At 67.8% G+C, this 51,642-nt stretch carries 40 protein-coding genes and 1 tRNA gene; 16 read left to right on the forward strand and 25 right to left on the reverse strand.

The genetic code is table 11. The annotated features are described in order from the left end of the window. Positions 1-186 precede the first annotated feature (186 nt). Positions 187-1,431 (forward strand): nitrate/nitrite transporter, encoded by a 1,245-nt coding sequence (locus DJ74_RS05330; RefSeq protein ID WP_241881496.1) that lies wholly within the window; start codon positions 187-189, stop codon positions 1,429-1,431. Positions 1,432-1,846: 415 nt separating this feature from the next. Here the strand turns inward: DJ74_RS05330 and DJ74_RS05335 are convergent. Next, positions 1,847-1,919 (reverse strand) — tRNA-Arg (locus tag DJ74_RS05335). A gap of 53 nt (positions 1,920-1,972) precedes the next feature. Next, the gene (locus tag DJ74_RS05340) at positions 1,973-2,254 is read right to left on the reverse strand and encodes a twin-arginine translocase TatA/TatE family subunit (RefSeq protein WP_094526592.1); all 282 of its coding nucleotides are present in this window, start codon (positions 2,252-2,254) and stop codon (positions 1,973-1,975) included. A 160-nt stretch (positions 2,255-2,414) separates the two neighbouring features. Here DJ74_RS05340 and DJ74_RS05345 point away from each other — a divergent pair, with 160 nt between their 5' ends. Beyond that, positions 2,415-2,882, forward strand: a complete 468-nt coding sequence (locus DJ74_RS05345) for a redoxin domain-containing protein (RefSeq protein WP_094526593.1) — start codon at positions 2,415-2,417, stop codon at positions 2,880-2,882. 6 nt (positions 2,883-2,888) lie between these two features. Here DJ74_RS05345 and DJ74_RS05350 read toward each other — a convergent pair whose 3' ends face one another. The 5 genes from DJ74_RS05350 to DJ74_RS05370 all read right to left on the reverse strand — a co-directional run bounded on the left by DJ74_RS05350 (position 2,889) and on the right by DJ74_RS05370 (position 13,703). Continuing rightward, positions 2,889-4,967 (reverse strand): AMP-binding protein, encoded by a 2,079-nt coding sequence (locus DJ74_RS05350; protein ID WP_094526615.1) that lies wholly within the window; start codon positions 4,965-4,967, stop codon positions 2,889-2,891. A gap of 256 nt (positions 4,968-5,223) precedes the next feature. Beyond that, positions 5,224-7,740 carry a DNA gyrase subunit A gene (gyrA, locus tag DJ74_RS05355; protein ID WP_094524534.1) on the reverse strand — a complete coding sequence of 839 codons (2,517 nt, stop codon included), beginning with the start codon at positions 7,738-7,740 and terminating at the stop codon, positions 5,224-5,226. Then, on the reverse strand, positions 7,737-10,976 hold the full coding sequence (gyrB, locus tag DJ74_RS05360) for a DNA topoisomerase (ATP-hydrolyzing) subunit B (RefSeq protein WP_094526594.1): 3,240 nt from the start codon (positions 10,974-10,976) through the stop codon (positions 7,737-7,739). Before gyrB ends, gyrA begins: the two co-directional genes overlap by 4 nt. A 198-nt stretch (positions 10,977-11,174) precedes the next feature. Next, entirely contained in the window at positions 11,175-12,500 is a 1,326-nt protein-coding gene (locus DJ74_RS05365; protein ID WP_094526595.1) for an RNA-guided endonuclease TnpB family protein, read from the reverse strand. A 252-nt stretch (positions 12,501-12,752) separates the two neighbouring features. After that, a complete protein-coding gene (locus DJ74_RS05370; RefSeq protein ID WP_094526596.1) occupies positions 12,753-13,703 on the reverse strand; it encodes a hypothetical protein in 951 nt (316 codons plus the stop codon). Positions 13,704-13,856: 153 nt separating this feature from the next. Here DJ74_RS05370 and DJ74_RS05375 point away from each other — a divergent pair, with 153 nt between their 5' ends. Then, positions 13,857-15,068, forward strand: coding sequence for an iron-containing alcohol dehydrogenase family protein (locus DJ74_RS05375; RefSeq protein WP_094526597.1), 1,212 nt, complete (start codon positions 13,857-13,859; stop codon positions 15,066-15,068). 66 nt (positions 15,069-15,134) lie between these two features. Here DJ74_RS05375 and DJ74_RS05380 read toward each other — a convergent pair whose 3' ends face one another. Next, positions 15,135-16,376, reverse strand: a complete 1,242-nt coding sequence (locus tag DJ74_RS05380) for a carboxypeptidase-like regulatory domain-containing protein (protein WP_094526598.1) — start codon at positions 16,374-16,376, stop codon at positions 15,135-15,137. A 216-nt stretch (positions 16,377-16,592) separates the two neighbouring features. Here DJ74_RS05380 and ileS point away from each other — a divergent pair, with 216 nt between their 5' ends. The 3 genes from ileS to DJ74_RS05395 all read left to right on the forward strand — a co-directional run bounded on the left by ileS (position 16,593) and on the right by DJ74_RS05395 (position 20,905). Further along, on the forward strand, positions 16,593-19,742 hold the full coding sequence (gene ileS, locus DJ74_RS05385) for an isoleucine--tRNA ligase (protein ID WP_094526599.1): 3,150 nt from the start codon (positions 16,593-16,595) through the stop codon (positions 19,740-19,742). A gap of 144 nt (positions 19,743-19,886) precedes the next feature. Continuing rightward, positions 19,887-20,357: a GNAT family N-acetyltransferase gene (locus tag DJ74_RS05390; RefSeq protein ID WP_094524541.1), complete on the forward strand. Its 471-nt coding sequence runs from the start codon at positions 19,887-19,889 to the stop codon at positions 20,355-20,357. 53 nt (positions 20,358-20,410) lie between these two features. Then, positions 20,411-20,905, forward strand: coding sequence for a hypothetical protein (locus DJ74_RS05395; protein ID WP_094526600.1), 495 nt, complete (start codon positions 20,411-20,413; stop codon positions 20,903-20,905). 38 nt (positions 20,906-20,943) lie between these two features. Here DJ74_RS05395 and lrpA1 read toward each other — a convergent pair whose 3' ends face one another. From lrpA1 to DJ74_RS05410, 3 genes are all read right to left on the reverse strand, one after another. Then, on the reverse strand, positions 20,944-21,372 hold the full coding sequence (lrpA1, locus tag DJ74_RS05400; RefSeq protein ID WP_094524543.1) for an HTH-type transcriptional regulator LrpA1: 429 nt from the start codon (positions 21,370-21,372) through the stop codon (positions 20,944-20,946). A gap of 107 nt (positions 21,373-21,479) precedes the next feature. Next, complete coding sequence (locus DJ74_RS05405) at positions 21,480-22,418, reverse strand: thiamine pyrophosphate-dependent enzyme (RefSeq protein ID WP_094526601.1); 939 nt, start codon at positions 22,416-22,418, stop codon at positions 21,480-21,482. Positions 22,419-22,421: 3 nt separating this feature from the next. After that, positions 22,422-24,317 carry a 2-oxoacid:acceptor oxidoreductase subunit alpha gene (locus DJ74_RS05410; protein WP_094526602.1) on the reverse strand — a complete coding sequence of 632 codons (1,896 nt, stop codon included), beginning with the start codon at positions 24,315-24,317 and terminating at the stop codon, positions 22,422-22,424. A 172-nt stretch (positions 24,318-24,489) separates the two neighbouring features. On the opposite strand from DJ74_RS05410, the gene dph5 reads away from it, so the two are divergent. Together dph5 and DJ74_RS05420 are read left to right on the forward strand one after the other, a co-directional pair. Beyond that, positions 24,490-25,287: a diphthine synthase gene (dph5, locus tag DJ74_RS05415; RefSeq protein WP_094526603.1), complete on the forward strand. Its 798-nt coding sequence runs from the start codon at positions 24,490-24,492 to the stop codon at positions 25,285-25,287. Between the two features lie 60 nt (positions 25,288-25,347). Continuing rightward, positions 25,348-25,731, forward strand: a complete 384-nt coding sequence (locus tag DJ74_RS05420) for a CBS domain-containing protein (RefSeq protein WP_094526604.1) — start codon at positions 25,348-25,350, stop codon at positions 25,729-25,731. An 81-nt stretch (positions 25,732-25,812) separates the two neighbouring features. Here the strand turns inward: DJ74_RS05420 and DJ74_RS05425 are convergent, their stop codons facing one another. Then, positions 25,813-26,040, reverse strand: coding sequence for a hypothetical protein (locus tag DJ74_RS05425; RefSeq protein ID WP_094524548.1), 228 nt, complete (start codon positions 26,038-26,040; stop codon positions 25,813-25,815). Next, complete coding sequence (locus DJ74_RS05430) at positions 26,030-26,287, reverse strand: hypothetical protein (protein WP_094524549.1); 258 nt, start codon at positions 26,285-26,287, stop codon at positions 26,030-26,032. Before DJ74_RS05430 ends, DJ74_RS05425 begins: the two co-directional genes overlap by 11 nt. 149 nt (positions 26,288-26,436) lie before the next feature. Between DJ74_RS05430 and DJ74_RS05435 the strand changes: the two genes are divergently transcribed. Then, a complete protein-coding gene (locus DJ74_RS05435) occupies positions 26,437-26,811 on the forward strand; it encodes a CBS domain-containing protein (protein ID WP_094524550.1) in 375 nt (124 codons plus the stop codon). Between the two features lie 34 nt (positions 26,812-26,845). Here DJ74_RS05435 and DJ74_RS05440 read toward each other — a convergent pair whose 3' ends face one another. The 9 genes from DJ74_RS05440 to DJ74_RS05480 form a co-directional block, all read right to left on the reverse strand. Then, positions 26,846-28,093, reverse strand: coding sequence for an MgtC/SapB family protein (locus DJ74_RS05440; protein WP_094526605.1), 1,248 nt, complete (start codon positions 28,091-28,093; stop codon positions 26,846-26,848). 118 nt (positions 28,094-28,211) lie between these two features. Continuing rightward, positions 28,212-29,174, reverse strand: a complete 963-nt coding sequence (gene artA / locus DJ74_RS05445) for an archaeosortase A (protein WP_094526606.1) — start codon at positions 29,172-29,174, stop codon at positions 28,212-28,214. Positions 29,175-29,310: 136 nt separating this feature from the next. Continuing rightward, a complete protein-coding gene (locus tag DJ74_RS05450) occupies positions 29,311-29,763 on the reverse strand; it encodes a transcription elongation factor Spt5 (RefSeq protein ID WP_094524553.1) in 453 nt (150 codons plus the stop codon). Further along, a complete protein-coding gene (locus tag DJ74_RS05455; RefSeq protein WP_092566712.1) occupies positions 29,763-29,939 on the reverse strand; it encodes a protein translocase SEC61 complex subunit gamma in 177 nt (58 codons plus the stop codon). The genes DJ74_RS05450 and DJ74_RS05455 overlap by 1 nt, the downstream gene beginning before the upstream one ends. Before the next feature lie 112 nt (positions 29,940-30,051). After that, positions 30,052-31,206: a cell division protein FtsZ gene (gene ftsZ / locus DJ74_RS05460; protein ID WP_094524554.1), complete on the reverse strand. Its 1,155-nt coding sequence runs from the start codon at positions 31,204-31,206 to the stop codon at positions 30,052-30,054. A gap of 101 nt (positions 31,207-31,307) precedes the next feature. Further along, positions 31,308-32,876 (reverse strand): D-aminoacyl-tRNA deacylase, encoded by a 1,569-nt coding sequence (locus DJ74_RS05465; RefSeq protein WP_094526607.1) that lies wholly within the window; start codon positions 32,874-32,876, stop codon positions 31,308-31,310. Positions 32,877-33,034: 158 nt separating this feature from the next. Then, positions 33,035-33,985: a calcium/sodium antiporter gene (locus DJ74_RS05470; RefSeq protein ID WP_094524556.1), complete on the reverse strand. Its 951-nt coding sequence runs from the start codon at positions 33,983-33,985 to the stop codon at positions 33,035-33,037. Positions 33,986-34,064: 79 nt separating this feature from the next. Continuing rightward, positions 34,065-34,259: a hypothetical protein gene (locus DJ74_RS05475; protein WP_094524557.1), complete on the reverse strand. Its 195-nt coding sequence runs from the start codon at positions 34,257-34,259 to the stop codon at positions 34,065-34,067. Positions 34,260-34,392: 133 nt separating this feature from the next. Next, positions 34,393-35,310, reverse strand: a complete 918-nt coding sequence (locus tag DJ74_RS05480) for a PhzF family phenazine biosynthesis protein (RefSeq protein ID WP_094526608.1) — start codon at positions 35,308-35,310, stop codon at positions 34,393-34,395. A gap of 89 nt (positions 35,311-35,399) precedes the next feature. On the opposite strand from DJ74_RS05480, the gene DJ74_RS05485 reads away from it, so the two are divergent. Together DJ74_RS05485 and DJ74_RS05490 are read left to right on the forward strand one after the other, a co-directional pair. Next, positions 35,400-36,746 (forward strand): alkaline phosphatase family protein, encoded by a 1,347-nt coding sequence (locus DJ74_RS05485; protein ID WP_094524559.1) that lies wholly within the window; start codon positions 35,400-35,402, stop codon positions 36,744-36,746. 1 nt (position 36,747) lies between these two features. Beyond that, positions 36,748-37,323, forward strand: coding sequence for a hypothetical protein (locus DJ74_RS05490; protein WP_094526609.1), 576 nt, complete (start codon positions 36,748-36,750; stop codon positions 37,321-37,323). 79 nt (positions 37,324-37,402) lie between these two features. Here DJ74_RS05490 and DJ74_RS05495 read toward each other — a convergent pair whose 3' ends face one another. Beyond that, positions 37,403-37,909, reverse strand: a complete 507-nt coding sequence (locus tag DJ74_RS05495; RefSeq protein WP_094524561.1) for a peroxiredoxin — start codon at positions 37,907-37,909, stop codon at positions 37,403-37,405. A gap of 201 nt (positions 37,910-38,110) precedes the next feature. Beyond that, complete coding sequence (locus DJ74_RS05500; RefSeq protein WP_094526616.1) at positions 38,111-38,851, reverse strand: hypothetical protein; 741 nt, start codon at positions 38,849-38,851, stop codon at positions 38,111-38,113. A 198-nt stretch (positions 38,852-39,049) separates the two neighbouring features. Between DJ74_RS05500 and DJ74_RS05505 the strand changes: the two genes are divergently transcribed. The 4 genes from DJ74_RS05505 to gltB all read left to right on the forward strand — a co-directional run bounded on the left by DJ74_RS05505 (position 39,050) and on the right by gltB (position 47,995). Continuing rightward, positions 39,050-39,718, forward strand: a complete 669-nt coding sequence (locus DJ74_RS05505; RefSeq protein WP_094526610.1) for a DUF6517 family protein — start codon at positions 39,050-39,052, stop codon at positions 39,716-39,718. Positions 39,719-41,456: 1,738 nt separating this feature from the next. Further along, positions 41,457-42,815 (forward strand): PGF-CTERM sorting domain-containing protein, encoded by a 1,359-nt coding sequence (locus tag DJ74_RS05510; protein ID WP_254922143.1) that lies wholly within the window; start codon positions 41,457-41,459, stop codon positions 42,813-42,815. Positions 42,816-42,876: 61 nt separating this feature from the next. Further along, a complete protein-coding gene (locus DJ74_RS19070) occupies positions 42,877-43,044 on the forward strand; it encodes an HEWD family protein (RefSeq protein ID WP_170938259.1) in 168 nt (55 codons plus the stop codon). Positions 43,045-43,330: 286 nt separating this feature from the next. Further along, entirely contained in the window at positions 43,331-47,995 is a 4,665-nt protein-coding gene (gltB, locus tag DJ74_RS05515; RefSeq protein ID WP_094526611.1) for a glutamate synthase large subunit, read from the forward strand. Positions 47,996-48,046: 51 nt separating this feature from the next. Here the strand turns inward: gltB and DJ74_RS05520 are convergent, their stop codons facing one another. Then, positions 48,047-50,125, reverse strand: coding sequence for an ABC transporter ATP-binding protein (locus tag DJ74_RS05520; protein ID WP_094526612.1), 2,079 nt, complete (start codon positions 50,123-50,125; stop codon positions 48,047-48,049). A 168-nt stretch (positions 50,126-50,293) separates the two neighbouring features. On the opposite strand from DJ74_RS05520, the gene DJ74_RS05525 reads away from it, so the two are divergent. Beyond that, positions 50,294-51,451 (forward strand): HAMP domain-containing sensor histidine kinase, encoded by a 1,158-nt coding sequence (locus tag DJ74_RS05525; RefSeq protein ID WP_094526613.1) that lies wholly within the window; start codon positions 50,294-50,296, stop codon positions 51,449-51,451. Positions 51,452-51,642 lie beyond the last annotated feature (191 nt).

Below are 51,642 nucleotides of genomic sequence, written 5' to 3' on the forward strand. Positions count from 1 at the left end.
TCTCCTCGAATCTCTATAACCGGTAGTGTCGAAGCGGTCGGTCTCCCCGGCCGATCCGGCGTCTGCGGGATACGACGCGAACGGTCTGCGCCGCAAACGGACACCGGCGGCTCAGCGACACCACCGCTCGACGCCTTGTATCACCACCAATAGGATTATTTCCAAACACTGTCAATCGGGACCGTCTTGCATACCAAGCTGACCGGAGGCGGTGACCTCGTCGGAGACTCGGCGTGGCGGGTCGTAACTATCGCGGCCGCGTGGTTGCTGCTCCTGTTCGTCGGTGCGTACCTGATCACCCCGGCCAGTATCCTCACGCTGATGATGACCGATCTCGATATCACCGAGACCACGGCCGCCGCACTCGTCTCGATGCCACAGGTGGCCGCGACGGTGATCGGTATTCCCGTTGGGATCTATCTCGATCGCGTCGAGACCCGTGCGGTTATCCCCGCGGCGGCGGCCGTCCTCCTCGTCGGCAGCGTCGGCGACTGGTTCGCCGCGAGCGAGGGGACCGTCTCGCTGCTGATCGCGTCGCGACTGTTCGCAGGCGTCGGAATGTTCGTTCTCTGGGTCGTCAGTATCAACGTCGGGTCGAGGACGTTCCCACCCGACAGGCGGGCGACGGCGACGTCGGTGATCATCTCGGGATATCCCGCCGGGTACGCGCTCGGACAACTCGGTGCGCCGCGCCTCGCCGAGGTCGTCGCCTGGCCGGGGGTGTTCCCCGTCTTCGGCGGCGCGGTCTTCGCGATGTCGCTCGCGCTCTCCGTCGCGGTCGGGCGGGTCGGCGGGTTCCGGGCGGCCACGGCCCCGGACCCGATAACACTGGTCGGCTTCAAGCGGGTGCTGAGAAACCGGAACGTGTGGATGATCGTCGCCGTCACGGGCCTCGGCTACTCGCTGTATATGGTGTTTAACTCGTGGATGCCGACGTACATCACCCGTCAGTTCGGTGTGTCGCTGGCGGAGAGCGGCGCGTTCGTCGCGCTGTTTCCCGCGGTCGGGATCCTCGCTCGGCCGACGGGCGGATGGCTGTCGGACACGGTGTTCGCCCGGCGACGGCGGCCCGTCTTCGCCGCCTCGTTCGTCGGCGCCACCGTGCTCTCGGTCCTCATGTACTACAGCACGACTATCGCGGTACTCGTCGCGACGCTCGTCCTCGCAGGGGTGTTCCTCCAACTGCAGATCGGGCTCATGTACCAGTCAATTCAGGAGTTCGTTGCCCCGAGCGCCGCCGGAACGGCCGTTTCGATCGCGAGCGTGGCCGGGTGGGCGGCGTCGTTCGTCGCGCCCGTCGTGGCCGGCAAACTGATCGCCACCGCGGGCACCGACGCCGTCCTGTTCGCGCTCGCGGTCGGCCTCGGCGTGACGGGAGCGCTCACCGTCTGGCGGATGGCCGAGTCCGGCACCGCCGCGACGCCGGTCTGATTACGTCCTTCGCGTTCGGCAGTCGATTTTGATCGGTTCCGAATCGGTCAGAACAGGGACCGCGAGATACGACGCGCGGAGACGAATCGTTCGATAGAATCCGCCTCCGCACCCGAAATCAGGGGGTTAACAAATGCGGACGATGCGTTTTGATCGGCGAAACGGCCCGATAATCGCCACATTGCGCCGGTGTGGGTGGAGCGGTATAGAGTGCTATCGAGTAGAATGTGGTGCGTTTCTCGTGGAGATCGAGGTCCGTCTTTCCGGCGTGCTTCGCCGCGACGTTGGCGGACGGGATCATGTGTACTCAGACACGGTCAAGCGAAGCGAAGGAACGGGCGCGACGGGATCCTCGCGAGCGAAACGAAGTGAGCGAGCGAGGGTCAGCCGTGCCCGTATCGGACGCAGTGAGATACGGGCACGGCGGGATTCGAACCCGCGATCGAGAGGTTAGGAACCTCTCGCCCTGTCCGCTAGGCCACGCGCCCAACGCGGCGGAGAAAACGTCGCAGCGGGGATCGGTCGGCGTCGCCGAGCAGGTCTACGCGCTCGTCTCTTTCTCGGTTTCGAGGTCCTCGAGGTCCTCGTCCTCGTCGACCGTCGAGTCCGCGCTAACGGTCGACTCCTCGTCGTCTCCCTGCATCTGTTTCAGTTCGTCCTCGACCTCCTCGCGTCCCTTCTTGAACTCGCCCATCGCTTGGCCGGTCGACCGAGCGAGCTTCGGAATCTTGTTCGCCCCGAACAGAAGGACCAGCACGAGCAGGATGATGAGGAGCTCCGGGCCCGCCGGGATGCCGCCGATCAGTGGAGTCGGAATTGCCATCTCTGTCCCGGAGTAACCCTCTTGCGACTATAGTCTTTTTGCCTCGGTGAGCCGACGCCGAGTCGTCGTTAGGCGGGCAACGCGTCCATAATCCCGCCTTCGCGGGAAGTCGGTCGACGAACGCCGAAACCGTGATACCCGCGCGGCGCAACCGGGAGGTATGACGACAGTCGGCGACGACGCCCCCGACTTCACCGCCCCGCTCGTTGACGGCGACATCGAATCGTTCCGGCTTGGCGACCGCCTCGGCGACGAGCCCGTGGTGCTCGCCTTCTTCCCGGCCGCCTTCTCGAACACCTGCACCGACGAGATGGAAGCGCTCCGGGACGGCTTCGACCGCGACGACTGCACCCTGCTCGGCGTGAGCACCGACCTCCCGCACGCGCTCGCGGCCTATCGGACGCAGTACGACCTCCCGTTCGCGCTCGTGGGCGACCCCGACCACCGCGCGATCGAGGCGTACGACGTGGTCGAGTCGTTCGACCGCTACGGCGTCGACGCGGTCGCGCAGCGGGCCGTCTTCGTGATCGACGGCGACGGCGTCGTGACCTACCGCTGGCTCGCGGAGCACGCGGGACAGGAGCCGGACTACGACGCGCTCGACGAGGCGGTCGCCGAGGCGGCGTAGGTCACCTCAGACCGCGTCGCGGAGGTCCGCCAGCGCCTCCGGGTTCTCCATCGAGGAGAGGTCGCCGGGGTCCTCGTCGTTATAAACCGACTCGATCGCGCGCCGGATGATCTTCCCGGACTGCGTCTTCGGGAAGGCGTCGACGAAGAGCAGTTCGCGCGGCCGGAACGGTTTCCCGTGTTCCTCGCCGACCAGCTCGCGAAGCTCCTCGCGGAGCCCGTCGCCCGGTTCGACGTCGGGTTCGAGGACGACGTAGGCGACCACCGCGGTGCCGGTCGTATCGTCCGGGACGCCCACCGCGGCCGCTTGATTGACGGCGTCGTGGTCGATGAGCACGCCCTCGATCTCGGCCGGGCCGACCTTCCGCCCGGCGACGTTCAGGGCGTCGTCGGCGCGGCCGTGGAGGAACCAGAACCCGTCGTCGTCCTTCTGCGCGAAGTCGCCGTGGTCCCAGAGGTCGTCCCACGTCGACCAGTACTCGTTCAGGTAGCGCTCGTCGCCGGACCACAGCGACTTCGTCATCGACGGGCAGGAGTCGCGGGCGACGAGGTAGCCGCGCTCCCCCTCGTCCCGGACCGACTCGCCGGTCTCGTCGACGATGTCGATGTCCATCCCGAGCCCCGGTCCCCCGAGCGTGCAGGGCTTCAGCGGCTGGTTCGGCATCGGCATCAGGAAGCAGCCGCAGATCTCGGTGCCGCCGGAGATGTTGATTATCGGGCAGTCGCCGCCGCCGACCGCGTCGTAGAACCACCGCCACGACTCCGGGTCCCACGGCTCGCCGGTGGAGCCTAAGATTCGGAGCGATGAGAGGTCGTGGCCCTCGACCCACTCGTCCCCGTGCTTGCGGAGCGCGCGGATCGCGGTCGGCGAGATGCCGAACTGCGTGATCGAGTGCCGGTCGATCAGCTCCCAGAAGCGGTCCGGCTCGGGATGGTCGGGCGCGCCCTCGTACATCACCACGGTCCCGCCGAACGCGTGGTTCCCGATCAGCGTCCACGGCCCCATCATCCAGCCGATGTCGGAGACCCAGAAGAACCGGTCCGCCGGCTTCTGGTCGAAGCCGAAGTGGATCTCCTTGGCGCACTGGGTGAGGACGCCCGCGTGGGTGTGAACGATCCCCTTCGGCTCGCCCGTCGTCCCCGAGGAGTACAGCAGCATGGACTCCTGGTCGCTCGGGAGCCGCTTCGTCTCGTAGTCGGTCGATCGCGACGCGACCGCCTCCCCCCAGGTGACGTCGCGGTCGGCGTCCCACGGGACCGGCTCGACGCCACCGCCGTCGCCCCCCGCCGACTCGGCCGCCGGCGTCGCGCCCAATCGGTCGTACACCACGGTGTGTTCGACGTGGCCCGCGTCCGCGATCGCCTCGTCGGCGGTCCCCTTCAGCCGGACCTCGCTCCCGCGGCGGTAGAAGCCGTCGCCGGTGAACAGGACCGACGGCTCCGCGTCGGCGATCCGGGTCGCCGTCGCCTCGGTCCCGAACCCGGAGAAGATCGGCACCGCGATCGCGCCGACTTTCAGGCAGCCGTAGAGGATCGAGACGACCTCGGGCACCATCGGCATGTACAGGGCCACGGTGTCCCCGGTCTCGACGCCGACCGACTCCAGGTAGTTGGCGACGCGGTCGGTCTGGCGGGCCAGCTCGTGGAAGGTGACCTCCCGGACGTCGCCGGGCTCGCCCTCCCAGATCAGCGCGACCCGGTTCCGGTTCGGCGAGTCGACCGCGGCGTGTCTGTCGACGACGTTGTGCGCGACGTTGATCTCGCCGCCGGGGTACCAGTCGGTGAACTGGGGGCCGTCGCTGTCGTCACCGGACTGCGTCCGGTTGCCCGCGGAGCTCCGCTCCGCGCTGTCACGAACCGCGTCGTACTCCGTGTAGAAGTCGATGTCGAGGTAGTCGACGACCTCGTCCCAGAACCAGTCGACGCCGGACGCCGGTTCGCCCGGGAGCTCCGAGGTGGTGCGTTCGATGAGCGCCTCGTAGTCGTCGATGTCGTACTCGCGCATGAACGCGGCGACGTTCGTCGACTCCGCGAACGCCTCGCTCGGCTCGTGCACGACCTCGTCTATCCCCTCGTACTCGTCCATCTCGTCCGGCCGTTTTCGCGGTAACGGTAAGTAATTTTCCTGAAATTCGCGCCACCGCGGTTCCACGCACTCGCCCGCGACCGCCGCCGTGGTCGCTGTCGCGGTCGTCGCCGCGAGGAGTTCGCGTCGGCGCATGAGAACGCGATCGGCGCCGCGAGAGTTGAACCCCGGACACGCGAGCGTCGGGAGGCCCTGCGGGCTCTGACAGAGGGAGAAGCGGTCGACCCCGGTCGACGCGGCCGGGAAGATCGGGGACCTACTCGGTCTCGACCGGGACGTCGGCGACGGGATCGGCCTCGTCCGCGGCGGCCTCCGCGTCGGCGTACACCGACTTGGGAACGATGTCCACGGAGGCGACCTCGTCGTCCGGGTCCAGGTTCATCACGATAACGCCCTTCGTGTTTCGGCTCACGGTGGATATCTCCTCGACGCGGGTCCGCATGATCTGGCCGTCGCCGCTCATCGCGACCAGGTGGTCGCCGTAGGTGACCGCCTCGATGGCGACGACCTCGCCGTTGCGGTCGCCGGTCTTGATGTCGATCAGCCCCTTCCCGTTGCGGGACTGGAGGCGGTACTCGTCGAGGTCGGAGCGCTTCCCGTAGCCGTTCTCCGTGACGGTGAGCACCCAGTTATGGTACGCGTCGTCGATGGCGGCCACGCCGGCGACCGCGTCGCCCTCGCGGAGGTCGATCCCGATCACGCCGCGGGCGGTCCGGCCCATCGCCCGGGCCTCCGACTCGTCGAAGCGGATCGCCATCCCGTTCCGGCTCCCGATGACGATGTCCGTGTCGCCGTCGGTCACCTCGACGTCGACGAGCTCGTCGCCGTCCTCCAGCCGGATCGCGCGGATCCCCGTCGACCTGATGTTCCCGAACTCGTCGACGGCGGTCCGCTTGATGTACCCGTCGCGGGTGACCATCGTGAGGAACTCGTCGTCGTCGAGGTCGTCGGTGTTCACCACCGCCTCGATCTCCTCGCCGCCGTCGAGGTCGAGGAGGTTGACCGCGGACTTCCCCCGGGCGGTCCGGGACATCTCCGGGATTTCGTACGTCTTCAGCTCGTAGATCTGTCCGCGGTTGGTGAAGACGAGCAGGTAGTCGTGGGAGTTCGCGGCGAACACGGAGGAGACCCTGTCGCCCTCCTTCAGGCCGGTGCCGATGATCCCCTTACCCCCGCGGTTCTGCGCCCGGAAGGTGTCGAGCGACATGCGCTTGATGTAGTCGTCCTCGCTCATCACGACGACGCACTCCTCCTCCGGAATGAGGTCCTCGTGGGTGACGTCGCCGACGTCCTCGATGAAGCTCGTGCGGCGCTCGTCGCCGTACTCCGCCTTCATGTCGTTCAGCTCGTCGACGATCACGGCGTCGAGCTCGTCGGGGTCGGCGAGGATCGTCTCCAGCCGCTCGATGCGGGCGGTGACGTCCTCGTACTCCGACTCGATCTCCTGCGTCTCCATCGAGGTGAGCGAGCCGAGCTGCATGCGGACGATGTGCGCCGCCTGGGCTTCGCTGAACTCGTACTCCGCCTCCAGCGCGGCCTTCGCGGCGTCGCGGTCGTCGGAGTTCTGGATCGTCTCGACCACGTCGTCGACCTGTTCGAGCGCCTTCAGTCGGCCTTCGAGGATGTGCGCGCGGTCCTCTCGCTCCGCGAGCTCGTGCTCTGAGCGGCGGCGCACCACCTCGCGGCGGTGCTCGACGTAGTGTTCGAGCGTCTCCTTCAGGTCCAGCACCTGCGGCGAGCCGTCGACCAGCGCGAGGTTGATGACGCCGAAGGTGCGTTCGAGGTGGCTCTCTAACAGCTGGTTCTTGACGACCTCCGCCATCGCGTCGCGCTTGAGCTCGACGACGATGCGCATCCCGTCGCGGTCGGACTCGTCGCGGAGGTCGCGGATCCCCTCGATCGCGCCCTCGTTGACGTCCTCGGCGATGCGCTCGACGAGCCGGGACTTGTTCTGCTGGAATGGGAGCTCCGAGATGACGATCCGGCCCTCCTCCTCCATGACCTCGAACTCGGCGCGGACGCGAACGCGACCGCGACCCGTCTTGTACGCCTTATGAACCGCGTTCCGCCCGACGATGTTCGCGCCGGTCGGGAAGTCCGGTCCCTTGACGTGTTCCATCAGGTCCTCGACGGCCGACTCCGGGTTCTCGATCAGTTCGACCGTCGCGTCGACGACCTCGCCGAGGTTGTGCGGCGGGATGTTCGTCGACATCCCCACCGCGATCCCCGAGGAGCCGTTGACGAGGAGGTGCGGCACCGCCGACGGCAGCACCTCCGGCTCTTCGAGCCGGTCGTCGTAGTTGGCGGTGAAGTCGACCGTGTCGCGCTCGATGTCGGCCAGCAGCTCCTCGGCGATGGGGGCCATCCGGGCCTCCGTGTACCGCATCGCCGCCGGCGGGTCGCCGTCGACGGAGCCGAAGTTCCCCTGCCCGTCGACGAGGGGGTACCGCATCGAGAAGTCCTGGGCCATCCGCGCGAGCGTGTCGTAGATGGCGCTGTCGCCGTGCGGGTGGTAGTCACCCATCGTCTCGCCGACGATGGAGGAGGACTTCCGGTGCGAGGAGTTGCTCGTGACGCCCGCCTCGTGCATCGCGAAGAGGATGCGCCGGTGGACGGGTTTGAGCCCGTCGCGGACGTCGGGGAGCGCGCGGCCGGCGATGACCGACATCGCGTAGTCGATGTACGACTGCTCCATCTCGTCCTCGATGCGGGCGTTCGTCACCTGTGCGGCGCGGACGTCGTCGGGGTTCGCGTCGGGTACGTCGGAGCTCATATGTCCACCCACTCGGCCTCTGTCGCGTGTTCCTTGATGAACTGCTTCCGCGGCTCGACCGCGTCGCCCATCAGCACGTTGAACATGCGGTCCGCCGCGGCCGCGTCGTCGATGTTGATCTGTTTGAGGATGCGATTTTCCGGGTCCATCGTCGTGTCCCACAGCTGGTCGGGGTTCATCTCGCCGAGGCCCTTGAACCGCTGGACCTGATCCGGGTCGCCGTCGCACTTCTCCTCGACGATCCGGTCGCGCTCCGCCTCCGTCATCGCGTCGTACGTCTCGCCGCGGTAGCGGACGCGGTAGAGGGGCGGCTGGGCGGCGTACACGTAGCCCGCCTCCAGCAGGGGCTTCATGTGGCGGTAGAGGAGCGTAAGGAGCAGGGTCCGGATGTGTGCGCCGTCGACGTCGGCGTCAGTCATCAGGATGATCTTGTTGTACCGCGCGTCCTCGATGTCGAACTCCTCGCCGATCCCCGCGCCGATCGCGGTGATCAGCGCGCGGATCTCGTCGTTCTCAAGGATGCGGTCGAGCCGGTGTTTCTCGACGTTGAGGATCTTCCCCTTGAGCGGGAGGATCGCCTGGTTCTCGCGGTTCCGGCCCTGTTTGGCGCTATTATGAACAAAGACCCCAGATTCGAGAGCAAAGTTGTGGGTACCGGGGACTTCGAGATCGTACACGTCTTCGGTCTCTTCGAGCGGTTCCACAGACGCAACCGAGTGGTTGTGTGTCTGTACGGCCTCGATCAACGCGGTTTCATCCTCGAAGAACTTCTCTATCGTCGTCGATTTCGTGAGGGTGTTCGGTCCTCCCTCTACCTGCCTACGTTCGTCGTAGTTCTCTAGGTCGCCCTCGTCTTCGAGAACCGTTTTCATGAACGGGATCGTGTGCTCGAAGTACGTCTGGTTGTACGCCTCCATGCGCTGTTCTCTGAACTCTTCGTCCCACTGTTCCTCCGTCTTCTTGCTCCGCCAGTCGCGTAGCTCCTCGTCATCCCACTGTTCGTTCGCGTCTTTTCGACGCGTTTCCACTGCCTCCGGGTTATTTTCATAATACTCTTCGACTCGCTCGGACTGTTCTTCTCGGTGAGATTCGTCTGCCCAGTACTGCCGAGCCTCCTCGGTGAGACGCTCACGAACCCGCTCCCTGTACTCGGGATGCGTCTCGTAGTACTCCCGCCACGCGTCCCGCATTTTCTCACGGTACTCTTCGTCTTCCCACTGCTTTTTCGCCTGCTCCCGGAGGACCTCTACTGTCCCCTCTCGCTGCATGCGATCGCTCATCTTCTCACGGAACTCCTCGGTCCGTTTGAGCTCCCGAAGTTTCTCGAACACCTCTTCCGTGTGCAGCGTTCGTTCCGCGTGTTCGCGGTGTAACTGCATGTGCTCGTCTTCCGGGAGCCGCTCGATGTTGTCCGGGCGGTTGTTTCGTTTGTCGAAGTCGACGTGGTGTTTGTGTTCTCCGTCAGCTTCGGCGTACCGACCGCGTTCCAGATTGTACCGATCTGCGAGGAGATGGGTGAATTCCCAGAAATCCCGCATTATCGGCTGTTTCACCATCTCGTAGCCGTCAATCGTGATATTCTCCTCGTCGGTATCCGATGTCTTTCGGTACAACGGCATAAGCGACTGTCCGTCTTCGAGATGCTGAGCCTCACGGTAGCTCCCATCTCTGAGCATGAACTGGTGGTCAGGCGTACACCGTATCGTCTCGCCGTTATCAAGGGTGACTCGAACGAGATTTGCGTCTCGTTTCGTAACCCGAGGATTCGTCACTTGCTGGATCTCTATCTTACCGTCAGGTCCAACCGTGTAACAGTAGTGCGTCTCCCCGTCTTCGTGTTCATCGACCAGCGTCTCGAATGTGATCGACCGACCGGATGCGAGTGCGACTTCCGTGTCACCGGTAAAGCAGCCGCCCGCGGAGTCGCCCTCGACCACGAACAGCTCGGCCTCGGTGGGGTCGCGGGTCTGGCAGTCGGCGAGCTTCCCGGGCAGCGCGGTCGACTCCAGCGCCGACTTCCGGCGGGTGAGCTCCTCGGCCTTCTTCGCCGCCTTGCGCGCCCGCGCGGCCTCCGCGGCCTTGTGGACGACCTTCCGGGCGGTGTCGGGGTTCTCCTCGAAGAACGTGCCGAGCTTCTCGTGGGTCGCGGACTCGACGATGCCGCGGACCTCGCTGTTGCCGAGCTTCGTCTTCGTCTGCCCCTCGAACTGCGGGTCGGGGTGTTTCACGGAGATGACCGCGGTGAGCCCCTCGCGGACGTCCTCGCCCTTGAGGTTCGCGTCGAGGTCGTTGACGAGCCCGTGCTCGTTGGCGTAGTCGTTGACGGTCCGGGTGAGGGCCGTCTTGAACCCGGTGAGGTGGGTGCCCCCCTCGCGGGTGTTGATGTTGTTCGCGAACGCGTGGACGGAACCCTGCAGCTCCTCGGTCGCCTGCATCGCGACCTCGACGTGGATGTCCTGGTCCTCGTCCGCGAAGTAGATAACCTCGTCGTGGATCGGCGTCCGCGCCTCGTTGAGGTAGCCGACGAACTCGCGGATGCCGCCGTCGTAGAGGAACGTCTGCTCGTCGCCCGCGTCGGCGGCGTCGCCGTCCGCGTCGCGCTCGTCCGCGAGCGTGATGGCGACGCCGGAGTTGAGGAACGCCAGCTCGCGCAGGCGGCTGGCGAGCGTCGAGAACTCGAAGTCGCCCGTCTCGAAGATGTCGCCGTCGGGCCAGAAGCGGATGTACGTCCCCGTGTCCTCGCCCTCGTCCATGTCGCGGACGCGCTCGAACGCGCCCTCGACGGGCTCGCCGCGGGCGAACTCGTGGCGGTAGACGCCGCCGTCGCGTTTTACCTCGACTTCCAGCCGCTCCGAGAGGGCGTTGACGACGCTGACGCCGACCCCGTGGAGGCCGCCGGAGACCTGGTAGGACTTGGAGTCGAACTTCCCGCCGGCGTGGAGGACGGTCATGATCACTTCGAGCGCCGGCCGGTCGTACTTCTCGTGGGTGTCGACGGGGATGCCCCGCCCGTCGTCGCTGACGCTGACGGAGCCGTCCCCGTGGATCGTGACGGTGATCTCGTCGCAGTAGCCCGCGAGGGCCTCGTCGATAGAGTTGTCGACGACCTCGTAGACGAGATGGTGCAATCCTCGACCGTCCGTGGATCCGATATACATCGCCGGACGTTTACGGACGGCCTGGAGGCCTTCGAGGACCTGTATCTGGCCGGCTCCGTATTCACTCTGCTCTGACATAGAACTTGCCTGATTTAGTCAGTGCCGGCTTATAAACCCGGCGCACGCGCACGCGGGCGTGCGGAGGCGACGGGCGCGGACGAGAGTCAAGGCGGTCCGGTGCGTGCGCACGGGTCACTCCGCCCCGCCAGCCCCGCCGGGACGCGTTTGACTTCCTCCCCGCCCTGAAGGGCGAGGATTCCTCCGGTGGGATGTTGGCTATGCCGTACCCACGGAGGCAACGTTCCCGTTGCCGGTACTCTGGTTTGTGCGCTCCTCGTTGGGACTTTCCCTCTCGGGAGAGTGTGGTGTCTCTGACCAGTTGTGGTCGTCCCACTTGAGGCGCACGGGCCGAGCCATCGACCCAACTTCGAGTTCGCAAGCCTGCTGTTCGAGGAATGTCCGGGACGCACACAGATCGGCGTGTGCTTCGTGGCCGCACGGACATCGGAACACGTCGCCGTCGCGATCGGTACCCTCTTGTTCGCCACACACCGGGCACGTTCGGGTTGTATTGGCTTCTGACTGCACCTCAATACTGATGCCGTATTCCTCGGCTGTGTACGATAAGCGATCGATGAACGCCCGAAAGGCCCAGAACTGGTGAGTCTTTGCGTTCACTTCAGCACACCAGTGCGCCGAGAGAACATCCGTGAGGTCGCCGACGTACACTGTCTTGACACCGTCGGCGTAGAGCTGTTCCATCAGGTCCCGGGCTAGTGCCTCCTGTGCGTGGTCGCGCCGCCGTGTCCGTTTCTGATACAGCTGCCGAATTCGGTTGCTACTGTATCGCCCCTCACGGAGCTTCGACTGTAATCGGGCAATTTCGTCGGTCGTCTCGCGGAAGCGATCAAACAGGTCGCGGCCCTCGTAGAGGTACTGCTGGCCGGTCGTCGTTGTACAGGCGATGAGATTGTTTGCGCCCACGTCCAGTGCGGCTTCTTCCGAAGCCAGTGGTGAATCCTGTTGTGAATCAGGTACGGTAACAGGCTGAAAAGCCCTGAACGTGTCGTCTATCTCGTCGTACTGTATCTCCAAACGACCTTGTTCGCCGTCCCACTTCGGGTCGCCAGCGACTTCAAGACGGAGGCGACCAGTGTGGTCGTATTCGTCCTTCAGAGCGGACCCGACTGGGATCTCGATTCGTGACCGATCGCCGGTTTCCAGTGTATACAAGTCGTTCCGGATGAACGTGCGTAGTTCTCGTCCATCATCTTCGTTGCCCCAGTATCCGGGGGGCGAGGGACGTTCATCACGGTCGCCGTTGTGCCAGTCGTCTAGGGCGGCAAAAAACGAGTTCCACGCAGACTTGTTTTTCCGGATCACTTGCTGTGCGGTTCCAGAGCCGGTCACATCGACATACTGCTTGCGGTAGTCAGCAGTGTCCCACACTGATTCGCCGTCGAAGAATTGCTGGCGACGCTCGTAATTGAGCTCGTTCCACAGGCTCGCAGAGGCGTCCAACAGATCCAACAGTAGCCGCTCGTCGTCGTCGGAGAGCGGGCGTACCGCGAACGTGTTGGTTCGCCTCACGACAACAGACATTTGTAGTCCTACGTCTATATGTCTTTTGGACACAAACAATGCGACCGAATATCAACATTTCACACACCCTGAACGGCCGCGTGAAAGACTACGCTGAAGATCAAGACGTGAGTCTTGAAGAAGCCTACCGAGAAATTATCGAAGCAGGATTGGAAGCGGTGGAACATCCAGACGCATCGTAGCACGTCGGTTGTGGCATTGTGCTGTCGCTTGGACCCCGCCCTGAAGGGCGAGGCTTCCGCTTGCTATCCGTCAGCGCTCGTCGAGGAACGCGCTCGCGCGCTCGACGACGGACGCGCGGAACCGGGCGACGTCGACTCCGGCCGGACCGCTCTCGCCGTCCCCGAACCGGAGGGGCGTCTCCCGGGCGACCGCCTCGACGGTCAGGTCCGCGAGCCGGTCGACCGTCGCCGGCTCTCCGCGCCGTTCGAGGGCCGCGACGACCCGGTCGAACCGCTCCCGTCCGGCGTGGACCGCGGCGAGTTCGTCGGGGTCGGGAGGGTCCGTGGCCCGGTCGCCTCTCGCGCGGCCGTCTCCCGCGCCGTCGCCGCCGTCGCTCGGCCCCCTCGAGATCTTCACGCGTCCGCCGCGCTTGTTCCGGACGACGACGCCGGCCGCCGGGCCGTCGCGCCACGCCGACGCCGGGACCGCGTATCCCTCGGGGTCGAAGTCGCGCGCGTTCACCTCGCGCGCCACCGCGTTTACCGGGGCGAGCCCGACCCCCTCGAAGATCGCCGCGGCGGCGTCCGGCGGCCGGAACGCCCCGTCCTCCTGACTCTCTCCGTTCCCCTCGCGCTCTCTGTCACCCCCACTCTCTCCGTTCCCCTCGCGCTCTCCGTCCGCGCCCGTCCACACGTCGGTGCCGAGGAACGGCGGGATCCGGTCCCAGTCGTAGTCGGTCCCGCAGCGGTGGGTGGCGACCCCGAAGAACGTCACGCCGGCGGGGTCGGCGACGGCCCGCCGGAGCGCCTCGCGGTCGAACCGATCGCGGGCGTGCCGGACCGCGGGTCGGACCGCGGGCGGGACCGCGTCGAGGTCGTCGTACACCGCCTCCGGACCGCCGAACCGGAGGAGTCCGGACTCGTCCATGCGGAACCGGAGCCCCGTTCCGTCGATCAGTTCGAGGAGCCAGAGGTGGCCCTCGAGGAGGCCGTCGGGCGGGTCCGCGTCGTCGAGGTCCGGGAGCGGTGGGAACCGGCGCATGGTGTGTCGGTCGGGCGACCGGCCTGAGACTCCGACCCGCAGCGGGTTGGCTCTTTGGGAGACCGCGAGGGGCGCCGTCGGTCCGTCGCCGACCCCGCCGGCGCGTCGCCCGGGCCCACAGCTACAAGCGGCCGCCTGCCGTACCGACTCGCGATGCTACCGATCGCGGACTCCTTCGAGCACGACTACCGCGGCTGTGAGATCCTGTACGGACGCGGCCGCGCGAGCGAGCTGAGCGCGGTCCTCGCCGACCGGGGGCTCGGGGACGCGCTCGTCGTCTGCGGCGCCAACGTCGGCGCCAACGACGACCTGATGGACCGGATCCGCGGGGGGCTCGACGACCGACTCGCCGGCGTCTTCGACGGGACGACCCCCGACAAGCGCGTCGAGACGGCGTACGACCTCCTCGACAAGCGGGCCGAGGTGGGCGCGGATACCCTCGTCGCGGTCGGCGGCGGCAGCAGCCTCGATATCGCCCGGCAGGCGGCGCTACTCGACGTCGACGACCGCGACCTCGCCGAGCTCCGCGACGACGCGGCGGAAGGCCCCGACGCGCTCGGGTCGCTCGCGCCCGGGTCCGACCCCTCGCTCCCGGTCGTGGTGATCCCGACGACGTTCGCCGGCGCGGACCTCTCGACGGGCGGCTCGCTGGAGGTGCTCCCGGCCGACGAGTCGCCCACGGGCCAGCCGCTGACCGTCAGCGGCGACGGACCGATGCCGGTCGTCGACCTCGCCGACCCGGCGCTGTTCGAGACGACGCCGTCGTCGGCGCTCGCGGGGTCGGCGATGAACGGCTTCGACAAGGGGATCGAGACGCCGTACGCGCGGGACGCGACGCCCGTGAGCGACGCGGCCGCGGTCCACGGGCTACGGCTCCTCTCCGACTCGCTCCCGCGGGTCGCCGGCGATCGGCCGGAGACCGAGGCCGCCGCGGACCGGGCCGTGGTCGGCGCGCTGCTCGTCCAGCTCGACCGCCGGATCTCGGTGATACACGCGTTCGGCCACGGGTTCGCGCGCCGCTACGACGTCCAGCAGGGCGACGTCCACGCGGCCGTCGCCCCCCACGTCCTCGCGTACCTCTTCGACGAGGTCGACGCGAGCCGCCGAGCGCTCGCCGCCGGGCTCGGCGTCGACGTCGACGGGCGCGACGACGACGCGATCGCGGAGGACGTCGTCGACGCCGTCGCCGCGATCCGCGGCGCGCTACCGGTGCCCGAGCGCCTCCGCGATCTGCCGGCGACGGCGGAGGGCGATCTCCCCGCGATCGCCGAGTACGTCGCCGACGACTGGTGTATGGACCGGGCGCCCGAGGAACTCGACGCGACGCCGGAGGCGATCGAGGGCGTGTTGCGCTCGGCGTGGTGACCGGGCGGAGGGCCCGATTTCGGCCGGCCTGACCGCGGCCGGAGGGTTCGGCGTGTCTCTCCCCGCTCAGCGACCGCGATACCGACCCGCGGCGACGGCCGCGGCGAGGAGCGCGAGGACCGCGGCGACGACGCCGAAGCCGGGAGCGCCGTCGTCGGTGTCGCCGGAGCCGTCGTCTCCGGTATCGTTCGAACCGTTCGCGCTCGGATCGGCCTCGTCCGCGGTCTCGACGCCCTCGACCGTCGCCGGGTCGGACTCGACGCCTCCGTCGCTCGCGACGATCGTCCGGTCTCCGGCGGACGAGATCGGCACCTCGATCTCCCCGCGGGCGTCGGTCTCGCCGACGTCCTCGCCGTCGACCTCGACCGTGGCGCCGGCCACCGGCTCGTCGTACGCGTTCAGCACGGTCACGCGCGTCGTCTCGCCGACGAGCACGCGGTCGTTCGCCGGGGTGACGGACAGCGCGGGGGTCCGCTGGGCCGTGGCGTTCACGCTCCTCGGGGACTCTCGCACCCGGACTCGCTCGGGCGAGGGGTCGTACCCGTCCGTGACGACCTCGACCGTGTACGCCGCGTTCACGGGCACGTTGAGCGAGGCCGTTCCCTCGGTCACGGTCACCTCCCCTTCGAACACCGACGACGTCACCCGGACCGACCCGCTCTCGATCGGCTCGGGCGGGTCGAAGTGGTCGTCGAGGGCGCGGACGTCGAGCGTCACGGTCCCCCGCTCGATCGCGATCGTCGTCTCCGTGTTCAGCGACACCGTGACCTCGCGCTCCGTCTCGTAGTACCCCGGCTTCACGACCGTGACGTTGTACGTGCCCCGCTCAAGGCGAGCCGTCTCGTAGGTCCCGTCCGATCCGGTCTCGCCGCGGTCGACGGACCGCCCGTCCTCGCGGACGGTCACCCTCGCGTCGGCCTGCGATCGATTCTGGTCGTCGAGGACCGTCACCGTCGCGGTCCCGCTCCGGGTGACGCCGAGGTCGATCTCCGCCGCGCTCGCGTTCTCGACCTCGAGCGGCCTGTTTCTGACGTAGGTGTCGTCGTCCACGTCCAGCTCCACGCTCGATCCCTCGGGGACGTCGAGGAGCACGTTCCCGTTGCTCGCCGTCGTGCCCGTCGCGGTCCCCGTCTCTCCCGAGTCGGTCTCCCACTCGGCCTCGACGGTCGCCCCGCCGACTGCGTCGCCGTCCTGGTCGGCGACCGAGACGGTGAGCGTCACCTGATCCTGACCGACTGCGCCGCCGGTGGCGACGACCGCGACGAGCAGTACCGCGGCTCCGACGAGGACCAAGCGTGCGACGTTCATGTGAGACATACTAAACATTGCCGTCATATATTGGTATGGGCCGCTTACCGGTTTCTGACCGCGGACGTGTGCCCGATTTCGAGGGGACTCCCCGCTTCTGACCGACGAGCGAGGTCGCGGTGCCTCGCGCCGGTCGAGCCGGGAGTGACGTCGCGGACGGACCGCCCGCGACCCCGACTCCGCCGTATTCAAATACGCGCGCGAAGACCAACGGATATGGAGCAGATCGACGACCAGTACGCGCCCGCGGACGTCGAGTCGGCGGTCGACGACTACTGGGACGACGTGGACGCCTACGAGGCGGCGAAGGAGGCGCACGCCGACGACCCGCCCTTCTTCTTCGTGGACGGGCCGCCGTACACCTCCGGGCAGATGCACCTCGGCACGGCGTGGAACAAGACGCTGAAGGACGCGATCATCCGCCACAAGCGGATGACCGGCCACCGCGTCACCGACCGACCGGGCTACGACATGCACGGGCTCCCGATCGAGGTGAAAGTCGAGGAGGAACTCGGCTTCGAGAACAAGCGGGACATCGAGGAGTACGGGATGGAGGCGTTCATCGAGAAGTGCAAGGAGTTCGCCTTAGAGAACCGCGCGGCGATGGACGAGGACTTCAAGTCCATCGGCGTCTGGATGGACTGGGAGGACCCGTACGAGACCATCTCGCCGGAGTACATGGAGGCCGCGTGGTGGGCGTTCTCCGAGGTCGCCGACAACGGGCTCGTCGAGCAGGGGAAACGCTCCATCTCGCAGTGCCCGCGGTGCGAGACCGGGCTCGCCAACAACGAGGTCGAGTACGAGGACGTCGAGGACCCCTCCGTCTACGTGAAGTTCCCGCTCGCCGACCGCGAGGGGAGCCTCGTCATCTGGACGACGACGCCGTGGACGATCCCCGCGAACACCTTCGTCGCCGTCGACGAGGAGCTCGCGTACAACGCCGTCCGCGCCGAGAAGGACGGCGAGGAGGAGCTGCTCTACGTCGCCGAAGAGTGCGTCGAGGACGTGCTCGGAGAGGGGCGCTACGAGGAGTACGAGGTCGAGGCCGAGCTGACGGGCGAGGATCTCGTCGGCTGGGCGTACGATCACCCGCTCGCCGACCACGTCGCCGAGTACCCCGACTCCGAGGGCGCCGGGCGGGTGTACGCCGCCGACTACGTGGAGGCCGACCGCACCGGGCTCGTCCACTCCGCGCCGGGCCACGGTGAGGAGGACTTCCACCGCGGCACGGAGCTGGGACTCGATATCTACTGTCCGGTCGGCCCCAACGGCGAGTTCACCGAGGCGGCCGGCGAGTACGCGGGCCAGTTCGTGCGCGACGCCAACGACGACATCGTCGCGGACCTCGTCGCCGACGGCCACATGCTCGCGCACGGCACCGTCGACCACAGCTACGGCCACTGCTGGCGCTGTGACACCGGGATAATCCAGCTGGTCACCGACCAGTGGTTCATCTCGATCACGGACGTGAAGGAGGACCTCCTCGACAACATGGAGGAGTCCGAGTGGCATCCGCAGTGGGCGCGGGACAACCGGTTCCGCGACTTCATCGAGGACGCCCCCGACTGGAACGTCTCCCGCCAGCGCTACTGGGGGGTCCCGATCCCCATCTGGGTGCCCGACGACGCCGAGGCGGGGAACCTCGACGAGGACATGATCGTGGTCGGCACCCGCGAGGAGCTCGCCGAGCGCGTCGAGGAGGACGTCGACCCCGGGGCGATCGACCTCCACCGCCCCGCTGTCGACGACCTGACCATCGTCGAGGACGGCGTCACGTACCGCCGCGTCGAGGACGTGTTCGACGTGTGGCTCGACTCGTCGGTCGCCAGCTGGGGCACGCTCGGCTACCCGTCCGAGGAGGAGGCCCACGACGAGCTGTGGCCCGCCGACCTCATCGTCGAGGCGCACGACCAGACCCGCGGCTGGTTCTGGTCGCAGCTCGGCATGGGCACCGCCGCGGTCGGCGAGATCCCCTACGAGGAGGTGCTGATGCACGGCTTCGCCAACGACGAGGACGGGCGCAAGATGTCGAAGTCGGTCGGCAACATCGTCACCCCGGAAGAGGCGATCGAGCGCGCCGGTCGCGACCCGCTCCGCACCTACCTGCTCTCCCACGACCAGCAGGGGGTCGACCTCGCGTTCGAGTGGGACGGGCTCGGCGAGCTGCAGGGGAAGCTCAACATCCTCTGGAACGTGTTCCGCTTCCCGCTGGAGTACATGGAGCTCGACGGCTACGACCCCGCCGAGGCCGACCTCGCCGACGGCGAGCTGGAGCTCGTCGACGAGTGGGTGCTCTCTCGGCTCCAGTCGGTCGAGACCGAGGTGACCGAGGCGTGGGCCGACTACCGCGTCAGCGACGCGGTCAACGCGGTGATCGAGTTCGTCACCCAAGACGTCTCGCGCTTCTACGTGAAGGCCGTCCGCGACCGGATGTGGGAGGAGGCGGACTCCGCCTCGAAGCGGGGCGCCTACGCGACGCTCGCGACCGTCCTCGACGAGGTGATCCGGCTGCTCGCGCCGATCGCGCCGTACCTGACCGAGCGGATGTACCAGACGCTCGACGGCTCGGCGACCACGGTCCACCAGCTCGACTACCCCGAGCCCGACGACGGGCTCCGCGACCCCGAGCTGGAGCGCGACGTGGCCGTCCTCCGCGACGTCGAGGAGGCCGCCGCGAACGCCCGCCAGCAGGCGGGCCGGAAGCTCCGCTGGCCCGTGCCGCGCGTCGTCGTCGAGAGCGGCGACGACGAGGTGACCGCCGCCGTCGAGCGTCTGTCCGACCTGATCGGCGAGCGCGTCAACGCCCGCGAGGTGACCGTCACCGACGCGTTCGACGAGCTCGTCGAGACCGCCGAGCCGCAGATGGCCGAGATCGGTCCCGCCTTCGGCGCCGACGCCCAGAAGGTGATGGACGCGGTGCAGGGCGCGACGCGCGCGGCGGTCGAGGGCGGCGCGGTGGCCGTCGACGGCGAGCCCGTCGACCTCGACGACGCGATGGTCGAGTACGTCGCCGAACCCCCGGAGAACGTCTCCGGCGTCGACTTCGACGGCGGCACCGTCTACGTCGACACCTCGCTCACCCCCGAGATCGAGTCGGAGGGGTACGCCCGCGACGTGATCCGTCGGATTCAGGAGATGCGCAAGGAGCTCGACCTCGACGTCGAGGCCCGGATCCGGGTCGGCGTCGCCGTCGACGACGACCGGATCGCCGGCTTCGTCGACGAGCACGCCGACCTGATCGCCGGCGAGGTGCGCGCCGACGAGTGGCTCGACGAGCCGAGCGACGCCGCCGAGACCGACGGGCTCGTCGAGGAGTGGGACGTCGAGGACGTCGTCGTGACGATCGGAATCGAGCCGGTCGCGTAGGGGAACTGCCGGTTTCGAGCCCGTCAGTCGCGCGGCAGACGGACCGGCCGCGGAACTGATCGCGCTTTTCGTTCGTCCCGCCGTTGGCGTGGTATCAATTCACATCCCGAAACCTATAGGTGAGTTCTTTACTTATGGTAATCTATGCATGTCCGGGCGGCCCGGCCCGACGACGCGGAGGCGCTGCGAACGGCGGTCTCGCGAGCGCGCGAGGCGACCGTCTTCGACGACATCGGATCCCCGCTCTTGGACGTGTCCGCCGCCGGCGTCCGCGAGGCCGCCGCCGAGGCGGAGTGGTCGTTCCTGATGGAGAACGACGACGGCCCCGTCGGCGTCGCCATCGCGCACCCCGACGCGCAGGGGCCCGAAGCCGAGCTGCTCGCGCTGTGGGTCCACCCGAGCCACGCCGGAGAGGGCGTCGCCGCCGAGCTCCTTTCGCGGGTCGCGTCCTCGCTGGGTCGCCACGACGTCGACACGCTTCGGGCGAGCGTCCCCGCCGACAGCCCGGGCGCACAGGAGTTCTTCGCCGCCCACGGGTTCAGTCCCCGAGGCACTCGCCGCGGCCCCGCCGGCGACGAGTCGGTCGTCGTCGCCGACGCGGGCGAGCTGGCGTGACGCCGGCGGCGCGGAACTAAGTGGTCTCCGCACCCGTTTCGAGTCGTCACTGAATGCCCTCCGTCGACCCCGGCCTGATTACCCTCGCCGCGCTCGGTGTCGCGTTCGCGCTCGTCGCCCTCGCCAGCCTCCGGCCCGCGAGCCGGTTCCGTCGCCTGTACGGGGTGGACGACGCCGACAATGCGGGCGCGCGGGCCAACGCCGCCGTGCTCGGGGGCACCGGGGCGTTCCTCGTCGCCCTCGCTGCGGCGATCGCGCTGGGCGTTCCCGATCGGACCGTCGCGGTCGGCGCGCTCGGCGTCGCCGCCGTCGGAACGGTCGCGCTCGGGTGGCTCGTCCGCTACCGCGACCGGCGCGACCTCCTGACGACGCCGGACGTGAGCCGCGAGCGAGCCCGGCGGCTCGGCGGCGCGGCGATATGGGCCGGCCTCCTGCTCTGTCTCCCGCTCGTCGGGGTACTCCTCGGAGCCAGCGAGGCGTCGATCGTCGTCGCGGCGCTGGGCGGGAGCGTCGTAACGCTCCTCCTCGTCGCGCTCGCGTATCGGTAGCGTCGGCCGCGGTGCCGCGACGGCCGCCCGGTCCGGAGCTACTTCAGCCGTTCCTGCAGGAAGGAGGGGTGCGCGGCGGTGACGCCGTCGATCGCCAACAGCTTCTCGGAGATGACGTCGCCGAGCTCGTCGCCGTCGCGGGCGCGGACCTCGGCCATCAGCATGTGGTCACCGGAGGAGGTGTACAGCGCCTGCACCTCGTCGAGCTCTTTCAGCTCGCGGGTCGCGCCGACGTACTTGCCGGAGTCGACGTCCATCCCGACCATGGCGATCGACTGCGACGAGAGCTTCTTCGGGTCGATCTCCGCCGAGTAGCCGACGATCACGCCTTTCTCTTCGAGGCGGTCGATGTACTTCCGCACCGTCGGCTTCGAGACGTCGGCTCGGTCGGCGATCTCCGCGCAGGAGGCCTGTGCGTCCTCCTCTAACACCGACAGGATCCGTTCTTCGGTCGATACCGTACTCATACCCGACTCTTTGTCACCACGGAAAAAATACCTTGCGAACCGAAAAACGAGACGAACGGACGACGAACTACGGCCAAATCGGCCGTAGGAACCTGTCTACGGCCGATTCAGGCGTGCTTGTCGAGGAACTGGTCGTGCGAGCGCTCCCACTCGTACTCGTCGTCCCAGTAGCGCTCCGCCAGCGGCTCCTCGGGAATCTCGCCGATCGCCTGCTTCTCCGCGCCGTAGGACGGGCGGTCCTCGTCGACGTAGTAGCGGCCGGTGAGGACCTTCCCCTCGTACAGCGACTCCTCGGTCTCGCGCATCATCTCCGCGGCCTCGACGCGGTCCGTCGGGTCGAACTCGTAGTCGTCGGACTCGTTGACGTCGATGTACGGGACGTACTGGCGCGCGTCCTTGTTCCAGGTCGGACACTGGGTGAGGAAGTCGACGTGCGCGAAGCCGTCGTGCTCGATCGCCTCGATGATGATCTCCTTCGCCTGGTTGGGGTTGACCGCGGCCGTGCGGGCGACGTAGGAGGCGCCGGCGTTCAGCGACATCGAAAGCGGCTTGAGCGGCTCCTTGGCGCTGCCGGACGGCTGCGTCTTCGACTTGTGGCCCTTCGGGCTGGTGGGCGAGGTCTGGCCCTTCGTGAGCCCGAAGATCTCGTTGTTGAAAACGATGTACGTCATGTCGTGGTTCTCCCGGGCCGTGTGGATGAAGTGGTTCCCGCCGATCCCGTAGCCGTCGCCGTCGCCGCCGGCGGCGATTACTTCGAGGTCGGGGTTCGCGAGCTTCGCGGCGCGGGCCACGGGCAGGGAACGCCCGTGGATCGTGTGGAACCCGTACGTGTCGAGGTAGCTGTTCAGCTTGCCCGAACAGCCGATCCCGGTGCACAGCAGGGTCTCCTCGGGCGTGCGCCCGACCTCCGGAAGCGCCTGCTTGAGCGCCTTCAGGACGCTGAAGTCACCGCAGCCCGGACACCAGGTCGGCTGCGGCTCCACGCCGGGGGTGTACTCGTCGCGGTCGATCTCTCGCTCCTCTCCGATCGCTGAAAACGTGCTCATTGGTTAGTCACCTGCGGCTGGGACGAAGGTGGTCTGATGGCTGGACGCGTCGCCGTCGCCCTCGACGATCGCTGCCTCGAACCCGTCGACGATCTCCGCCGGCTCGAACGGGTTCCCGTTGTACTTCAGCAGGCTCGACAGCCGCTCGCCGTAGCGGCCGAGGTGCTTCTGGATGAGCCCGCGGAACTGTCCCGAGGCGGTCATCTCGACGACGAGCACCTCGTCGACGCTCTGGACGAACTCCTCGACCTGGTCGGTCGGGAACGGGAGCATGTCGGAGACGCCGTACGATTTCACCGATATTCCGGCGTCGTTGAGGCGACCGACGGCCTCCTCGACGGTGCCCTGCTGGCTCCCGAAGGTGAGGATGCCGTACTGGGCGTCGTCGGGGCCGGCGTACGAGCCCGTGTCGACCGTGTCGAGGTCGGCGCGGATCGCCTCCAGCTTCTGGGTCCGGCGGTCGATCTGCGCGACGCGGTTGTCCGGCGACTCGGCGATGTGCCCGGTCGGGTCGTGTTCGTTGCCGGTCGCGAGGAAGCGACCGCCCTTCTGGCCGGGGATCGACCGCGGGGAGACGCCGTCCTCGACGTCGTGCTGGAACCGGTGGAACTTCCCGTCGGCCGAGTGCGGCTCCTCCGCCAGCGCGTCCTCGCTCAGGGTCTTCCCGAGCGTCGGGTTCGGCTCGCGGTCGAAGTGGCTCTTGGGGACGTTCGTCATCTCGCCGCCGAGCTTCTGGTCGTACAGCAGGATCGACGGGATCTGGTACTCGTAGGCCAGCCGGAAGGCGATCCGCGACTGCTCGTACGCCTCCTCGACCGTCCCCGGCGCGAGGACGACGCGCTGGGAGTCGCCCTGCGAGGTGTACAGGACGTGTTCGAGGTCGGACTGCTCGGGCTTCGTCGGCATCCCGGTCGAGGGCCCGGCGCGCATGGCCTCGACGAGGACGACGGGCGTCTCCGTCATCTCAGCGAGCCCGAGTGGCTCGGACATCAGCGCGAACCCGCCGCCGGAGGAGCCGGACATGGCCTTCACGCCGGCGTGCGAGGCGCCGACCGCGAGCGCGGCCGCCGCGATCTCGTCTTCGACCTGCTCGGAGATCCCGCCGAGCTTCGGCAGGTTGTTGCTCATGATGGTGAACACCTCGGTCCACGGCGTCATCGGGTAGCCGGCGATGAACCGACAGCCCTCGTCGATGGCGCCGTAGGAGATGGCGTCCGACCCGGACATGAGCAGCTGCGTCTCGTCGTGTTCGCCGGTCGGGACGCTGACGTCGGGTGCGTCGACGTCGTACTCCTCTCGCACCTGGTCGTAGGCGGTCTGGAGGATCTCCAGGTTCGGGTCGAGGATCTTCTCCGGCATCGCGTCGCGCATGAGGTCCTGGACGTGGTCGAGGTCCATGCCGGTCAGCGCGCAGGTGGCGCCGACGCCGGCGGTGTTGCGCATGACCTCGCGACCCATGTCGCGGGCGAGCCCGCGGAGGTCGAGGGGGTATACGTGCCAGTCGTTCTCCTCGGCCCGCTCGTCGAAGTTCGGGATCTCGGAGGCGTCTAACAGCCCCTCGTCGTAGACGATGACGCCGCCCTCGCGGAGTTCGTCCAGGTTCTCCGAGAGCGGTTTGATCTCTTCGTTCCCGTAGACGGCCTCCTCCTGCGGGTTCCGGGCGAACGAGTCGCCGAGCGCCAGCAGGAAGTTATAGCCGTCGCCGCGGGACCGCACCGGGTCCGCCGACGCGCGGACCTCGGTGTACGTGTGGCCGCCGCGGATACGGGACGGATAGTGGCGATGCGTGAACACGTTGAGCCCCGATCGCATCAAGGCCTTTGCGAAGTTCTGGCTCGTCGAAGCGATCCCGTCGCCGGATCCCCCCGATATCCGCCAGATGAGTTCGTCGTCAGTCATAGTGGTATGGTAGCCCGTGAGGGCCTCGTGCTCTGTGGTTGTGGTGGTTACCTCTTAGGGCTTGCTATGGAATCACAAGCAACAATCATGAAAGACCTTTAGGTCGGGGGGAGGCGGACTCGCGAGACTTCGGTTCCGCGCCCTTTTACTCGCCGCCCGCCTGACGGCGGACATGCTCACGTTCATCGGGCTCGGACTCTACGACGAACGGTCGGTCACCGTCGAGGGGCGCGAGGCGCTGCGCGCCGCCGACCGCGTCTTCGCCGAGTTCTACACCAGCCGGCTGGTCGGCGCCGACGTCGATGAGTTGGAGGCGTACCACGACGTCGAGATCGAGGTCCGGCCGCGGGAGGGGGTCGAGCGCGACCCGGAGGCGATCCTCTCGGCCGCCGCCGAGGGCGACGTCGCCTTCTGTACCGCCGGCGACACGATGATCTCGACGACGCACACGGACCTCCGGCTGCGAGCCGAGGAGCGGGGGATCGAGACGCGCGTGATCCACGGGGTGACCGCTCAGTCGGCCGCGTCGAGTCTCACCGGGCTCCAGAACTACCGGTTCGGGAAGGCGACGACGCTCCCGTTCCCGTACGCTCACGGCGGCGACGACGTCCCCGGGAGCGTGGTCGAGACGATCGAGGCGAACCGCGAGCGCGGCCTCCACACCGTCGTCTACCTCGACATCAAGGTGGGCACCGGGCCGACCGGCCCCGACCCGGACCACGAGGAGTACATGACCGCCGACGTCGCCGCCGGGCTGCTCGCAGACGGCTGGCGCGACGAACTGGCCGTCGTCGTCGCTCGCGCGGGCTCGCCCGAACCGGTGGTCGCCGCCGACCGGCTGAGCGCGCTTTCCGAGCGGGAGTTCGGCGACCCGCTCCACCTCCTCGTGATCCCCGGCGACCTCCACCACGTCGAGGCCGACGCGCTGGCCGGGCTCGCCGGCGCCCCGTCGGAGCTCGTCGAGGAGTGAGCGGGGGTCGCCGTCCGTCGACCGGTCGTTTGATATTCCTGTCCCGCGTTATCAAAGATCATGACAGACGTGCCCGCCGAGCGGCTCATGTCGACCGAACTCGTCACGATCCCCCGAGGAGCGGCCGCCGCGGACGCGGCGAAGCGCATGTTGGAGACGGGAGTGAGCTCCGTGCTCGTCGTCGACGACGGGCGCCTCGCGGGGCTGATCACCGCGACTGACTTCGTCTCGCTCGTCCGTCGGAACGACCCGGAGGACGAGACCTCCGTTGAGACGTTCATGACGACGGACGTCGTCACCGTCTCGCCCGACGACTCCGTCGAGGAGCTCGCCGACCCGACGAGCCGGGGGTACACGCACTTACCGGTGGTCGACGGGGACGACCGGTTGGTCGGGATGCTCTCGACGACCGACCTCACGGCGTACCTTTCGGAACGACGGTGAGCCCCGAGGCGAGGCGTCGCTCGGTCAGTGAGCGACTCGGTGGCTCGGTCCAGTGAGCGGCTCGGCCGCTCGGCCGGCCGGCTAGCGACCCGACGCCTTCACCTGGTCGTCGTACGTCGCCCCCGCCGCGATCAGGAAGCCGATTATCGCGGTGACGAGCGCGACGCTCCCGATGGCGACGACGGCGACGGAGAACAGATCGCCCGGGAGGACCTGTGCGGACGTCAGCAGCGAGACCGCCGTGACGAACCCGATGAGCAACAGGAGACGCCCGAACCGCGCGGCGTCGATCCCGTCGTCACTTGACATAAGCTCTGATCTCGTTGATGACGCCGTCGTATCCGTCCTCGTTCGCCTCCGAGCCGAGCGAGTGGATCGACTGGCAGATCCACATTCCCGCGGTGAAGTTCAACAGCGCGACGAACGACACCAGCCCGAGCTGCGAGTCCACGGTGAGACCGATCAGGAACCCCACCGGGAGCGTCACCGACATGATGGCGTGGATAAGCAGCGACCGCGTCCCGAAGTCCCTCAACGAACTGAGAATACCCGACATATGATCAATATGGGCGCGAACGCGTATATATGCTCGTTCGAACGCGCTCGCGTCTCCCGGACGCGCCGACGCCCGTCCCGGAGACCGTCGAACGGGGGAGCGGAGATCGCACCGCAAGAGTAATCAGATCTGGTAGCACACGACACGGTATGGATCTGAACGACCGGACCCGCGTCAGTGAGGTCATGTCGACGCCGCTAGAGACGATCGGGGGGACCGAGCCGCTCCGTGAGGCCGCGCGCCGGATGGCGGACGACGACATCAGCGCGCTCGTCGTGACGACGGGGGGCGGCTGTATCATCACGCAGAGCGACATCGTCGGCGCCGTCGCGGCCGGCCGCGACCTAGACGAATCCGTCGTTCGCGACGTGATGACCGAGAACGTGGAAACGGTGACGCCGGACCTCATGATGGAGGAGGTCGCGGCGATGATGACGATGTACGGGGTCAAACACCTCCCCGTCGTCGACGACGACTACGTCGGCATGGTCTCGTCGACCGACGTGGCGGCGCAGCTCTCGTGAGTCGAGGGACGCTCGGAAACCGCCGCGCGCCGAGTTAAAACAGGAGCAGGGGAACACCGACCGCGACGCCGACCGCGATCAGCACGAGGTTCCAGATCAGCACCGGGCGGACCAGATCCCGGGCGATGCTCGCCGCGAACGCGGTCTTGACGAGGATGCTCGCGGCCGTGCCGGCGACGACCCCCGTGACCGCGGTGTCGACCGTTATCTGTCCGGTCCCGAGCAGCGAGACGGCGGTCGTCGTCGCGGTCCCGGAGGAGACGAGCCCGGCGAGGAACGAGGTGGCGACGAATCCGGCCGCGCCGAAGGCCCGTTCCGCGCCGGCGGAGGCGAGCAGCACCGCGAGGAACAGCGCGCCGAACGTCAGGGCGTTCCGCAGGCTGAAGGGGGAGGTGAGCTCCGCCTCCATCGTCGTCCGCCAGTCGCTGCGCCACACGGCGATCAGGACGCCGGCGACGGTGACCGCGCCGAGCGGCGCACCGACCACCAAAGCGGCCTCCGGGACGAAGGCGGCGACGACCGCGGCGTTCCGGAGCGCCATCGCGGCGTTCGCCAGCAGGATCGACCCGACCGCGAGGTCGAGCAGGTCCGCCCGCCCCTTCGCGCGCTTCGCCATCTCCGCGACCACCGCCGTCGAGTTCACGAGCCCGCCGAAGAAGCCGGTCACCGCGTAGCCGCGCCCCTGGTACCGCTTCACGAGCACGTAGTTGACGAAGCCGATGGCGCTGACCGCGACGACGAGCGACCAGATGAGTCGCGGCTGAACCGCCCCCCACGGGTCGATCGTCTCGGCCGGGAGCAGCGGGAAGACGACGAACGCGAGGATGGTGAACTCCACCGCGCTGCGGACCTCCTCGCGGGAGAGCCCCCACGCGAACTGGTGGAGCTCCCGCTTCAACACGAGCAGCAGCGACGAGAGCACCGCCACCGTCACCGCCTCGATGAAGAACTCCTCGGCGACGAGCGCCCCCACCCCGTAGGTGACGAGCATCGACACCGAGGTGGTGAGCGAGAGCCCGTCGACGTCCTCCTCGACGAAGCTCCGGACCGCCAGGAGGACCGCGCTGGCGACGATCAGCACGCCGCCGACGATCAGTAGTCCGTCGTCGTCGAGCAGCGAGAACACCGCCGACGCGAGGCCGATCAGCGCGAACGTCCGGATCCCCGCCGACTTCTGAGACCACTCCCGTTCGAGCCCGAGGAACATCCCGAGCGCGGTCGCCAAGACGAGCTTCGCGACGTTGCTCCGGAGGTAGACGAGGGGGTCGACCGTGTCTATCACGGCCGACCACCCCGCTGACGGTGACGTCGTGGGTCCGACCGAGTCGTCGCGTGCATGACCCGGTGTATCGCACAACCGACCCTATACTTTGGCATGACGGCCGCGCCGTCCGCCGGCGTCACCGGTTCGTCGGCTCGCGCGGGAGGTCCAGCGACTCCGTCAGGTCGTGTTCCTCCCCCGTGATCAGGTAGAGGACGTCCTCGAGAATGACGGCCAGCTCCGGGAGCTCCCGCACCGCGAGGAACGTGATCCCGATCAGCGCGACGACGGCGAGGAGCTGGCTCATGATCCGGTCGGAGATGAGGAAGGAGACCCGGTACGGGTCGGTCGCGCCGAACATCGCGAGCACGAGGTCGGTCTGCCACTGCATGTACTGGTTGCCCGCCACGACGGAGATGAACGTCGTCCGGAGGATGTTGAGCACGTAGATGAGCGGGATCGACACCGCGAGCGCCCGGAGCTTGCGCGAGAGCGGCGCCCGCACGGCGGCGACGAGACCGCCGAAGATGGCCATGCTGCCGAGCCCCGTACACGCCAGGACGACGTGGATCGTGACCGTGTGACCGTCGGGGAGCGTCCACGCGTACGCCGCGTCGTACCCCTCGTAGCTCGTCACGCGCTCCGGCGCGTAGCCGAGGAGGTCGATGAGGAACCCGGTCTGGGTGGCGACGGCCTCGATGAGGACCCGACGCGGCTCGGGGAAGGCGACGCCGGCGAGCGAGAACGCCGGGATGGTCTCGAACGGGAGGTAGATGAACAGCATGAGCGAGATGGCCCGCGTGAGCGTGAACAGCGAGGCGCGGCCGTTGTACAGCAGGTAGCCGGCGTAGATGCACGCCGGGACGCCGACGAGCGCCAGGATCGACTCGACGTAGCTCTGGTGCTCGAACGCGAAGTACGGCACCGTCGTCAGCCAGAAGAGCCCGAACAGCGCCCAGGTGCCCGCCGCGAGCGACCGACCGGCGGCCAGCCCGCGGCTGTCGAGCAGCCACGACGCGGCGAAGAGGATCGCGACGAGCCACGCGAACGCGAACGTGTCGGGGACCAGGCTCAGGATCGCCGGCACGCCGGGACCGAACATGACCGAACGGTCGGTCGTCGTCGAATAAAGCCCTTGTCGTTGCCGACGGACCGTCGGGAAGTCGGGGACGGAAAAGGGGGAGGAGAGCGGCGAAGAGTGAGAGGAGAGCTGGGTAAAGCGAGCGCGACCCGGCCGGTCAGCGCTCGTCGGAGTCGAGCACCCGGATCTGGTCGCCGCGGACGGTGACCGGGATCGGGACCGTCGCCTCGTACAGCTCGACGGTCACCTGGTCTTTCCCCTCGTCGATGCGCTGGACGCGGGCCTTCTCGCCTTTAAACGGCCCGGCGATCAGCTCGACAATGTCGCCCTCGGCGATCCCCTCGACGTCGGGGGTCGGCGAGAGGAAGTGCTCCACCTCGGAGAAGGGGCTCTCTGCCGGTCCGTCGCCGCCCTGGATGACGCCGCGGGCGTGCGGGATCTCGTCGAGGATCCGGGCGAACACGCTGCCGTCCGTCGCCTCGACCATCACGTAGCTCGTGAGCTGGTCGGGAGCGATGACCGCCTGGATCTCCGGCATCTCCTTCTCCGCGAGCATGTCCGCGACGGTGCGCTCCTGACTCGCTGTGGTCTTGACCGAGAAGATCGGCATCAGACGCCGACCCCCGGCAGGAGGCTCATGATCGCGAACATCAGGAAGCCGATGAAGCCGACGAGGAGGATGCCGGCGCCGGCGATCTTCGACACCTGGAGGAACTCGTCGGTGCTCGGCGTGCTCGCGAGTTTCAGCACGCGAACGTAGCTGTTGAGGTCGTACGGAACGTCCATGTTACGACGGGGTTTGAGTCGAGACGGTTTTTACCTTTTGATGCGGGGCGATCCGCCGGGATCGCGGGAAACCGCGAGAAGGAACGCTATCGGGACTGGACGCGGCGGCGCGTCACTCCACGTAGTCGATGTCTTCCATCTCCGCCGCCGCTCCCTCCGGCGGCTCGCCGTTCCGACCGTAGATCTGCGGCGACTCGACGCCGGTCACGACGATCATGGTGCGCATCTCGCCCTCCAGCTCGTCGTCGACGGAGGTGCCCCAGATGATCCGCGCGTCGGGGTCGATCCGGTCGTAGATCTCCTCGACGACGCCCTCGGCCTCCTCGATGGACATGTCGGTGCCGCCCGTGACGTTGACCAGCGCGGAGTTCGCGCCGGAGATGTCGACGTCGAGCAGCGGCGACCGGAGCGCGGACTTCACGGAGTCCTGCGCCTTCGAGTCGGAGTCGGACTCGCCGAGACCGATCATCGCGACGCCGCCCTTCTCCATGACCGTGCGGACGTCGGCGAAGTCGAGGTTGACCAGGCCGGGCATCGTGATGAGCTCCGTGATCCCCTTCACCGAGCGCATGAGGACCTCGTCGGACACTTTGAACGCCTGTCGGACCGGGAGCTTCCCGACCGCGTCGAGCAGGCGGTCGTTGGGGACGACGATGACCGTGTCACTCACGTCGCGGAGGCGTTCGAGGCCCGCCTCGGCGTTCGTCCGGCGGACTTCGCCCTCGGCGGTGAACGGGGTCGTGACGATGGCGATGGTGAGCGCGCCCGACTCGCGGGCGGCCTTCGCGACGACGGGGGCGGAGCCCGTGCCGGTGCCCCCGCCGAGCCCGGCGGTGACGAACACCATGTCGGAGCCGTCGATCGCGTCCTGGATCTCCTCTTGCGACTCGATAGCGGCCTCCTCGCCGACCTGCGGAAGGGAGCCGGCGCCGCGCCCCTGGGTCTTCTGCTGGCCCATCAGGATCTTCGTGTCCGCCTCGATGTTGACGAGGTGCTGGACGTCGGTGTTGGCCGCGACCAGCTTCGCCCCGTGGATCCCCTCCTCGGTCATTCGGTTGACCGTGTTGCCCCCGGCCCCGCCGCAGCCGACGACCGTGATGTTCGTCTGGAGGTCCTGTAAGACGTCCTGCAGCTCGTCGTCGGTCATCGTTCCGGACTGCGGCGGAGCACCGGCGGTGGCATCGTTCGCGCCGGCGCCGGTCTCTCCGGCGTCGTCCGCCGGAGATTCCTCGGCTTCGTCGATGGCGTCCTCCACGATAGAATCCATTATGTGGTGTGGTTGCGACCCGGACGTATTTATTTTTGCCCGATCGTCTGACGCGAGTCAGACGGCGAGAGACCGGCGCGAGCGCGCGGGAGCCGTCGGCTTCACTCCTCTGCGTCCGCGAACTCTGCTACGTCCGCGACGTCGATCGGGAACCGCTCCGTCCGCGACCGCGACACCTCGTCCGGGGTCACCGTCTCGCCGTCGACCGCGACCGACTCGCCGTCGGCGAGCCGACCGAACGCCGGTCCCTCCGGGACGCCGCGGTCCCGCGCCAGTTCGGGGTCGAAGGCGGTCTCGCGGGCGACGACCGCGTCGTCCGCCACCTCGACGGCGTCGTACCCCTCCCCGAGCACCGCCGCGAGGTCGGCGACGAGGTCGGCGTAGGCGGGGGTGTCCGCGCGGTCGGCGAAGGCGGCCGCCCCCGCCGCGCGAGTGCCGGCCTGCTCCGTGTCGAAGGCGACGGCGTTCGCCGCCACGGCCTCTCGGGTCGCCTCCGGGTCGATCCCCTGCGCCCGCGACAGGAGCTCCGCGGGGAGCTCGCGGACCGAGACCGCGTCGGCGTCCGACGCCGCGGGGGAGACGTCCCCGAACCGGAGTCCCTCGTCGACGGTCGCGAGGTCGGTCTCCAATCGCTCGACCAGCGGGAGCGGGCGGTCCCCCACCTCCCGGACCCACGTCTCGCTCACGACGCGGTGTCCGAGCCCCTCCACGACGGCCGCGACCTCGGGCCTGTCGCCCTCGATCACGGCGCGGTCCGCGCGGCTGCGCTCGAACGCCTGCTCGATCGTCTCGCGGTTCGCCTCGGGCGCGCCCATCTCGCCGAGCGCCCAGTCGGCGCCGACGTGGCCCACGGCCCACTCGGTCTCGCGGACGATCCGGGTGAACCGGGGCGCATAGTGGCCGCCGCCGAAGCCGACGACGTGGCGGGGCGGAGCGTCGGCCGGGTCGGCCGCGTCGGTCGCACCGTCGGTCGCATCAGCCGTACTGTCGATCACGTCAGCCGCACCGTCGCTCGCGCGGGCGTCATCGTCGCCCGTGAGGTCCGGCCCGGTCCCGCGGAGGTCGAGCACCGCCCGTGCGACCGCCTCTGCCGCCTCCCGGTCCTCCCACTGGGGCTCGTCGGAGCCGAGTTCGACGAACAGCGAGGGGACGGAGGCGCTCGTCGGCCCGTGGTGGGTGCACTCGATGCCGACGTCATACCCCTCGGGGGCGTGCGCCGCCAGCGCCTCGACGACGCGCTTCTCCGCACCGGGGGCGGCGTTCGCGAGCGTCTCCGGCTCGCCGCCGTACGGCGCCGGCCCGAAGTTGCCGGTGACGTGGGCGGTCAGCAGCTCCCCCGTCTCCCCGGAGTGCCTAGAGACGAAGACGAGGAAGTCGGGATTGGCGTCGCCTGTGTCGCCCGCCTCGCCTTTGTCATCGGCATCATCGACATCGCCTGTGTCATCGGCGTCGTCGGCGTCGCTCCCGAACGCGGCGGCCGGGTCGTCCAGCTCGATGTGGAGGTCGTCGAACTCCCGGAGCTCGAACCCGTCGGTCCGGTAGTAGGTCCCGCCGCCCGCGGCGTCGGGGCGAGTCTCGTCCTCGCGCTCCTCCCAGTCGCCGACCGCGAGCAGGCGCTCGCCGATGTGTTCGGACGCGCTGTCGGCCCGGCTGACGACGATCGCTATCACGGGCGCGGCTCCGTGACGAGCGACCGAATAGGCGTCGGTTCCAGACGGTCATCGGGGGGATTCCCGACGGTGATGAGGCGATTTCCGAGAGTGTCGGGGGTATTTTCAACCGGCGTCGAGGCGATTCCGGGCGATCGCCGGGGCGAGTCCGTGGACGGTCACGGGAACAGCAGGTACGCGAACACGCCGTAGCCGGCGACGAGGACCGCGCCGTCGACCCGGGTGATCCGATCGCCGCGATACATGATCCCGACGAGCCCGACGGTGAACGCGAGCAGCGCGGGGAACTCGAAGCCGCGGACGCCGGGGCTCACGCCGATCGGCTGAATGACCGCGATGATCCCGATGACTGCGAGGATGTTGTAGATGTTCGATCCGACGATGTTGCCGACGCTGAACTCCGCCTCGCCGCGCACGGCGGCGACGACGCTCGCCGCCAGCTCGGGGAGCGAGGTACCCAGCGCGAGCACCGTGAGCCCGATGAAGATGTCGGAGAAGCCGGCCGCGGAGAGCAGCGACTCCCCGCCGTCGATCAGCCACCGCGACCCGAGCACCAGCGCGGCGATCCCGCCGACCACAGCGGTGACGTCGCGGAGGCTGGCGTCCGGCATCTCCGCGCGCTCCGCGGTGGAGATGCCGGACTGGGTCTGCCGGATCCGGCGCATGACCACGACGGTGAACGCCACGAGTGTCCCGAGCAGGAGGAGTCCGCCCGGTCGGCCGATGCGCCCGTTCCAGCCGAGCCCCACGAGCAGCAGCGCGGCGAGCAGCATGAAGGGAACGTGGCGCTCGAACACCGTCTCGGAGACGTTGAGGGGCCGGATCAGCGCGGAGACCCCCAACACGAGCCCGATGTTCGCGATGTTCGACCCGAGGATCGTCCCGAGCCCCACGTCCGTCGACACGGTGACGGCGCCGAGGAGGGAGACGAACAGCTCGGGGGCGGTCGTCGCGAACGCGATGACGGTGACCCCGACCGTCGACGCCTTCAGGCCGACGGCGAGCGCCAGGTCGCTGGCGCCCTTGACGAGGAGTTCGGCGCCAGCGTACAGGAGGGCGGCGCCCCCGACGAGGAGCAGCAGTTCCGTGAGCGGCGACCCGAGCAACACGGCTCTCGGTAGTCGGTCGCGTTTTAAAAAGCGCCGTGGTTCGGGGCGGCCGGGCCCGGACTCGGATCGGTCCGCCGGCTCAGGCCCGCGTCGCGCGGAACTCGCCGTGTTTCATTCCGACGACGAACGCGATGGCGCCGAAGACGAGCATCGACGGGAGAACCATCATCAGCGTCGTCTGGAACCCCATCGGCGTCCCGACGGCGACGCCGGCGGTGCCGAGGGCGACGATCAACACGACGATACCGGCCGCGCGGGGCAGGTCGAACTCCATGCCTGCGGTACGGTTCGCGCGAACCTAAGGGTTCGGCTCCCGGTCGGCCCGGCGTCGCCGGGCCGATCGCTCCGTCCGACGCCCCCGAAACGGATTCCCGGACCCGTTTCCCGGAACGGCGCCCCCTCGCGGCTCACGCCTCGATGATATCGTCCTCGCGTTCCGCCGGCAGCGTCAGCTCCCCCTCGGTCGAGACGACCGCGCGGCCGCCGACCCGGACCTCGTCGCCCTCGACTCGCACCCTGACGTGCCCGGGGCGGTCGACGAAGTGCCCCTGCTCGAACCGGATCTCATCGGGGAAGTCGCCGTCGAACGCGTCGACGGACCGGAGGTACGCCCCGACCGCGCCGCTGGCCGTGCCCGTCACGGGGTCCTCGGCGACGCCGACGGCGGGCGCGAACGCCCGGCCGTGGAGGGTCGACGCCGCGTCGATCGCGTCGAACGTGAACGCGTAGATCCCGGCGGCGTCGTGGGCGTTCGAGATGTCCTCGACGGCGGCCGCGTCGGGCTCCGCCTCCCCGAGGCGTTCGAGGAAGTTGACGGGGACGACGAGCCACGGGAGCCCGGTCGAGGCGACGGCGACGGGGAGGTCGGCCCCCACGTCCCGGAGGGCCGCGGGGTCGATCCCGAGCGCGTCGCCGAGCCGGTCGGCGTCGAGTTCCGTCTCGTCCACCGCCTCGACAGTCGGCGGGTTCTGCCGCATCCAGACGGTGCCGTCGTCGTCGACGCGGATAGAGAGGTCGCCGACGTTCGTCCGGAGCGTTCGCTCGCCGGCGTCGATCTCCCCCGCGGCGTACAGCGCGGCGTAGCTCGCGATCGTGGCGTGGCCGCAGAGATCGACCTCCGTGGAGGGGGTGAAGTACCGGAGCCGCTCGTCGGCGCCGTCGCCCGCCTCGAAGCGGAACGCGGTCTCGGAGGCGCCGAGCTCGGCGGCGACTCGCCCCATCCGATCCTCGTTCAGTCCCGCGGCGTCCGGGAGGACGCCGGCGACGTTCCCGGCAAGCGGTTCGTCCGTGAACGCGTCGACGAGCAGCGCGCGTCGCGTCTCCATGCGTCACCCTCGCGGGGCGGCCTCAAAAGGGTCCCGAGCCGACTGGGGGCGATGTCAACCCTTTTGCCCTCCACGCCGGATGTACCCCTATGGGCCTCTTCGACCGGTTACGCGGGAACGACACCCCGCGCGTGGCGTTCATCGGGATCGACGGTCTCCCGTACGGTCTCGTCGCCGACAACCCGGACACGTTCCCGACGCTGTCGGCGATCGCCGACGACGGCGACGGCGGAGCGATCGACAGCGCCGTGCCGCCGGAGTCGAGCGCGTGCTGGCCCGTCCTGACCAGCGGCCAGAACCCCGGCGAAACCGGCGTGTTCGGGTTTCAGGACCGAGAGATCGGGTCCTACGACACCTACGTGCCGATGGGCCGGGACGTCCAGTCGACCCGCGTGTGGGACCGCGCCACCGACGCCGGACTCGACGCGACGGTGATGAACGTCCCCGTCACGTTCCCGCCCCAGCGGACGGTTCAGCGGATGGTGTCGGGCTACCTCTCGCCCGACGTGGACAAGGCCGCCCACCCCGACGAGCTCCGGGAGTACCTCACCGAGAGCGACTACCGGCTGTCGGTGAACGCGAAGCTGGGGCACAAGGCGGACAAATCGGAGTTCGTCGAGCACGCGCGGGAGACGCTCGACGCCCGCGCCGCCGCCTTCTCCCGGTACGTCGAGCGCGACGACTGGGACCTGTTCGTCGGCGTGTTCACGGCGCCGGACCGGATCAACCACTTCCTGTGGGGCGATTACGCGGAGGACGGGGCGTACCGCGAGGAGCTCCTGGAGTTCTACGCCGCGCTCGACGAGCACATCGGCGCGATCCGGAAGGCGATCCCCGACGACGTCCGCCTCGTCGTGGGCTCGACCCACGGGTTCGCGCGGCTCCGCTACGACGTCTACTGCAACGAGTGGCTGGAGCGAGAGGGCTGGCTCTCGTACGGCGACGACGACCACGGCGCGTTGACCGACATCGACGAGGACACCCGCGCCTACTCGCTCGTTCCCGGTCGGTTCTACCTCAACTTGGAGGGGCGCGAACCGGAAGGAGTCGTGCCCGAGTCGGAGTACGAGTCCGTGCGCGCCGAGCTACAGGATGCTCTCAAGGCGTGGGAGGGTCCCGACGGGAAGCCGGTCGCGAAGCGCGTCGTCGAGCGCGAGACCGTCTTCCGCGGCGACCACGACGAGATCGCCCCGGACCTCGTCGTCATCCCGAACGAGGGGTTCGACCTCAAGTCCGGCTTCCGCTCCCACGACGAGGTGTTCGACCCGGACGGCCCGCGGACGGGGATGCACACGTTCGAGGACGCCGCCCTGTTCATCGACCACCCGGACTCGAACATCGAGGACGCGGACCTCCTCGACGTCGCGCCGACCCTCCTGCGGCTGCTCGACGTCGACTACGGACGGACCGACCTCGACGGCGCGAGCCTGATCTGAGATGGAACGGACGCCGGACGGGACCCCGGTCGGCGTCGACGACCCGTACGCGGTCGCCGGCGTCTGCGACCACCTGACCGACGACGGTCGCTGTCGGTTCGCGCTGACGCGCGCCGGCGACGACCCGGCGTTCGCCGCGGCCCGCCGCGCAGACGGCTACGCCTGCCACGTCGGTCCCGACGGCGCCTGGCGCCGATGTCCCCACTACCGCTCGACGACCGACGGTCGCGAGTGTCACCGCTGCGGGCTCGAAGAGGTGCGTATCGCCCACGACGACGAGCGACCGCTGGTTGAGGAACACCACCTCTCGTACGGGAGCGCGGGCGGCGGCGAGGCGGGTAACGGGAACGCCGACGGCGACGAGGAGGGCGAGGCCGGCCCCCACGAGATAACGGTCGCGTTGTGTCGCTGGTGCCACACGAAGGTCCACAAGTCGTTCGCGCGGATCGACGACGACGCGAGTCCGGATCCCGAGGCGATCGCGGAGCGAGAGAGCCGCAACGGTCGTCAACAGGAGGAACTCTCGTTCGGGACCGCCGCCGAACGGTTCGACCCCGACGCCGACGACGAGACCTGATCCGCGTGAACAAGCGCTTCCGGTTCCGAAGCGAGAGCGTGATCGCATCGTCCACCGGTCGAAAGGACCGATGTAGCAGTTACCCGTCGAACGGATCGGCGAAGTCCCCACGGATGAAGTAGCGCACGAAGTTACCGTAAGTCCGATCGCCCGGGTGGTCGGCGACCTGTTCGTACCGGACGTTACCGTCGCCGTCGATCACGTACGTCGCGGCGATTCCCGTGGTCCCCCTGCCGGTCTCTTCGGTCCCGCTGTACTGCGACGCGACCTCGCCGCCGGGGTCGCTAAGCAACTGAACGTCGAGATCGTACCGGTCGCGCATCTCTGTGAGCGGCCCGATCGAATCGGTCACGACAGGGAGGATGTCCACGCCGTCGTTGAACCAGAGGTCGTAGGAGACCTCGCTGAAGGTCTGGAGCTGTTCCGCACAGAAACTACACCAGTGCCCGCGGTTGATCAGCACGACACTCGGACCGTCCTCCAAAGTATCAGAAAGAGTTACTTTCTCGCCGGCCGTGGATTCGAGCGTGAAATCGGGTGCCTGAGAGCGTTCGAGTGACACGCCTGCGATTGAACGGTCACCCATTTTACTCTGGCGTGGACTGGTAGCGGCACCGCACGGTCGCCACGCGTGCCCACCTCGCGGGGGACCGGCGGCGCCGGTGTCGACGCCGGTCCGATTCCGGAGCCGATCTCGGGCGGCGGGAGCCAGGAAAAGCACGCCTGAGGCGCCTTCGAGCGGACAAGTGGGCGCTTCGACCGCGACGGGTGTCGACCAGTGCGGGATTCAGGCGTCGGACTGCGGCCGGATCAGGTTCGCGAGCGAGACGAGCACGCCGAGGAACCACCCGAGCGGGACGGAGATGCCCAGCCACATCAGGACGTAGCCCAGGCCGGCGACGCCCCACTGCTCGCCGAACGTCTCCAAGTCGAAGGCGCCGCGGAGCGTCTCGTTGATCCCGCCGACGGCGAGGAACGTGTCGAGGATCCAGACCGCGAGGTCGTAGCTCGGATCGAGCACCAAGTTCGAGATAGAGGGCGTGAGGAGCCCGGCGACCACCGGCGGGAGGAAGATGGCCGTCATCGCGAACGGGTACGCGAGGAGGACGCTGACGAACCGTCCGCCGACCTTCGAGAACCCGGCGGCCGCGCCCGCGGAGACGACCGCGACGACGCTGGCACCGCCGATCCCGAGCATCACCTCGGTCGGTAGTTGAAAGTGCGCGAGGAGTGTGAGCGACCCCCAGACCAGCGTCGCGACGAGGACGGCGCCGAGCACGCCGAAGCGGGCCACCGCCGAGTCGAGTTTCGCGGCGTAGAACCGCGTGGCGAATCCGACGAGCAGGAGCGGGTACGCGACCGCGACGAGCGGTCCGCCGAGTATCGCCCAGACGTAATAGCCGACCGTCTGGACGGCGGTCTCCGGTTTCCACTTCCCCAGCACCGCGCTCGGATCGAGCTGTCTCGGGAAGACGACCTCCATCCACGTCTCGTGGAGTCGAACCACGTCAAGGAGGAGCGCTTCCACCAGCCCTGTCTGTCCTCGGCGTTCCATTTGGCTCACCTCGCGCACGCCACACCGTGAACTTTGTGCCTTCGTTCGCGGGGCTGACACCAAACGCGGGTTCTTCGTTCGTTGGCCTGACACCAAACCTGCGCCGTCGATTATCAGACAGGAAACCTCACGCCGATACGCTTAAGCGTTACAGCGGGCCTAACACTGCTCATGCACAGACGTGGACTGCTCGCGGCGATTGCCGCATCGACGTCCGTCGCCGTCGCCGGCTGCGCCGGGGGCGAGGACGGGAGCTACGAGTACGACGCGGACCCGGCTCGGGTCCCGTCGGAAGCGGCCTCGGATGCGGGATACGAAGGCGAGGAGCCGGAGTCGTTCACCATCGAGCAGGAGTTCGACGTGGCCGGCGTGAACGCCCAGGTGTCGGCGACGACCTGGGTCGCCGGGTACGAGAACCAAGAGAACGGGTCGGCGCTGTTCGTGGCGAGTACGCCGGACGCGGCGGTCGGTGGCCAGTCGGTCAATCCTCTCGTCAGCGCGGACGACGCGGAGCTGATCCGCCGGCTGTTAGAACAGGCCGACCAGCGCGGAATCGGCGGCGAGGGCACCGACGTGGAGGCCGAGGACATCGAGAACCGCGGCTCCGAGACGCGGACCGTCCTCGGACAGGAGACCGAGGTGTCGGTCCTCGAAACCACGATAAACGCGGCGGTCGAGACCGGGAACAACCAGAGCGGGAGTACCGAGGACGTCCCGGCGTTCCTCTACGTCGCGACCGTCCAACACGACGGGGACGTGGTCGCGCTCGTCGGCGTCCACCCGACCGCGGTCGACGCCCGGGACACCCTCCTCTCGCTGATGGAACAGGTCGAACACTAGCCCGACCGCCAGCGCGCCAGTCCCGTCTTTTCGAGCGCTCTAGCGACGCAGAGCGGCCGCTCGGATCGCCGGAGTCGAAGCGATTATATCGTCGTTGTTTCCGCGATTAGAAGCTTCTGCGTCCGTTAATCCTTTAATAAACAATCAACCGAGTGAGCGTGTTCCACGAAGACCAGCCGACGGCAGGGTTGCGAGCTCGTCGATTCCCACGACTCGGGCGCTCTCCTAGCCGCGGCTCTGTCGATTGTGGGTCGTTACGATGGATCCAAGAAACTCAATCCAACGCCGATTGACGGCACTCCTAGTCATCTGCGTTATCGGACTTTCGGCTGTCGCAGTTGGGGTGACTCTGGCGGCTGCGGAAACGAATGGGAGTCGGTCGCTCAATATATCAAATTCAGGAGATTTTGATTCTGTTAATGGCTCTATCATCGTTCAAGATCAGGCAACAGTTTCTACGAATTTTGTTAGAAACAGCAGAACCGAATCTGGAGTGACAACCAGTGAAATTGATTCAGAAGTAAATTCAACTGTTGTCATTACTGACGGAGAAGATAGCGACATTGTTGGTTATAACTCCCTCACAGTGAGAGAGATAAACAGTAAAGACAAGATTTCACTCAATACATCAAATCTTGGTGGGGAGATTGAGGTGTACCTCATACCGAGTGAGAGAATTAGCATTGATCAGGACATGATCAATACAAAGCTATCTGATCAGGCGAAAGAGTCTGCAATTGATAAAGAAAGCGCGCACGTGTACTTAGGTACTGTTGAGTTTAAAAATCAAGAATATAGTGAAGGAAGAGTAGCCAACATCTCTGTAGCAACATCTGAAGTACGAGACACGATCGGGATGAACACTCCATATATTATTTCTATCCATCCGATCACCGCTAATAATAAAATTATCTATGACGAATATGTTGGGTACTCTGATGTTCTTGTTGGTATGAACAGTGGGGTCAAAATCCCCGTTAGAGACGCTGATGGAAATAAAAGTAGAATTTGGCACAGTAATCAATACGTAGCAACTGTCCGGCTTGCGAAGGGACAAGAATTAGACAAACCTGTTAATTTGACCTCAACGAAACGATTACCAAATTCCGATATAAAAGGTCAATTTGTAGAGGGAGATGTGTCAGACAGTGCGAATATACGCATTTCCAGTTTACCCTCACAAGTAAACAATGGTAGCAAGCTTGATCGTGAGTTCAATGACACGAATTACACTGGGAGGCAGTTGTATTCTGGAGAAGTTATTCTTTTCAACAATAACTCATCCTCAACAAGTTCTATTAAGTTACATAAGAGAGTAACAAATAACACTTCAAAAATAGTTGGATTAGGAACCTATCTGGATGACACAGAGAATGTGATTTTTAATACAACTGGCTTGCAGACAGGTGAGTATTCGCTCGCCGGCAGCGGATTTGAGAAGAAAAACCAGTTCAAGTTAATTGGAGGTAGTGATCAAAAAGTAGAATTTTCTGATATCAAGAAAGAAGCAAGAATCGGAGTACAATCCGATTATATGTTGTATCATCATACCCCCAAAGTCAGTTTAGAAATTTCTGACGCATATACGAACAACACACTCGCAACTGCTAATCTCTCCACACCGTCGCCCGGAAGCACTTCGATCGGACTCAACACGTACGCGCTCGGTAACGAATCACTGACGGACAGCCTCGTCACCGCGGGACCGGGGGCGACCGTCGAATCGGTCGACACATCAGTGTCGAACGGGACGCTCCCGCCGGGAGAGTACCGGATCGAGGTCCGTTCCGCACAGGGGCTCGCCGAGACGAGCGACGAGGCGACTGTCACGGTCGGAAATCGGTCGACGAGCGGGCTGGACGCCTACGCGACGACCACCCTCGATCGGGACGCTCTCGGGACGGCCGGCGCGGTGCGCCGAGCGATCGAGAACGGAACGCTCTCGCCGACGTCGACCGTCACCGCGGACGACACCGTGGTGTACGCCGTCGACGCCACGGGACTCACCGGGTTGCCGGCCGCGCGGAACGCGACCACGGAGTCGGGCGCCGACCTGGCCCGGCTCGACGGACTCGCGTTCGGCGTGCGGTCGAACGCGTCGACGCTCTCGGCGGCGACGGGTGACGACCGAACCGGCGCGGTGGGAGCGGCTCCGAAGAACTCCTCCGTTCACATCGACGACGAGGGACTCTACCTCATCGCAGAGGGCGACGACGCCCTCGCGACCGACGAGACGCCCGCGGGCGGGGAGGACTTCACCGCGGAGTTCCGGGTGACCGACGAACGACTGCGCGAAGCCGCGTCGGACTCGGCGAGCGATCACAGCGCGTCGACGACGCTGACGTTCGAGGTACCGCCGCCGGACGAGGCGGACGGCGACTCAGAGGGTGGCGACTCGCTCGGAGGCGGTGGTAGCGCGGGCGGTGGTAGCGCTGGCGGGCCGGAAGGCGGAGGGCCGGTCGGCGAACCGACCGGCGGCGGCACGTCCGGCGGGGGCCCATCGACAGGCGGAGGCGGAACTACCGGCGGCGGGCCGACCGGGTCGCCACCCGAGACGGGCTCCCAACCGAGCGGCGGCAAGGCGGAGGCGCCGGGGGACGCGACCGGTACCGGGCCGCGGCCTGATCTCCGAGTGAGCGGGGGCCAGTTCGGCGTCCGTCCGCTCGCCGACGTCCGACCGATCGCGCGCGAGAATCATACCGGATCGCCCGCGTCCGTCTCGCGTACGTCGGTGCCCGTCGATACGGGCGCCGCCCCGTCGGGAGGTGAAATCGCGCGCTCCGAAACGGGCGCGGACCGCGGTGGCGCCGGCACGACCGGTGCGGACGCGGGGAGCGACGAGGCCGCCGGTACCGACGGGGTATCCGGTACCGACGAGGCCGCGGGGACGAATGCGGGCGACTCGCGATCGCGCGGGGGCTCAGATTCGGCGGCGAAATCGGACGCGGCGGACGCGGAACCCCAGACCCCGACCTACGACGACGCGCCGATCCGGACGACCGCCGACGACGTCCCCGGGTTCGGTCCGCTCGTCACCGTGGTCGCGTTCCTGCTCGCCGGGCGGCTCGCCGCGCGCCGACGGGGTCGGGAGCCGTGAGGCGACGCCGCGACGCCCTCGCAGCGGTATCCTTTTTCTGGATCGCCTCCTCCCATCGGGTATGAGCGTGACCATCACCCCGCCGCAGGAACGCGAGTGCGAGCTGTGCGGTCGCCGGGAGCGGTGGGACGATGAGGCCACCGGCTGGCAGATCGCCGACGAACCGGGCGAGGTCTACTGCATCCACGAGTGGGACATCAACGGGACGTTCACACCGCTTCGCGAGTGACCGCGCGTTTTGAGTCGACGACCGATCCGGTCACGGCCGGCGATGCCGCACCGTCGCCGATTGACGATAGCGGATCGATCTCCGGAAAGTAACTCGGTCTCGGCGCGGTCAGCGTCGACTCGAACGGAGTTTCTCCCCTCAGTTCGGATATAAGTGATCGAACCGTGATCGTATCGAGTGTTATTCACCCCTGATGAATAATTACCTTATATTCCCTAATGTGTGTACGATGGATCCTACCCGTATCAGGGTTATACCTTTAAGTGATAATCTGTGAGTGGTGTACATGACCGAGCCACGTAGTGACACCCGGGGGGAGTCGGAACCCTCGGGCCACGGTGGGGGGCTTGCGGACGTATCAGACGAACGGTCGAACTGCGGGATCGGCGGGATCGTCGACCTGGACGGAGACCCGAACCACGAGACCGTGACCGACGCGGTCCGGTTGCTGGAGAACCTCGAGCACCGCGGGACCACGGGCGCAGAGGAGAACACCGGCGACGGGGCCGGCATCATGGTCGCGCGCCCGGACGGCTTCTTCCGCGACGTCGTCGACGCCGACCTGCCCGACGAGTACGCGGTCGGCTCCGTCTTCATGCCGACCGAGGGGAGCGTCCAGGCCGAGATCCACGACGTCATCGCCGAGGTGTTCTCCGTCTACGGGCTGGAAGTGCTCGCGTGGCGCTCCGTGCCGACGGACAACGCGGACCTCGGCGCGACCGCGCTCGACTCCGAGCCGGAGATCGCCCAGCTGTTCGCCGCGCCCGTCGAGGGGGCCGGCCTCGCCGAGCGGTTCACCAGCGAGGAGACCCGCCCCGACGACGTCGACCCGGAGCTCCTCGGTTTCGACCGCGCGCTCTACGCCGCCCGACGCGAGATCGAGAACGCGGTCGCCGACGTCGACGGCGCCGGCCGATTCTACGTCTGCTCGCTCGACCGCCAGCGCGTCGTCTACAAGGGCCTGCTGAAGGGCTCGCAGCTCGCCGGCTACTACCCGGACCTGACCGACGAGCGCTTCGCCAGCCACGTCGCCTTGGTCCACGCGCGGTTCTCGACGAACACGCTCGGGGCGTGGCACCTCGCGCACCCGTACCGTAACATCGTCCACAACGGCGAGTTCAACACGATCCGCGGGAACGTCAACTGGATGCGCGCCCGCGAGAACGACCTCGACCACCCGGCGTTCGGCGCCGAGCTCGACACGATCAAGCCGGTGATCGACGACCCGAACCAGTCCGACACCGCGAGCGTCGACAACGCGGTCGAACTCCTCCTGCAGGCCGGCCGGGACCTCCCGCACACCCTCCGGATGCTGATCCCGGAGGCGTTCCGCGACGACGACCTGATGGACGCGGCCCGCACCGACTTCTACGACTACCACGCCTCGCTCGTCGAGCCGTGGGACGGCCCCGCCCTCGTCATCGGCTTCGACGGCGACCGCGTGGCCGGCGTCCTCGACCGCAACGGGCTCCGCCCGTGCCGGTACGAGGTGACCGACGACAACCGGCTCGTCGTCGGGAGCGAGGTCGGCGCGCTGCCGACCGACCCCGCCGACGTCCGGCGCCGCGGGCGGCTCCAGCCCGGCGAAATCTTCGTCGCCGACCCCGAGGAGGGGCGGATCGTCCCGGACGACGAGGTGTTCGACGAGCTCACCGACGAGAAGTACGGCGAGTGGGTCGACGAGCGTCAGATCGGCCTCGACGAGGTCACGGCCGAGGTCGGTAGCGGAGACAACGTCGAGAGCGACGAGGGACGCGGAGTCGACGCCGAGAGCGACGACGAGATGACCGTCCGGTCCCACCAGGCCGCGTTCGGCTACACCACCGACTCGCTGAACCACCTCGTCGAACCGATGGCGAAAGACGGGAAGGATCCGGTCGGGTCGATGGGCGACGACACGCCGCTGTCGGTGCTCGCCGACGTCGACCGCCCCCTGTTCACCTATTTCAAGCAGCTGTTCGCGCAGGTGTCGAACCCGCCGATCGACTACATCCGCGAGGAGCTCGTCACCTCGCTGGAGACCCGGATCGGGAACCAGCGGAACCTGCTCGACGAGACCCCCGAGCACGCCGAGCAGATCGTCTCGGAGTCGCCGATACTCACCGACGCCGACACGGCCGCGCTGAAGGCGTTGGACGGCGAGCCCGTCGACGGCGAGGGCCCGGCGTTCTCCTCGGCGACGGTCGATATCACGTACGATCGGGAGGCGTCGCTCGTCGCCGCCGTGACGGAGATCCGCAACGAGGTCGCGGCCGCGATCAGAGACGGCACCGACGTGGTCGTCCTCTCGGACCGCGCGGTCGGCCCCGACCGGCTCGCCGTCCCGAGCCTGCTGGCAACCGGCGCGGCCCACCACCACCTCGTTCGGAACGGGCTGCGGAACCGCGCCGGCATCGTCGTCGAGTCGGGCGAGCCGCACGAGGTACACCACGTCGCGACGCTCGTCGGCTACGGCGCCGACGCGGTCGACCCGTACCTCGCGTACGACTCCATCTCCGACGTCGTCGCGGGGCCCGACGGGGCCGACGAGGCGGAGGCGCTCGCGGCGTACCGGGGCGCTCTGGAGGACGGGCTGCTCAAGACGATGGCGAAGATGGGCATCTCGACGATGGAGTCGTACCAGGGCGCCCAGATCTTCGAGGCGGTCGGACTCAGCTCCGAGTTCGTCGGCGAGTACTTCGAGGGGACCGAGATCCGCACCGAGGGGATCGGGATCGGGGAGATCGAAGACGACCTCCGGACGCGCCACGCGATGGCGTTCGGCGCCGACCCCGAACTGGAGACCACCGGCGAGTACGAGCACCGCTCGTCGGGGATCAAACACGGCTGGAACCCGCAGACGGTCGGGACGCTCCAGCAGGCGGTCCGGGGCGGCGACTACGAGCAGTATCAGGAGTTCGCGGAGCTGGTGAACGACCAGTCCGAAGCGCTGCAGACGCTTCGCGGACTCCTCGAGTTCGAGTCGGACCGCGACCCGGTGCCGGTCGACGAGGTCGAGCCGGTCGAGTCGGTCGTCGAGCGCTTCTCGACGGCCGCGATGAGCCTCGGGAGCATCTCGCCGGAGGCCCACGAGAACAACGCGATCGCGATGAACCGGATCGGTGCGAAGTCGAACACCGGCGAGGGCGGCGAGCCGCCGGAGCGGTTCGGCACCGAGAAGGCGTGTTCGGTCAAGCAGGTCGCCTCCGGCCGGTTCGGCGTCACCGCCGACTACCTCGCGAGCGCGGACGAGCTGCAGATCAAGATGGCGCAGGGGTCCAAGCCCGGCGAGGGCGGCCACCTCCCCGGCGAGAAGGTCAACGAGATGATCGCGCACGTCCGGTGTTCGACGCCGGGCGTCGGGCTCATCTCGCCGCCGCCGCAACACGACATCTACTCGATCGAGGACCTCAAGCAGCTCATCTTCGACTTGAAGGCCGCGAGCCCCGACGCCGACGTCAACGTGAAGCTGGTGTCTGAGGCCGGCATCGGCACCATCGCGGCGGGCGTCGCGAAGGCGAACGCGGACGTCGTCCACGTCTCCGGGCACTCCGGCGGGACGGGCGCGTCTCCGAAGACCTCCATCAAGAACGCGGGGCTCCCGTGGGAGCTCGGGCTCGCCGAGACGAACCAGATGCTCCGCGCGACCGGCCTGCGCGACCGCATCCGCGTCACCGCGGACGGCGGGCTCAAGACCGGCCGCGACGTCGCGGTCGCGGCCGCGCTGGGCGCGGAGGAGTACGTGTTCGGCACGGCGTCGCTCGTCACGTCCGGCTGCGTGATGGCCCGGCAGTGCCACGAGAACACCTGTCCGGTCGGCGTCGCGACCCAGCGGGAGGACCTCCGCCAGCGCTTCCCCGGCCAGCCGGACCACGTCATCAACTACATGACGTTCATCGCCCAGGAGCTCCGCGAACTCATGGCGGAGCTCGGCTACACCGAGGTCGAGGAGTTCATCGGGCGCCCCGAGCTGCTCTCGCAGCGCGAGACGGACCACGAGAAGGCGAAGCACCTCGACCTGTCGTCGGTGATCGCCGAGCCCGCGGGCGACGCCCGGACCAAGACGCGCGAGCAGGACGACGCCGACATCGAGGCGCTGCTCGACTGGGACCTCATCGACGAGGCGGCCCCGGCTATCGAGGACGGTGCGCCCGTCGCGCTCACCCGCGACGTGGAGAACGTCGACCGCGCGGTCGGCGCGACGCTCTCGAACCGCGTCGTCAGCGAACACGGCGGCGACGGGCTCCCGGACGACACCATCAGCTGCCGGTTCGACGGCTACGCCGGCCAGAGCTTCGGCGCGTTCCTCGCGTCCGGCGTCACCCTCGAGCTGACCGGCGCCGCCAACGACTACCTCGGAAAGGGGCTCTCGGGCGGTCGGATCGTGGTCAACACCCCCGAGGAGGCCGGCTACGACCCGGCCGAGAACGTCGTCGCCGGCAACGTCGGCCTCTACGGCGCCACGGACGGCGAGGTGTACGTCAACGGCGTCGCCGGCGAGCGGTTCGGCGTCCGCAACTCCGGCGTACGGGCGGTCGTCGAGGGCGTCGGCGACCACGGCTGCGAGTACATGACCGGCGGCGTCGTCGCCGTGCTCGGCGACACGGGCCGGAATTTCGCGGCCGGGATGTCCGGCGGCGTCGCCTACGTGCACGACCCCGACGACCGGTTCGACGAGCGCGTGAACCGCGGGATGGTCTCCGTCTCGGCCACGCTCGACGACTCGGACGAACGCATGCTGCGCCGGCTCGTGGAGAACCACCGCGCGTACACCGGCAGCGACCGCGCGGCCGAGCTGCTCGACGACTGGGCGGCGACGCTGAACGACTTCGTCCGCGTCTTCCCCGACGCGTACGCCGACGTCATCGCCGAGGGCAAGGGCGCCGACGTGCGCGACGAGCCCCCGGAGCCGGCCGAGGCCGTCCCGGGCGCCGTCAGCGATCCGACCGAGCAGGCGTCAGGCGACGACTGAGGCGGTCGGCAGCTCTCACCCGATCGGTTCGGTCGACCGTGCTTTTTTTGTTCAGTCGTCGAGCGTCTCGCTCTCGACCGCCTCCTGACCGATCGCCCGCTCGACCGCGCGGTCGACGTGGCGCTCGCGGGCGCGGTCGACGAACGCCTCCGGCAGCTCCTCGATCTCGCCGGCCTGCACCCCCCAGAGCTTCGCGTAGAGCCCGTCGGCCGCCAGCAGGTCGTCGTGGGTCCCGCGCTCGACGACCTCCCCGTCCTCCAACACGAGGGTCGTGTCGGCGTCGGTCACCGTCGAGAGGCGGTGCGCGATGACGAACGTGGTTCGGTCGGCCGCGAGCTCGTCGAGCGAGCGCTGGATCAGCATCTCCGTCTCGGTGTCGACAGCGGAGGTCGCCTCGTCGAGGATGAGGATGGCGGGGTCCTGCAGGACGACGCGGGCGATGGCGACGCGCTGGCGCTGGCCGCCCGAGAGCTTCACGCCCTGCTCGCCGATCCGGGTGTCGTACCCGTTCGGGAGCGAGTCGATGAACTCGTGGGCCTCGGCGGCCTCGGCGGCCTCGATCACCCGCTCGCGGACCGCGTCGCTCTCGACGTCGTCGTCGACGCCCGTGAACCGGCCGTAGCGGACGTTCTCGGCGATGGTGCCGTCGAACAGCGTGGTGTCCTGCGCGACGTAGCCGACCGCGGAGCGCAGGCTCTCGACGGCGACGTCGCGCACGTCGTGCCCGTCGACCCGGACCGCGCCGTCGGTGACGTCGTAGAGGCGCAAGAGGAGCTTCAGGAGCGTCGACTTCCCGGCGCCGGTCGGCCCCACGAGGGCGACGGTGTCGCCCGGATCGGCGGCGAAGGAGACGTCGGTGATGACCTCCTCCTCCGCGTCGGCCGGGTCGACAAGCGCGTTCTCGGGGTAGGCGAACGAGACGTCGTCGTACTCGACCGCGCCGGCGACGCCGCCGTGGGTGTGGGCGTCGCCGTCACCGGGACCTCCGTCGCCGTCGGTTCCGTGGGCGCTCCCGCTCTCGCCGCCGAGCGCGACCGCGTCGCTGTCGTCCGTGATCCGGATCGGGATGTCGCGGAGGCCGAACACGCGCTCGCAGGACGCCTTCGCGTTCTCGTACTGGTCGATGATGTTCGACACCTCGGCGAGCGGCGCGACGAACTGCTGGGTGAGCAGGACGAACGTGACGAACGTCCCCACCGTGAGCGTCGTCGTGAACGGCCCCGGCGGCCCGGCCGAGAGCCAGTAGCCGCCGACCGCGAATGTGGCGGCGAACGCGAGGCCGGCGAACAGCTCCATCCCGGGGCGGTAGACGTAGTTGAGTCGGAGGATCGACATCGTCCGCTCGAAGTACTGGTGGGAGGCCGTCTCGACGCGCTCGCTCTCGTACGGCTCGGTGTTGGAGGTCTTCACCAGCTCGACGCCCGAGAGCGCGTTCTCCAGAGCGGTGTTGAGGTCGCCGACCACGGAGCGCTGGGCGACGTACCGCGGCTCCACGGCCCGCATGAACCAGAGCGTGAAGAGGATCATCAGGGGAATCGCCGAGAGGGTGATTAAGGCGAGCTCCCAGTTGTAGTAGAAGAGGACGCCGGCGATGCTGGCGACCATCACGCCGAGCCGCGCCGAGTTCTGGAGGGCGTTGTCGAGGAAGACCTCGAGGTTGGAGGCGTCGTTGTTGAGGACGCTCATCACCTCGCCCGTCTGCTTGTCGTCGAAGAAGGTCATGTCGAGCCGCTGCATCCGGTCGAAGGAGTCGGTTCGAACCGCGTGCATCACGCGGTGCGCGAAGTTGTTCGCGGCGATCCCGTAGATCCACGTGAAGACGCCGGTGACGAGGAAGGAGCCGACGATGAGGACGACCGAGAGGCGGAACTGCGCCGGCCCCGCGGTCGGGAGCCACGCGTCGGGGACGATCGGGAGGGTGTAGGGGCCGTCGCCCGTGAACACGGCGTCGATGGCGACGCCGAGCACGACCGGCGGGACCAGTCCGGCGACGCGGGCGACGACGTTGGCGGCCATCCCGATCACGAGCCAGTGGGCCTCGCCGGCGCCGTACTCCCGGAACAGCCGGAGGAGCGGACGGTCGACCCGGTCCCGGTACACTTCGAAGGCGTTGCGGTCGTCGGCAGCCATGGGGATAGCAACCGTGCGAGACCCATGTATCCGACGGCTTCGGTCGGTCCGGCCGGATTCGACGAACGCCCGGGTGGCACCGTCCGGTTTAACTCGAACGCCCGGGCCGGCACCGTCCGGTTTAAGCCGAGAGAAGACGGGGATAACACATCGCGGTCGTGATCGACGATGAGTGACGCACTGTCCGAGGGAGACGCCCTCCGCCGCATGTACCGGATCACAGCCGACCAGGAGCGTCCCTTCGAGGAGAAGCTCCCGGACCTGCTGGATCTCGGTCGCGCGTACCTCGACGTGGAGACCGGCTTCCTCACCGAGATCGACGGCGAGACGCAGGTCATCGTGGACGCGCGCGGCGATCACGAGCTGCTTCAGGCCGGGCGGAGCTGCCCGCTGTCGAAGGCGTACTGCAGGCGGACCGTGGACATGGACGGCGCGCTGACGGTCCAGCACGCCCGCGTGGAGGGGTGGGAGAGCGACGCCGCCTACGAGGAGTTCGGGCTGGAGGCGTACATCGGCGCGAAGGTCGTGGTCAACCGCGAGGTGTACGGGACCTTCTGTTTCGCCGACACGGACGCGAGGGACCGTCCCTTCTCCGAGGACGAGGAGACGTTCGTGGAGCTGTTGGCCCAGTGGGTCGGCTACGAGCTGTTCCGGAAGCAGGCGACCGAACGCATGCAGCGGCAGCGCGACCAGCTGGAGGAGTTCTCCCGCGTCGTCTCGCACGACGTCCGGAACCCGCTCGGAATCGTCGACGGCTACCTCGATCTGGCGGAGGAGACCGGCGATCCGGAGCACTTCGAGCGGTGCCGCGACGCGGTCGACCGGATGGAGTCGCTGATCGACGACCTGCTCTTCCTCACCCGCGAGGGACAGGCGATCGGGGGGCGCGAGGAGGTCGACCTCGCGGCGCTCGCCCGCGAGTCCTGGTCGTTCGTGACCACCGGCGACGCGACGCTGGCGGTCGACACCGACCGGGTCGCCCTCGGCGACTGGAGCCGCCTCCTGCAGGTGTTCGAGAACCTGTTCCGGAACAGTGTCGAGCACGGCGGCGACGGCGTGGCGATCCGAGTCGGCGACCTCGCGGACGGGTCGGGGATCTACGTCGAGGACGACGGCGCGGGGATCCCGGAGGCCGAGCGCGACGAGGTGTTCGTCGACGGCTACACCACCGGCGCGTCCGGCACCGGGCTGGGGCTGACGATCATCCAGCAGGTCGTCTCGGCGCACGGCTGGGAGGTCGCCGTGACGGAGAGCGCCGCCGGGGGGGCGCGGTTCGAGATCACTGGAATGGAGTTCGTCGGGGACGGAACGGACGGCGGCGAGTAGCCGAGGGGGTCAGTTGTGGTCTTCGTCGGGTGACGCTCCGTCTCGGTTGCGGTCGATACGGACACGGCAGCGAGCGATTGCGGGAGTGAGTGTAGTGCGTCGTGAGAGAAGTCATTTATAAACCCGATCGTGGTGTCGCTGTCAGATTTTTATAAGTGATCGACGCTACCGCGGTGAAGGCCTCCAAAGCC

The sequence above is a fragment of the Halorubrum sp. Ea8 genome (genome assembly GCF_002252925.1).
Classification (GTDB): domain Archaea; phylum Halobacteriota; class Halobacteria; order Halobacteriales; family Haloferacaceae; genus Halorubrum.

What these genes read in the sequence shown, in the direction of transcription:
- DJ74_RS05340 (WP_094526592.1), bottom strand. Translation starts at nt 2,254, where the DNA reads ATGGCAATTCCGACTCCACTGATCGGCGGCATCCCGGCGGGCCCGGAG.
- DJ74_RS05345 (WP_094526593.1), top strand. Translation starts at nt 2,415, where the DNA reads ATGACGACAGTCGGCGACGACGCCCCCGACTTCACCGCCCCGCTCGTT.
- DJ74_RS05350 (WP_094526615.1), bottom strand. Translation starts at nt 4,967, where the DNA reads ATGGACGAGTACGAGGGGATAGACGAGGTCGTGCACGAGCCGAGCGAG.
- gyrA (WP_094524534.1), bottom strand. Translation starts at nt 7,740, where the DNA reads ATGAGCTCCGACGTACCCGACGCGAACCCCGACGACGTCCGCGCCGCA.
- gyrB (WP_094526594.1), bottom strand. Translation starts at nt 10,976, where the DNA reads ATGTCAGAGCAGAGTGAATACGGAGCCGGCCAGATACAGGTCCTCGAA.
- DJ74_RS05365 (WP_094526595.1), bottom strand. Translation starts at nt 12,500, where the DNA reads ATGTCTGTTGTCGTGAGGCGAACCAACACGTTCGCGGTACGCCCGCTC.
- DJ74_RS05370 (WP_094526596.1), bottom strand. Translation starts at nt 13,703, where the DNA reads ATGCGCCGGTTCCCACCGCTCCCGGACCTCGACGACGCGGACCCGCCC.
- DJ74_RS05375 (WP_094526597.1), top strand. Translation starts at nt 13,857, where the DNA reads ATGCTACCGATCGCGGACTCCTTCGAGCACGACTACCGCGGCTGTGAG.
- DJ74_RS05380 (WP_094526598.1), bottom strand. Translation starts at nt 16,376, where the DNA reads ATGAACGTCGCACGCTTGGTCCTCGTCGGAGCCGCGGTACTGCTCGTC.
- ileS (WP_094526599.1), top strand. Translation starts at nt 16,593, where the DNA reads ATGGAGCAGATCGACGACCAGTACGCGCCCGCGGACGTCGAGTCGGCG.
- DJ74_RS05390 (WP_094524541.1), top strand. Translation starts at nt 19,887, where the DNA reads ATGCATGTCCGGGCGGCCCGGCCCGACGACGCGGAGGCGCTGCGAACG.
- DJ74_RS05395 (WP_094526600.1), top strand. Translation starts at nt 20,411, where the DNA reads ATGCCCTCCGTCGACCCCGGCCTGATTACCCTCGCCGCGCTCGGTGTC.
- lrpA1 (WP_094524543.1), bottom strand. Translation starts at nt 21,372, where the DNA reads ATGAGTACGGTATCGACCGAAGAACGGATCCTGTCGGTGTTAGAGGAG.
- DJ74_RS05405 (WP_094526601.1), bottom strand. Translation starts at nt 22,418, where the DNA reads ATGAGCACGTTTTCAGCGATCGGAGAGGAGCGAGAGATCGACCGCGAC.
- DJ74_RS05410 (WP_094526602.1), bottom strand. Translation starts at nt 24,317, where the DNA reads ATGACTGACGACGAACTCATCTGGCGGATATCGGGGGGATCCGGCGAC.
- dph5 (WP_094526603.1), top strand. Translation starts at nt 24,490, where the DNA reads ATGCTCACGTTCATCGGGCTCGGACTCTACGACGAACGGTCGGTCACC.
- DJ74_RS05420 (WP_094526604.1), top strand. Translation starts at nt 25,348, where the DNA reads ATGACAGACGTGCCCGCCGAGCGGCTCATGTCGACCGAACTCGTCACG.
- DJ74_RS05425 (WP_094524548.1), bottom strand. Translation starts at nt 26,040, where the DNA reads ATGTCAAGTGACGACGGGATCGACGCCGCGCGGTTCGGGCGTCTCCTG.
- DJ74_RS05430 (WP_094524549.1), bottom strand. Translation starts at nt 26,287, where the DNA reads ATGTCGGGTATTCTCAGTTCGTTGAGGGACTTCGGGACGCGGTCGCTG.
- DJ74_RS05435 (WP_094524550.1), top strand. Translation starts at nt 26,437, where the DNA reads ATGGATCTGAACGACCGGACCCGCGTCAGTGAGGTCATGTCGACGCCG.
- artA (WP_094526606.1), bottom strand. Translation starts at nt 29,174, where the DNA reads ATGTTCGGTCCCGGCGTGCCGGCGATCCTGAGCCTGGTCCCCGACACG.
- DJ74_RS05450 (WP_094524553.1), bottom strand. Translation starts at nt 29,763, where the DNA reads ATGCCGATCTTCTCGGTCAAGACCACAGCGAGTCAGGAGCGCACCGTC.
- DJ74_RS05455 (WP_092566712.1), bottom strand. Translation starts at nt 29,939, where the DNA reads ATGGACGTTCCGTACGACCTCAACAGCTACGTTCGCGTGCTGAAACTC.
- ftsZ (WP_094524554.1), bottom strand. Translation starts at nt 31,206, where the DNA reads ATGGATTCTATCGTGGAGGACGCCATCGACGAAGCCGAGGAATCTCCG.
- DJ74_RS05475 (WP_094524557.1), bottom strand. Translation starts at nt 34,259, where the DNA reads ATGGAGTTCGACCTGCCCCGCGCGGCCGGTATCGTCGTGTTGATCGTC.
- DJ74_RS05480 (WP_094526608.1), bottom strand. Translation starts at nt 35,310, where the DNA reads ATGGAGACGCGACGCGCGCTGCTCGTCGACGCGTTCACGGACGAACCG.
- DJ74_RS05485 (WP_094524559.1), top strand. Translation starts at nt 35,400, where the DNA reads ATGGGCCTCTTCGACCGGTTACGCGGGAACGACACCCCGCGCGTGGCG.
- DJ74_RS05490 (WP_094526609.1), top strand. Translation starts at nt 36,748, where the DNA reads ATGGAACGGACGCCGGACGGGACCCCGGTCGGCGTCGACGACCCGTAC.
- DJ74_RS05495 (WP_094524561.1), bottom strand. Translation starts at nt 37,909, where the DNA reads ATGGGTGACCGTTCAATCGCAGGCGTGTCACTCGAACGCTCTCAGGCA.
- DJ74_RS05505 (WP_094526610.1), top strand. Translation starts at nt 39,050, where the DNA reads ATGCACAGACGTGGACTGCTCGCGGCGATTGCCGCATCGACGTCCGTC.
- DJ74_RS19070 (WP_170938259.1), top strand. Translation starts at nt 42,877, where the DNA reads ATGAGCGTGACCATCACCCCGCCGCAGGAACGCGAGTGCGAGCTGTGC.
- gltB (WP_094526611.1), top strand. Translation starts at nt 43,331, where the DNA reads ATGACCGAGCCACGTAGTGACACCCGGGGGGAGTCGGAACCCTCGGGC.
- DJ74_RS05520 (WP_094526612.1), bottom strand. Translation starts at nt 50,125, where the DNA reads ATGGCTGCCGACGACCGCAACGCCTTCGAAGTGTACCGGGACCGGGTC.
- DJ74_RS05525 (WP_094526613.1), top strand. Translation starts at nt 50,294, where the DNA reads ATGAGTGACGCACTGTCCGAGGGAGACGCCCTCCGCCGCATGTACCGG.